Source organism: Micromonospora sp. NPDC049230, from assembly GCF_040647875.1.
Taxonomy (GTDB): Bacteria; Actinomycetota; Actinomycetes; order Mycobacteriales; family Micromonosporaceae; genus Micromonospora.
Window position 1 is genome coordinate 270,571 of sequence record NZ_JBEZCZ010000003.1, and the last position, 55,412, is coordinate 325,982.

A 55,412-nucleotide genomic window follows, 5' to 3' on the forward strand; every position below is an offset into this window, starting at 1 on the left:
GTCGACCACGTGGCCGACTTCAACCTGGTCTACACCGAACACGCCCGGCGCAACCTGCTCGCCGAGGGCCTGCACCCGCGCCGGATCCTGCACACCGGCTCGCCGATGCGGGAGGTGCTGGAGCACTACCGGGCACCGATCGCCAGCTCGACGATCCTCAGTCAACTGGAGCTGGATCGCGGCCGCTACTTCCTGGTCAGCGCGCACCGGGAGGAGAACGTGGACCGGCCCGACCGGCTGCGGCGGCTGCTGGACTGCCTGGTCGCGGTCCGCGACCGATGGGGCTACCCGGTGCTGGTCTCCACCCACCCGCGCACCCGCAAACGGCTGGAGGCACTCGCCCCGGACGCCAGCGCGCTGGACGGCATCGCCTTCCACGATCCGTTCGGTCTGCTCGACTACGTGCACCTACAGACCAAGGCGTTCTGCACCCTGTCCGACAGCGGGACGATCAGTGAGGAGGCCGCCATCCTCGGCTTTCCCGCGGTCACCCTGCGCGAGTCCATCGAACGCCCCGAGGCGCTCGACGCCGGCGGGATCATCATGACCGGTCTCGACCCGCAGGGCGTGGTCGAGGCGGTCGAGGTGACGGTGGCGCAGGTCGCCGCGCAGGGCGTGCCCTGCCCTGTCGACTACCAGGTGCCGGACACCTCCCGGCGGGTTGTCGACTTCATCCTCTCCACAGTGCGTCGGCACCACGACTGGGCCGGCATCCGGCACTGAGGCACCGCGGCGGGCGGTCGGTGGTCCGGCGGGACCGACCACCGGCCGCCCGCCGTCGTGCTCACCGCCGCCCGGCCGCCACGTCCTCCACGATGTCCGCCACCTCGGCCGCAGCCCGCAGGTCGTCGAAGGACGTCAGGATGTGGCGGCGGGCCAACCGGCCGCTCAGGCTGAGGGTGCCGGCGACCCAACCCCGGTACGCCGAGTCGAGCGCCTCCACCAACGCCGCCGGATCACCGGGCGGAACGACCCAGCCGCAGCGATCGGTCACCGCCTCGGGCAGGCCACCGGCGGCGCTGACGATGCTCGGCACACCCATCGCGCCAGCCTGGACCGCCGCGCCAGGGCCGTCACCGAGCGACGGGGAGACGCTGACATCCGCGGCGGCGTAACAGGGCCGCACGTCCGGAAACGACTCCACCCAGGTGATTCCCGGGTCGCCGGCGATGCCGAAGCGCTCGCCGAGCTGCCGCCGGTAGTTCTCACCGGCGGCCGTCCAGCCGCCACCGACAAGCAGCAGGTGCGCGTCGGGGTGTCGGCGGCGGAACGTCCGCCACGCGGCCAACAGCACCTCGTGCCCCTTCACCCCCCGACCCGAGTGGATCAACCACTTGGGCGGGTAGACGTGCGCGACCATCACCGCCAGGAACACGCCCTGGTCGATGCCCAACTCGGCGCGCAGCTTGGCCCGCTGATCCGCTCCGGTGGCGTCCGGGCTGAACGCGTCGGTGTCCACCCCGTACACCGCGACCGGGCGACGGTGCGGCGGACACCCCAACTCGCCGTACCGGGCCGAGGCGTACCGGCAGCCGCAGACCAGCACGTCGTCCAGCCGCCACAGCAACCGCTCCACCGAGCGGACCAACCGGGACTCCAGGTACGCCGGGTTGGCCACCATGTGCACCCGGCGCACGGGCAGGCCCAGGGTGGCCAGCCGCACCGCGTACGCCGACGCGATCAGGTGGTACTGCACCACGTCCGGGCGCAGCCGGCGCAACAACGCGCGCAACAGCAGCAGCCCGATGGGCGCGTACCGGCCCATGGTGAAGTCGTACGGGGAGCTGAGCACCTCGACACCGCGGTGCGCCAACTCGTCGGTGAGCCGGCCGGCGCCCCGCGGCAGCACGACAGTCACCTCGTGCCCCCGGTGCCGCAACTCCTCGACCTGCGGCAGCAGCCACAGCCCGCCGGTGTTGGTCTTGACCACCACCGCGATCCGTAGCTGGCGGACACCGAGCGGACGGTTCGCGCGGGGGCCGACGCTCACCGGGCCGGGACTCCCTTGACCACCGCGCCGGCGGGTACGTCGCGGACCACACAGGCCCCGGCGCCGACGGTGGCGCCGGGGCCGACCCGCAGCGTCTGCAACACCACGGCACCGGCCCCGATCAGCACACCGTCGCCCAGGTGGCAGTCGCCGGAGACCGCCGCCAACGGGTTGACCGACACGTGGTCGCCCACCTCGCAGTCGTGCGCCACAGCGCTGTTCTGGTTGAGGTGCACGTGCCGACCGAGTGTGACGTTCGTGGTGACCCGGGCGCCCGGAAACACGATCAGACCCTCGCCGTAGACGGTGTCCGGGCCGACTGTGGCGTCCGGGTGCACCAGCACCGCCGCCGGCAGCCGGTACGCGTCCAGCCGCTGGTCCACCGACCGCCGGGCGGCCGGATCCCCGATGCCCAGCGCCAGGTGGGTGCCGGCGGGCTGTTCGCCCAGGCAGGCGGTGCCGCCGAGGTAGGGCACCTCCAGCCGCTGTACCCGCTTCAGGTTGACCTCGCTGGGCCTGTCGTCGACGAAGCCGCGTACCCGCCACACCGGCCCGCCGTGGGCGGCGGCGTTGACGGCCCGGACGATGCCGAGCACCTCCCGGCCGTGCCCGCCGCAGCCGACGACGACGATGTCCAGGCTCACCGGCGGGCCTCCGCCGGCCCAGGACCGCCGGCGCCGGCCAGTTCGGCCGGGCCGGGGAACCCGTGCACGGTGGCCGGCTTTGCCGGGCCGGGCACCCCGTGCACGGTGGCCAGCTCCGCCGGGCCGAGGAACTCGTGGGCGGTGGCCGCACCGGCCGCGGTGATCCCCTCCCGGCGCACGACGGTGCGTACCGTGCGCAGCAGGATCCGCAGGTCCAGGGCCAGCGAGCGCTGCCGCACGTAGCGCACGTCGAGGGCGAAGCGATCGTCCCAGCTCAGCGCGTTGCGCCCGTACACCTGTTGGAGGCCGGTGATGCCGGGACGGACGTCGTGCCGGCGCAGCTGCTCCGGGCTGTAGCGGCTCAGGTACGCAGGCAGCAGGGGACGCGGCCCGACCAGGCTCATCTCGCCGCGCAGCACGTTCCACAGCTGGGGCAGCTCGTCGAGGCTTGTCGTCCGCAGCCACCGGCCGAAGGTGGTGAGCCGGGCGGCGTCGTTGGCCGGCGCCTGGTCCTCGCCGCCGACGGTCATCGAACGGAACTTCACCAGGTGGAACAGCTGACCGTGCCGACCCGGGCGGGCCTGCCGGAACAGCACGGGCCGACCCATGGTCACCAGGACGGCCAGCGCCACCGCGGCGAGCACCGGCGACGCCAGCAGCAGGCCGGCGGCGGCCAGGACCACGTCCAGCACTCGTTTGACGATGTCGTAGGGCCGGTTCATCGGTGTCCGTCCAGAAACTCGGTGATCGCGGCGAACACGCGCTCCACCTGGTCGTCGGTGAGGGCGGAGCCGCTGGGCAGGGACAGGCTGGTGGCGAAGAGGTGGTCGGCGACACCGGTGCGGGCGACCTGCCGGTCGGCGTACACCGGTTGGCGGTGCATCGGTTTCCACATCGGGCGGCACTCCACCCCGTGGCTGGCCAGGTGCTCGGCGAGGTGGGCGGGCTGCCAGCCGGTCCGCTCCGGTTCGACGACGACGGAGGTCAGCCAACAGTTCGAGCCGGGATCACCGGCACCGAGGATCCGGGTGCCGGTCACGCCGCCGAAGAGCCGCGCGTACCTGTCGCGCAGGGCCCGCCGCCGGGCGATCATGGCATCCAGTCGGGTGAGCTGGGCGCGGCCGAGCGCGGCGAGCAACGTGCTGAGCCGGTAGTTGTAGCCCACGTCGCGGTGCTCGTAGTGCGACACCGGCTCACGCGCCTGGGTGGCCAGGTGGCGGGCTCTGGCGACAAGTGCGGGGTCGTCGGAGACCAGCATCCCGCCGCCCGTGGTGGTCATCACCTTGTTGTGGCTGAACGAGTAGATCCCGACCCGGCCGAACGTGCCGGCACACCGCCCCCGGTAGGTCGAGCCGAGGGCCTGCGCCGCGTCCTCCACCACCGGGACGCCGATGGCCGCGCAGAGCGGCAGCAGCCTGTCGTAGTCGGCGCACCGGCCGTTGATGTCCACACTCAGCACGGCGGCGACGCGTCGGCCCGCTTCGACGAGACGACCGAGCAGGTCGGAGAGCAGGTCGACGTCGAGATTGCCGGTGGACGCGTCACAGTCCACGAAGACCGGTTCCGCGCCGGTGTAGGTGACCGCGTTGGCGGTGGCGGCGAACGTGAGCGTGGGTACCACCACCACGGTCTCCGGCCCCGCGCCGACGGCGAGCAGGGCCAGGTGCAGGGCGGCGGTGCCGGAGGAGAGCCCGAGCGCGTGGCCCACGCCGACCCGTGCGGCGAGCTCCTGCTCGAACGCGCCCAGCTCCGGCCCGTCCGGGTCGAAGCGCCCGGCCCGGATGGCGCGCAGCAGGTAGGACTCCTCCACCTCGCCGACGTCGGGCGGGGAGAGGAAGACCGGGTCGGCCACGCCTGGTCCGCCGCTGCGCGCCACTGGCGGACGGTGGTGGATCAGATCCACGGATGGCGCCTCCGATCGGACGATAGGAAAGACCACAATGGTTGTATCAGCCGGTATGGGGTCGATGAGTGGTTTGGCCAACAAAGTGGCGACTCCACCCGATCGGAGGTCACTGCCGGCTGGCCACCGGACGCGGCCGGCAGAGTGCGCCGACACGTCCACACCAGGGAGAACGAGCGCGACACCCGGTGGTGATTGCCCGGCCGGCACCGCACGGCGTGGCGCTGCCGCGTGTCGGCGTCTCCCGCCGGCCGTGGCCGGCAGGCTGTCGGTGGCCGTCGCCTACCGGGTGTGGGGCCCGTCCTCCAGCAGCCGGGTGAGCAGCGTCCGCAACGGGATCGACTCGCCGTCGCGGCCTCCCGCCCCGATCACCAACGGCGCCGGACTGGGCTGCGGGTCGACCCCGAACAGCCGGGCCCGCACGCCGCCGGGCACCGTCAACAGGTGGAACCGGCCGTCCACGTCCACCGCCCGGGTCGCGGCCCGGTCGACGTACCAGCCGGTCAGTCTCGTCCGGTAGCGCCCGCGCCCGTCGTAGCCCCGGGCCACCAGCCGGGTGGTGGGCAACCCACGACGGGTCGCCTCGGCCACGAACCAGGCCACCAACTCCGCCGCCTGCGACTGCTCGGCGGCCCGCCGCCGCGCGTCCGCGTCGGCGTGCGCCCGCACCGCCTGCCGCTGCCGCTCCCGCCACTCACGGCCGTCGCCCTCACCCACGAGCCGACGGTACGCGACCCGACTCAGTCGAGTACGGCCAGCAGGGTGCGCCGGGCGATGCCGGACATCACCGGGTTCGTCTCCACGTAGTACGGCAGCGCGTTGATCGCCTGTTCCAGCGCCCAGCCGCGCCCCCGCTCCCAGGTGGCGTCGTCCACGCCCAACGCCCGCCGGTACGTCTCCCGCGCCCCGGCGTCGAACATGTTCCACGCCGGCATCAGGTCCACCGCCGGGTCACCGACCTTGACCGACTCCAGGTCGATGACCGCGACCAGGCGACCATCGCGGACCAGCAGATTGCCCGGCATCAGATCGGCGTGGATCCACACGTCGGCCGGGTCGACCCGACCCGCCTGCCGGCACCGGTCCCACACCCGGGCGAGCGCGGCGGTGTCGGTGAGTTCGCCACTGACGGCGAGGGCAGCCCGTACGCCGGCATCCTTGTCGGCCAGCGGCCCACCCCGACCGGACCCGGACCACGACCGTCCGCCGCTGTCGATGGCGTGCAGGGCGGCCACGACAGCGGCCAGGTCGCGGGCGAAGACGTCGGCGTCGCCGATCCGGTCCGGCTGCGCCGTCTCCCCGGGAATGAACCGGTACGCCGTCCACGGCCCCGGGTACCCGTCGCCCGGCGCACCGAGGCCGAGTGGCTCGGGCACCGCGACCGGTAGGTGCGCGGCGAGCAGCACGGCGTGCTCCTGCTCCCGCCGCAGGGCGGCGCCCAGCTCAGGATCGGCGGTGGGCCGCAGCGGAAACCGCAGCACGAACTCCGTACCGAGCCGGAACAGGGCGTTCACCGTGCCTGCCGAGGGGAGCGGCCGGACCGGCAGGCCCCGCCAACGCGGAAACTGCTCGGCCACCAGCGCGGCAACCACGTCCGCGCGCACATCAACCTGATCGGCATGCATCCGCACCGCGTGATCATCCCCCCAAGCCCCGCCGCCGCGCGAGCCGGTTTCCCGCCGCCCCCACCCCCACCCCTCCGTCGATCATGGGGTTATAGCCACCGCGGCCGGCGTGTCGTGACAACAACTCCATGATCGACGGTGGGGGTGGGGTGGGGGTTCGGTTCGGATGCTGTCGCGGGCGGGCCGAGGATGACCGTCCCATCTTGGGGCATTCCGGGCGCTTCCTCGCGCCGGCCGACGGATCAGGCGAGTCCTGCGCGGCGCAGAGCCTCCGCCATCGCGTCGTTGGCCGGTGCCGGTGCGCCCTGCCGCTGCTGCCCGCCCCGTGCGCCCTGGCCGCCGCGACCGCCGGACCCGCCCTGGCTGCTGGACCCGCCGCGACCGCCGGACCCGCCCTGGCTGCTGGACCCGCCGCGACCGGCGGACCCCGCCGGCCCGCCGCGACCGCCCTGCGGCCCGCGCTGGGCCGGGCCGCCGCGCCCCTCCTGGCCCGTCCGACCACCAGCGCCACCACCGGCCGGGTCGTCCTCCAGGCGCAGGGTCAGCGAGATCCGCTTCCGGGGTACGTCCACGTCGAGCACCCGCACCCGCACCACGTCACCGGACTTGACCACCTCGCGGGGGTCCTTGACGAAGGTCCGGGACATCGCCGACACGTGCACCAGGCCATCCTGGTGCACCCCGACGTCCACGAAGGCGCCGAACGCGGCCACGTTGGTGACCACACCCTCCAGCACCATGCCCGGGGTCAGGTCGCCGATCTTCTCCACCCCCTCGACGAAGGTGGCGGTGCGGAACTCCGGCCGGGGATCACGACCCGGCTTCTCCAGCTCAGCGAGAATGTCGGTGACGGTGGGCAGGCCGAACCGGTCGTCGACGAAGTCGGTGGCCCGCAGCCCGCGCAGGATCGCGCTCCTCCCGATCACCGAGCGCAGGTCCTGCCCGGTGCTGGCGAGGATCCGGCGCACCACCGGGTACGCCTCGGGGTGCACGCTGGAGGAGTCCAGCGGGTCGTCGCCGTCGGGGATGCGCAGGAAGCCGGCGCACTGCTCGAACGCCTTCGGCCCGAGCCGCGCCACCTTCTTCAACTCGGTACGCGAGCGGAACGGCCCGTTGGCGTCCCGGTGCAACACGATGTTCTCGGCCAGGCCGGCGCCGATCCCGGAGACCCGGGTCAGCAGCGGGGCGGAGGCGGTGTTGACGTCCACCCCGACCGCGTTGACGCAGTCCTCCACCACCGCGTCCAGCGACCGGGACAGCTTCACCTCGGACAGGTCGTGCTGGTACTGCCCGACGCCGATCGACCGTGGATCGATCTTGACCAGCTCGGCGAGCGGGTCCTGGAGTCGGCGGGCGATGGACACCGCCCCCCGCAGCGACACGTCCATCCCCGGCAGCTCCTGCGAGGCGTACGCGGAGGCGGAGTAGACCGACGCGCCAGCCTCGGAGACCATCACCTTGGTCAGGTTGAGCTGCGGGTGCCGCTTGATCAGGTCAGCGGCCAGCTTGTCGGTCTCCCGCGAGGCGGTGCCGTTGCCGATGGCGATCAGCTCCACCCCGTGTGCTCCGGCCAGCCGCGCGAGGGTCTCGACCGACGCGTCCCACTGCCGGCGCGGCTCGTGCGGGTAGATGGTGTCGGTGGCGAGCACCTTGCCGGTGGCGTCCACCACTGCCACCTTCACGCCGGTCCGTAGGCCCGGGTCCAGGCCCATCGTCGGGCGGGTGCCGGCCGGGGCGGCCAGCAGCAGGTCGCGCAGGTTGGTGGCGAAGACGCGTACCGCCTCCTCCTCGGCCGCCTGCCACAGCCGCATCCGCAGGTCCGCGCCGAGGTGGATGAGGATCCGGGTACGCCACGCCCAGCGCACCGTGTCGGCCAGCCAACGGTCGGCCGGTCGGCCCGCGTCGGACACCCCGAACCGGCCGGCGATGGCCGCCTCGTACCGGGTCGGTCCGGTCGGCACCGCGTCCGCCTCGCCGGCCTCTTCCGACTCCATGGTCAGGTCGAGCACGCCCTCCTTCTCGCCCCGGAACATGGCCAGGATGCGGTGCGAGGGCAGTTTCGGGTACGGCTCGGAGAAGTCGAAGTAGTCGGCGAACTTGGCGCCGGCCGCCTCCTGCCCCTCGCGTACCCGAGAAACCAGCCGGCCCCGCGACCACATCTGCTCGCGCAGCGTGCCGATCAGGTCGGCGTCCTCCGCGAAGGTCTCGATGAGGATCGCCCGCGCGCCCTCCAGCGCGGCGGCGGCGTCGGCGATGCCCTTGTCCGCATCGACGAACCCGGCGGCGGTGGCCCGCGGGTCCTGGCTCGGGTCGGCCAGCAGCGTCTCGGCCAGCGGGGCCAACCCGGCCTCCCGGGCGATCTGCGCCCTGGTGCGCCGCTTCGGCTTGTACGGCAGGTAGATGTCCTCCAGCCGGGACTTCGAGTCGGCGGCCATGATCTGCGCTTCCAGGGCCTCGTCCAGCTTGCCCTGGCCGCGGATGGACTCCAGCACCGCCGCCCGTCGCTCGTCCAGCTCGCGCAGATAGCGCAGCCGCTCCTCCAGCGTGCGCAGCTGGGTGTCGTCGAGCAGGCCGGTGGCCTCCTTGCGGTAACGGGCGATGAACGGCACTGTGGCGCCGCCGTCGAGCAGCTCCACGGCCGCCCGCACCTGACGCTCGGCCACGCCGAGCTCGTCGGCGATCCGCTGATGAACAGACTGGGTCACGATCTCGATCCGCCTTCGACTCGATCCGCCTTCACGAGCGGGTACCGCCTGCATTCTGCCCGGCGGCCCCCGGCGACGTCGCCGCGCCCGGTCGGGTCGGTCCGTCCCGCCGGGCCGGGGTGACCCCCGGACGCCGCAGTCGGGCCTGCGCTAGCGTGGCGATCATGGAAACACCTGCGGAGCCGCGTGCCCGGCGGCTCTTCGGCGGCAGCGCCCGGGCCCTCGGCGACCTGACGGCCAACCCGTTCCGCGCCGACCGGGACCGGATCGTCGGCTCGCCGTTCTTCGCCCGCCTCGGCGGTGTCACCCAGGTGATCAGCCCGGTCGGCTCCGGGTTGCTGGTGCACAACCGACTCACCCACAGCCTGAAGGTCGCCCAGGTCGCGCGGGCGGTAGCCGAGCGGCTGAACGCCGACGAGCGGCGGCGTGACCTGCTGGACAAGCTTGGCGGTTGCGACCCCGACGTGGTGGAGGCCGCCGCGCTCGCCCACGACCTCGGTCACCCGCCGTTCGGGCACCTGGGGGAGCGGGTGCTGGACCGGCTGGCCCGCCAGCGCCTCGGCCTCGCCGACGGCTTCGAGGGCAACGCCCAGTCGTACCGGATCGTCACCAGCACCGAGATCCGGGGAGCGGCCACCACCGGGTTGGACCTGACCGCGGCGGTCCGCGCGGCGATGCTGAAGTACCCGTGGACCCGGCTGGACCACCCCGACCCGCACCCCCGCACCATGGACCCGCCACCGCGCGGAGCCACCCCGCCGCCGGACGACCCGGAGAGCGGCTCGTCGAAGTTCGGCGCGTACCGCACCGAGCTGGACGACCTGCGGCAGGCGCGGGAGCCGTTCACCGGTCGCATCCCGGACTGGCAGCAGACAGTGGAGGCGTCCGTGATGGACACCGCCGACGACATCGCGTACGCCATCCACGACGTGGAGGACTTCTACCGCGTCGGTGTGCTCCAGCAGGGGTCGGTCTCCGCCGAGCTGATGGCCTGGCAGCGCGAGAGCGGGCAGCTCCGGGCGATCACCGACGCCGCGCTGGCCACCGCGGCGCGACGACCCGGTGCGGCGATCGAGCGGCTCCGTCGGCAGCTGCACCGCAAGGACGCCTGGATCGCCGACGACGACGCCTTCGCCGCCGCCGTCGAGCACGTCCGTGAGGAGTTGGTCGACGGGCTGCTGGCGATGCCGTTCGACGGCTCGATCGAAGCCGAGCAGTACGTGGCGCGGTTCTCCGCCCGCTGGTCCACGCGCTTCGTCGAGGCGATCACGGTGACCGACGCGCCCTCGGTGCGCTCCGGGTACGTGCTCCTCGACGGCGCGCAGTGGCACGAGGTGCAGGTGCTCAAGTTCGTCCACCACCGCTTCGTGCTGGCCCGCCCGGATCTCGCCCTGCACCAGCGCGGCCAGGCCCGACTGCTGGGCACCCTGGTCGAGGCGCTCTGGGAGTGGCTGCTCGACCCGGAGGAGGAGTCCCGGCTGCCCCGCCGACTGCACGACCTGGTCGAGTTGGCCGAGGCGGAGCTGCACCCGCGTACTCCGGACCGGATCGGGCGGGCCCGTGGCCGGGCCATCGTGGATTTCGTCGCGCAGCTCACCGACGGTCAGGCCGTGGCCATGCTGGACGCGCTGTCCGGCCGCTCCGGTGCGCTCTGGACCGACGCGTTCGTGCTCTGAGCGGCCGGCCCCCTCAGGCGATGCCTGCCTTGGCCTGGTTCAGGCGATGCCTGCCTTGGCCTGGTTCAGGCGATGCCTGCCTTGGCCTGGTTCAGGCGATGGCCTGCCACCAGCCGTCGACGGCGGGCGGCTCGTCGACCACGACCCGTTCCCCGGGGCGGGGCACGGCGAGCCGCACGTCGCGGGCCTTCGCCTCGGCCCACAGCCGGTCGACCGGCTCGGACCAGTCGTGCAGGGCCAGGTTGAACGTCGCCCAGTGCACCGGGACGAACAGCCCACCGCGCAGGTCGAGGTGGGCGCTGACGGCCTCCTCGGGAAACATGTGGATGGTCGGCCAGGCCCTGTCGTACGCGCCGATCTGCATCAGCGTCACGTCGAACGGGCCGTGCTCGGCACCGATCTCCGCGTACCCGTCGAAGTAGCCGGAGTCGCCGGTGTAGAAGACCCGGCGGCGCTCCCCGGCCACCACCCAGGAGCTCCACAGGGTGCCGTCGCGGCGCAACCCCCGACCGGAGAAGTGCTGGGCGGCGGTAGCGGTGATCTTCAGCCCGGCGACCCGGTGCGACTCGGACCAGTCCAGTTCGATGATCCGTTCGGCCGGTACGCCCCAGCGGTCCAGGTGCGCGCCCACACCGAGCGGCACCAGGAACGGCGCGGACTGCCCGGCCAGCAGCGCTCGCACGGTGGCCATGTCGAGGTGGTCGTAGTGGTCGTGCGAGATGAGGATGGCGTCCAACGGGGGCAGTTCGTCGAGGCGTACCGGTGGTTCGTGCAGCCGACGCGGGCCGACCAGCCCGGACGGTGAGCAGCGGTCGCTCCACACCGGGTCGAGCAGCACCCGCCGGCCCTCGATCTCGATGAGCGTCGAGGCGTGCCCGTACCAGACGATGTTCAGCTCGTCGGCGGCGTCGGCCGTGCCGGCGCTGGGGCGCAGCAGCGGCACGGGCGCGGTGGGCCGCCGCTTCTGCTTGCCGAAGATCAGCTCGCGGAGCAGGTTGCGCCCCGGCTCGGCGATCATGCTGTGGGCGCCGGCCCGGTTGTGGAAGGTGCCCTCGCGGAACTGGGGTGAGCGGGCCGCGCGTTCGGCCCGGGCCCCGCTGAGTCGGCCACCGAGGGCCGCTGGCACATCCCGGGCTACCCAGGCCAGGCCGGCGAGCGCGGCCAGGCCCGCCGCGCCCCGCATCCGTCGCCCGAGCGACCGTTCGACGTCCGTGCTCCGCGCTCGTGCCATTGCCGTCCCTCCGCCGTGTCCGCCCTACACGGTAGTCACCCGCGCCGAACGGTGCCTCGGCGGTCGCCGCGCCGGGTCGGTCGGGGCCGGGGCGGGAGTGTCGAAGCCCCTGGCCGGCCTGCGCCGGGCCAGGGGCTTCGAGCAGGCTCCTAGCTTGATCTTTAACCTGCTAGCCGCCGTTGCTGGGGCGGCGGGCGGTGATCCGGAACGTCTTGCCCGCGCCCGCGATGCGGTCCACCGCGGCCAGGAACTTGGGGCCCATGGCCGCGCGGGCCTGCACCGCCGGGTGGGTGGCGCCGAAGTTGTCCGGGTCAGCCTGACCGTCGGCGAACAGCGCGTAGGTGAGCACCGCCGCGCCGGAACGGTCGAAGATCACGCCGGCCTCGTGCCGGGCGTCGGCGTACCAGCCGGCCTTGGTGGCGATCCGCGCCCGCTCGTCGGAGGACATCGTGCGCCGGATGCCGTCGGTGAACGCCACCGGCGAACGCAGGATGCCCAACAGGTACGTCGTCGAGGCGGGCGACAGCAGCGTGCCGCCGACCAGGGCGCGCAGCAGGTCGTGCGTCTCGCGCGGGGTGCTGGTGCCGAGGAAGAACCGGTTGGGGTTGGCCACCGGCTCGACCTGGGTGTTCGGGAAGCCCTTGGCGACCAGGATGGAGTTGATCTCGGCGGCGGGGGCGACCAGGCCACACAGCCGTACCGCGGTGTCGTCGGACACGGTCAGCAGGTTGGCCAGCACGTGCCCGATCGTCACCTTGCTGGGGTACGCGCCGTCCAGGCTGAAGATGCCGTCACCGCCCGGCACGACGATCGCCGCTGTCACCTCGACCTGCTGGTCCAGGGTGAGCAGCCCGCGGTCGACCTTGTCGAGCACCGCGGTGGCGACCGCGATCTTGTTGACGCTGTACGCCTCGATCCGCCGGTCCGCGTCGGCCGCCACCGCGACCACCGGCGTGCCGGCCGTGCCGGCCACGCTGATGTACGCCTGCCAGTTGCCACCGGCCTCGGTGCTGTGCCTGCTGAAGATCGAGGCAACCCGGGTGGCGGCCCGGGCGGGGGTGGTCGGCGCGGCCTCGGTGCTCTCGGCGGCACTCGCCGGAGCGGCGGCACCCAGCACAGTGCCCGCGGTGGCCATCGTGCCCAACCCGAGTGCGGTCCTGCGATTCAGTCGCATTGTCAATCGTCTCCCCCATAGTGGAGCGCCAGAGCGCTTGCTGGCCCACCACCCTAGGCGAGTTGATCGACGCACGACCACTCCAAACAGTCGCAAACAGTCCCGAACAGATCAGCCGAACCGCCGGCGCAATGCGGTGCCAACCGCACCAACCGGTCCGAACAGGAGTTGCCGCAGGTCGGGGAGGTGACCGCCGCGTACCGCCTCGCCGGCCGGGTTCGGGGCGAAGACCGAGCCGTCGTGCGCGGCGACCGACCGCCCACTGAGGCCCATCGCCCGCATCAACGGCCCGACCAACACGTCGTAGACCCCCGGCAGTACGGTGAAGCCGGCGCGCAGCACCACGTTGAGCCGACCCGCGGAGACCTCCCGGCGCGGCCGGTCCACACAGTCCACGATGGCCCGGGCCGCCCGCGCCGTGTGCACCCAGACGTCGATGCGGCCGAACCGACCGATCGCCGCGTCCGCCAGCGCCTGCGACGCGCCCGGCTCGGTGACGTCGGTCGGTACGGTCAGCACGTCGACGTCGGCGCACTCGGCGCGTACCTCGGCAAGGGTCGTGGTGGCACGGGCGGCGAGGACGAGGTGGTCGCCGCGCTCGGCGAACGCCCGGGCTGTCGCCCGGCCGACCCCGCTGCTCGCGCCGACGACCACCACCACCCGGCTCACGGTTCGAGTACGACCTTGATGCAGCCGTCCTCCTTCTTCTGGAACATCTCGTACGCCTGCGGAGCGCGCGCCAGCGGCAACCGGTGGGTACGCAGGTCCTCCACGCCGAGCGGATCGTCGTCACCCGAGAGCAGCGGCAGGATCTCGTCGGTCCACCGGCGCACGTGGCACTGCCCCATCCGCAGTTGGATGCCCCGGTCGAACATCTCCATCAGCGGCATCGGGTCCACCTCACCGCCGTAGACACCGGAGATCGACACGGTGCCGCCACGGCGGACCGCCTTGACGGCGGCATGCAGCACCGACAGCCGGTCCATGGCGGCCTTGTCGGTCATCACCTGGGCCAGCTTGTCCGGCAGAAGCCCGACGGCCGCGTGGGCCAGCTTGCCGCCCGGCGAGCCGTGCGCCTCCATGCCGACGGCGTCGATCACCGCGTCCGGGCCACGCCCGTCGACCAGGTCGATCAGCGCGCCCGGCACGTCGGACAACTCGCGCACGTCGAGCACCTCGATGCCGTGCCGGCGGGCCAACTCCAGCCGCTCCGGCACCAGGTCCAACCCGATCACCCGGCCCGCGCCGAGATGACGGCCGATCCGGGCGCAGAACTGCCCGACCGGGCCCAGCCCGAACACGGCAAGGGTGCCGCCCGGCGGGGTGTCCGCGTACTTCACCGCCTGCCAGGCGGTGGGCAGGATGTCGGACAGGTAGAGGTAGCGCTCGTCGACACCGGTCTGCGGGATCTTGATCGGGCCGAAGTGGGCCTGCGGGACCCGCAGGTACTCGGCCTGCCCGCCGGGCACCGAACCATAGAGCGAGGTGTACCCGAACAACGACGCGCCCTTGCCCTCACTGGTGACCTGGGTGGTCTCGCACTGCGCGTAGAGCTGCCGGCTACACATCCAACAACTGCCGCAGGAGATGTTGAACGGCACCACCACCCGGTCGCCCGGCCGGAGCCCGGTCACCTCCGACCCGACCTCCTCGACGATGCCCATCGGTTCGTGACCCAGGACGTCACCGGGCTTCAGGTACGGCCCGAGCACCTCGTACAGGTGCAGGTCCGAGCCGCAGATCGCGGTCGACGTGATCTTCACGATCGAGTCGGTCGGTTCCTCGATCCGCGGGTCCGGCACCTCCTCGACCCGTACGTCCCGCTTGCCCTGCCACGTCAACGCCTTCATGACTTGTCGCCTCCCTTGGTCGCTGCCTGACTGCTACCCGCGAGAGATGAGTTGAACCGGCCGCGCCCGAGGGCCACGGTTCGCGCCCTCCTGGCTCAGGTGGTCCGCGTTGGTCCTGGTGTCGGTTGGGTCTGGTCGGTGGTTGCTGTCCTGCCCTGGCCCGTTGGTGCGGACCGTTCGTTGCTTCCGGCCCTGGTCTGCTGGTGCGTCTGCCCGTGTTCTCGCTGCGCTGGCCCGTCGGTCGTGTCCGCCGTGCGCTTCCGGCGCCGATCGGCGACCCACAGGACCCGCGATCCGCCCTCCTCGCCCCTTTTGTCAGGCCGACTGGCGCGTTCTCCAGGGCAAGGCCGAGTTGATCGACTCGTGTTTCTTGAAGTCGCGGTATCCAAGGCCCGGCGATGGCGCGACTTCCTGAAACCCGAGTGGACGTGACGGGGCAAAGGGACGAGGGCGAGGCAAAGCGACGAGGACAGGGCGGTGCGGAGCGCGATGCGGTGCGGGCCGGAGTGTGCGCGGTCGGTTCGCCTGGGCTGGGTTCCTGGCGCGTCGGTGCTCGGCAGGCGTCGGCGTACCACCGGAAGAGCGCAACCGGCGGAGAGCGCAACCGGCGGACGGACCGTGACCAACGTCAGGGCGACCGTCCCCGGCGGAGGGAGCAAGCCTGACCGCCCGGAGCCGGGGACGGCCGCCCCAGCCCCACCGCGACCAAAGACGGGACCGCGACCAAAGACGGGACCGCGAACGCCAAACCGCCGTACCCCCGATGATGCGGGGCACGGCGGTCCGGGTGGTGTGGCGCCTCAGGAGCCGGGGGTGTTGCCGGCGCCCTTGGCGGTGGCCGCGAGGTAGTCGCGGTTGAGGCGGCCGATGGTGTTCAGTGGAATGCCCTTCGGGCAGGCCGGGGTGCACTCGCCGGCGTTGGTGCAGCCGCCGAAGCCGGCCTCGTCGTGCGCGTCGACCATGCCGATGACCCGGGTGTAGCGCTCCGGCTGGCCCTGCGGCAGCAGCGAGAGCTGGGTGAGTTTGGCGGCGGTGAAGAGCATGCCGGAGCCGTTGGGGCAGGCTGCCACGCAGGCGCCGCAGCCGATGCAGGCCGCCGACTCGAAGGCGGCGTCCGCGTTGGCCTTGGCGACCGGGGTGGAGTGCGCCTCGGGCGCGCTGCCGGTCGGTGCGGTGATGTAACCGCCGGCGGCGATGATCTTGTCGAAGGCGCCCCGGTTGACGACCAGGTCCTTGATGACCGGGAAGGCGCTGGCCCGCCACGGCTCGATGTCGATCGTCTCACCGTCGGTGAACTGCCGCATGTGCAGCTGGCAGGCGGTGGTGCCGCGCTGCGGTCCGTGCGCGTCACCGTTGATCATCAGGCCGCACATGCCGCAGATGCCCTCGCGGCAGTCGTGGTCGAAGGCGACCGGGTCCTCGCCGGCGAGGATCAGCCGCTCGTTGAGTACGTCGAGCATCTCCAGGAAGGACATGTCGGGGGACACGTCGTCGACCGGGTAGGTCACCATCCGACCCTTGTCCTCAGGGCCCTTCTGGCGCCAGATGCGCAGGGTCAGGTTCACTTGTAGCTCCGCTGCGTGGGGTGGACGTATTCGAACTTCAGGTCTTCCTTGTGCAGCACCGAGGGTTCACCGGTGGCGGTGAACTCCCAGGCCGCCACGTACGCGAACCGGTCGTCGTCGCGCTGCGCCTCACCGTCGGGGGTCTGGTGCTCGGCCCGGAAGTGGCCACCGCAGGACTCCTCGCGGTGCAGGGCGTCGACGCACATCAGCTCGGCCAGTTCGAAGAAGTCGGCGACGCGGCCGGCCTTCTCCAGCGACTGGTTGAGTTCCTCGCCGGTGCCGGACACCTTGACCCGCTGCCAGAACTGCTCACGCAGGGCACGGATCTCGTCGATCGCCTTGCGCAGCCCGGCCTCGCTGCGTTCCATGCCGCAGTGTTCCCACATGATCTGGCCCAGCTCCCGGTGGAACGAGTCCACGGTCCGGTCGCCGTTCACCGCGAGCAGTCGCTGGATCCGGTCCTCGACGTCGGTACGGGCCTCGACGGCCGCCGGGTGGCTGGCGTCGACCTTCTCCAGACCGCCCGACGCCAGGTAGTTGGCGATCGTGGTGGGCAGGACGAAGTAGCCGTCGGCGAGGCCCTGCATCAGCGCCGAGGCGCCGAGGCGGTTCGCGCCGTGGTCGGAGAAGTTCGCCTCGCCGATCACGAACAGGCCGGGGATGCTCGACTGGAGGTCGTAGTCGACCCACAGGCCGCCCATCGTGTAGTGCACGGCGGGGTAGATGCGCATCGGCACCTCGTACGGGTCCTCGCCGGTGATGCGCTCGTACATCTCGAAGAGGTTGCCGTACTTGGACTCGATGGCCTTGCGGCCGAGCCGGCCGATCGCGTCGGCGAAGTCGAGGTAGACGCCGAGCTTGGTCGGGCCGACGCCCCGGCCCTCGTCGCAGACGTTCTTCGCGGCGCGGGAGGCGATGTCGCGGGGGACCAGGTTGCCGAAGGAGGGGTAGATCCGCTCCAGGTAGTAGTCCCGCTCGTCCTCGGGAATGTCGCGCGGGTTGCGGTCGTCGCCCTTGGTCTTCGGCACCCAGACCCGGCCGTCGTTGCGCAGCGACTCGCTCATCAGGGTCAGCTTCGACTGGTGGTCGCCGGAGACCGGGATGCAGGTCGGGTGGATCTGCGTGTAGCAGGGGTTGGCGAAGTACGCGCCCTTGCGGTGTGCCCGCCAGGTGGCGGTGACGTTGCAGCCCTTGGCGTTCGTGGAGAGGTAGAAGACGTTGCCGTAGCCGCCGGAGGCGAGCACCACGGCGTCGGCCATCTCGGTGCTGATCTCGCCGGTCACCAGGTCGCGGACGACGATGCCCCGGGCCTTGCCGTCGACGATGACCAGCTCCAGCATCTCGTGCCGGGCGTTCATCTCGACGTTGCCGAGGCCGATCTGCCGCTCCAGGGCCTGGTACGCGCCGAGCAGCAGCTGCTGGCCCGTCTGGCCCCGGGCGTAGAAGGTGCGCTGCACCTGGGCGCCGCCGAAGGAGCGGGTGTCCAGCAGGCCGCCGTACTCGCGGGCGAACGGCACACCCTGGGCGACGCACTGGTCGATGATGTTGACCGACACCTCGGCGAGCCGGTGCACGTTCGACTCCCGGGAGCGGAAGTCGCCGCCCTTGACGGTGTCGTAGAACAGCCGGTGTACGGAGTCGCCGTCGTTGCGGTAGTTCTTCGCCGCGTTGATGCCGCCCTGTGCCGCGATGGAGTGCGCCCGGCGCGGGCTGTCCTGGTAGCAGTAGGACTTGACGTGGTAGCCCTGCTCGGCCAGTGTCGCCGCGGCCGAGCCACCGGCCAGGCCGGTGCCGACCACGATCACCGTCATCTTGCGACGGTTGGCGGGGTTGACCAGCTTGGCCTCGAAGCGTCGGGTCTCCCAACGCTTCTCGACCGGGCCGGCGGGAGCCCTGGTGTCGGCGATCGGGTCGCCCTCGGTGAAGAGTTCCATGTCAGGACACCAATCCGGTGAGTACGGCGAACGGGACCACCAGGTATCCGGCGCACAGCAGCACGGCGAAGACCAGCGCGGCGGTGCGCGCCCGGCGCTCGCCGCGGGGCGTCTGCTGGCCGAGGCTGCGGAACGCGCTGAACGCGCCGTGGCGCAGGTGGAAGCCCACCGCGACGATGGCGAGCGTGTAGAAGAGCGTGACGTACCAGCGCTCCGGCGCGAAGTCGGCGACCACGTTGCCGTACGGGTTGCTGGCGTCGCCCTGAGGGTTCAGGTGACCGGTGGTCAGATCCAGGATGTGGTAGATCACGAAGAGCAGGATGATCACTCCACCCCAGCGCATCGTGCGGGCCGCGTAGCTGCCGTTGACCTTCTTGCGGTGGGCGTACCTGACCGGGCGGGCGGCGCGTGCGCGTCGGGCCAGCACGGTGGCGGCGACGATGTGCGCCACCACGGCGACGGTGAGCACGGTGCGCTGGATCCACAGGTACCAGGTGTGGGGCAGCAGCGGCGTGCCGATGTCGCGCAGCCAGTGCGCGTAGTGGTCGAACGAGGTCTCCCCCGTGAAGATCTTCAGGTTCCCCAGCATGTGCACGATGAGGAACAGCGCCAGCAGGATGCCCGTCACCGCCATGACGGCCTTGAGGCCGACGTTAGAGCGGATGGGCGACCGAGTTTTCGTGATGACCACGGAACCGACGCTAGGAGCACTTCAATCAGTCGTCCAATGCATCAAACTCGCAGTGTTGATAGCCGTAAGCTATCTAGATGCAACTCCATCAGCTTCGGTACTTCGTTGCGGTGGCCGAAGTACGACATTTCACCCATGCCGCCGACATCGTCGGCATAACTCAGCCCTCACTGAGTAAGCAAATTCACGCTCTGGAGGCCGACCTCGGTGCGCCGCTGTTCGAGCGGGTACGGGGCAATATCGCCCTCACGGCGGCGGGCGAGGTGCTGCTGCCGTTGGCCACCCGGATCCTCGCCGACGTGGAGACCGCCACCCGGGAGGTGCAGGAGCTGGTCGGGCTGCGCCGGGGTCGGGTCCGGCTCGGGGCAACCCCGAGCCTGGCCACCTCGCTCGCTCCGCCGGTGCTGCGCCGGTTCCGCGACGCCCACCCCACCATCGACCTCCGGGTCGAGGAGAGCGGATCTCAGGATCTCGTCCGCGACCTGCTCCGCGGCGACCTCGACCTGGCGCTGATCATCATGCCGGCCCAGGGCGCCGACCCGGGCCTGCGCGTCGACCCGATCCTGCGGGAGAGCCTGGTGGTGGCCTCGGTGGCGGAGGTCCCGACCGCCTCGGCGAGCGGGGAGCTGCACATCACCGACCTGCGCGACCAGCCGATGGTGATGTTCCGGGAGGGGTACGACCTGCGCGACGCCACCATCCAGGCGTGCCGCGACGCGGGCTTCGAGCCGACCTTCGCGGTGGACGGCGGCGAGATGGACGCGGTGCTCAGCTTCGTCGAGGCGGGCCTCGGCATCGCGTTGGTGCCGGGCATCGTGCTGGCTCGCCGGCCAGCCGTGCGGGCCACCCCGCTGGCCCCGCCCGGTGTGCGGCGGACCATCGCGGTGGCCCGTCGTCGTGACATCGTGCCGACCCACGCCGGCCGGGAACTCCGGCGGATCCTGCTCGACTACATCCACTCGGCGATCGACGGCGACGACCTGCCGCCCGGCGTGGATCCGCTCTGAACGGGCCCGGTAATCGACCCGCTGGGTTAATTCATGCTTAAGGCGTAAATATCACGGTCGGTGCCGACGGTGGTCACCTAAGGTGGTTCCTTGCGGGCAAAAGCCCCATTCGTCCCCGTACGACTCACCGACGGCGTTCCTCGCCGGCAGGGAGGCCATCCATGAGGATCCTGGTTACCGGCGGTGCTGGCTTCATCGGGTCGCATTTCACGCGCAGTCTGCTCGACGGGCGTCACCTCGGGTTCGAGCACTGCGACGTGACAGTGATCGACAAGCTGACCTACGCCAGTGATCGGGCCAACCTACCGCTCGCGCACCCCCGCCTGACGTTCGTCCACGGGGACATCTGCGACCGGCAGGTGCTCGCCGAGGTGGTGCCGGGGCACGACGCCGTGGTGCACTTCGCCGCCGAGTCCCACGTCGACAGATCCTTCGACGACCCGGCGCCGTTCTTCGAGACGAACGTGATGGGCTCGCACCACCTGCTGGCCGCCTGCGCCCGCAGCGGCGTCGGCCGGGTCGTGCACGTCTCCACCGACGAGGTGTACGGCTCGATCAGCGCGGGTTCCTGGGACGAGAGCTGCGCGCTGGAGCCCAACTCCCCGTACGCGGCGTCCAAGGCCGCCAGCGACTGCGTGGTCCGGTCCTACTGGCGCACCTACGACGTGGACGTGTCGATCACCCGCTGCGCCAACAACTACGGCCCGTACCAGCACGTGGAGAAGGTCATTCCACGCTTCGTCACCAGTCTGCTCACCGGTCAGGACATCACTCTGCACGGTGACGGCAGCGCGGTGCGCGAGTGGCTGCACGTGGACGACCACTGCCGGGCCATCGCGCTGGTGCTGGCCAAGGGCCGGGCCGGCGAGGTCTACAACATCGGTGGTGACCTCGAACTCACCAACCGCGCTCTGGCGGAGCGGATCCTGCGGCTGGCCGGTGCCGGCTGGGAGCGGGTCCGGCACGTGCCGGACCGCAGGGTGCAGGACCACCGTTACTCACTGGACTACCGCAAGATCACCGAAGAGCTCGGCTTCGCGCCGCAGATCCGGTTCGCCGACGGGCTGGACGAGGTCTTCCGCTGGTACCGGGACAACCGCGCCTGGTGGTCACCCGCCGTCGGGGAGCCCCGCGGCCCGGCGCTGACCAACGCCGTCCGGCCCGTGGCAGGCCCCCGAGGGCTCTCCGTGCACGCCCGCTGACCGCCGTGAGGGGTCGTCCGTTCCCTTTGCTCTGCACCCGCGGATGCACCAGCTACGGACCGTGAGTGTCGCCTCCGCGGGTGCAGAGCAAAGGGCGGCGGACGAACAACCGGCCACCGACCGGTCCGCGGGTGCAGAGCAAAGGACGGACAAGCCGCTGACCGACCGGAGTCGGTCAGCGGCCCTCGGCGTCGTCCATCGCGCGGTAGATCCGCTGTTCGGAGACGGGGTACGGGGTGCCCAGCGCCTGGGCGAACACGTTCACCCGCAACTCCTCGATCATCCAGCGGATCTGCCGTACTGCGGTTTCCTGTCGGCGGGCCGGCGGCAGCGCGGCGAGCAGGTCGTCGTACTCCTTCTGCACCACCGCGATCCGGTCCTGCTGTTGGCGGTCCCGCTGCGGATTGCCGCCGAGGCGTTCCAACCGGCGCTCGATTGCGGTGAGGTAGCGCAGCAGGTCGGGCAGGCGGGCGTACCCCGTCTCGGTGATGAAACCGGCGTGCACCAGCCCGGCGAGCTGCTTGCGGATGTCGGCGAGCGCGGCCACCACGGCGAGGTTGCGGGTGGCGCCGAGCCGCTGCTCCACGGCGTACGCGGCGGCGAGCACCCGGCGGGCCCGGTCCATCACCTCGACCACGGTGTCGACAAGGTCGGCCCGGACCTTCTCCCGCAGCGCCGCGAACCCGTCGGCGTCCCAGGCTGGTCCGCCGGCCGCACCGATCAGTCGGTCGATGGCCGCGCCGGCCGCGTCCTCGATCAGCCCCTGCACGCCGCCGTGCGGGTTGCGGCTCAGCGCCAGCTTCGCCTCGTTGGTGAGCCGACCCTGGAGGAACCGCGCCGGGGACGGCACGGTGAGCCGCAACAACCGGCGGGTGCCGGCCCAGTGCGCCGCCTCCGCCTCGGCGGGGGAGTCGAACACCTTCACCCCGACCGTCGCGCCCTCGTCGACGAGCGCCGGGTACGCGGTCACCGCGTATCCGGCGCGGACCTGCTCGATGGTTCGCGGCAGGGTGCCGATGCTCCACTCGCGCAGCCCGCTGCGGGCCACCTCCGGCGCGGCGGCCGCCACCACCTGGCGTACCTCCTGACGGAGTTGACGTTGCAGGGCCGGCAGGTCCTTGCCCTCGGCGACCGGTTTGTCGTCGTCGCCGAGGACCCGGAAGGTCACCCGCAGGTGGGCGGGCAGTTTGCCCGGCTCCCAGGCGTCGCGGGGCACTGTCACCCCGGTCATCCGGCGCAGCTCACGGGTGAGCGCGTCCAACAGCGACGTCTCGCCGGGGGTGATCGCCGCCAGGGCGGCCCGGGCGTAGTCCGGCACCGGGACGAAGTTGCGGCGGATCGCCTTGGGCAGCGAGCGGATCAGCGCGATCACCGTCTCCTCGCGCAGCCCCGGCACCTGCCAGTCGAAGCTCTCCGCCGGCACCTGGTTGAGCAGCGGCAGCGGGATGTCCACGGTGACGCCGTCGTCCGGCGTGCCCGGCTCGAACCGGTAGGTCAGCGGCAGGCGCACCCCGTCGGCCTGCCACTCGTCCGGGTAGTCGTTCTCGTCCACCCCCGGCCGGCCGTCGTTGACCAGCACCTCGCGGGTGAAGGTGAGCAGGTCGGGCTGCTCACGGCGGGTCTTCTTCCACCAACTGTCGAAGTGCCGTCCGGAGGACACGTCGGCGGGGATCCGCTGGTCGTAGAAGCCGAAGATGGTCTCGTCGTCGACCAGGATGTCCCGGCGTCGGGCCCGGCTCTCCAACTCCTCGATCTCGGCGAGCAGGCGCTTGTTGTCCGCCCAGAACTGGTGGTGGGTCTGCCAGTCGCCCTCGACCAGGGCGTGCCGGATGAACAGCTCCCGGCTCAGCGCCGGATCGATCCGGCCGAAGGTGACCTTGCGGGAGGTGACAAGCGGGACGCCGTACAGGGTGACCTTCTCGTAGGCCATCACCGCGGCCTGCTTCTTCTCCCAGTGCGGCTCGCTGTAGCTGCGCTTGACCAGGTGCTGCGCGAGGGGCTCGACCCACTCCGGCTCGACCCGGCCGGCGATGCGGCCCCACAGCCGGGAGGTCTCCACCAACTCGGCGGCCATCACCCAACGCGGCGGCTTCTTGAACAACGCCGACCCGGGGAAGATCCCGAACTTCGCGCCCCGCGCCCCCAGGTACTCGTGTTTCTGGGCGTCCTTGAGCCCGATGTGCGACAGCAGGCCGGGCAGCAGCGACTGGTGCACCTTCGGGGTGTCGATCTCCTCCGGCAGGTCCGCGCCGCCCCGGCGGCTCGAACCCCGGCCGGCGTCCGTGTCGTCGGCGGCGTCGCGCGCCGGCCGCCCACCGCGCCGGTCGCCGTCGGCCGGGGTACGCAGCACCTGGCGCAACTGGCCGACGATGTCCTGCCACTCGCGGATGCGCAGGTAGTTGAGATATTCCGCCTTGCACATCCGGCGGAACGCGCTGGAGGACAGCTCCCGTTGCTGCTCGCGTAGGTAGCGCCACAGGTTGAGGTACGCGACGAAGTCCGACTCCTTGTCGGCGAACCGGGCGTGCGCCTGGTCGGCCTGGGCCTGCTTCTCCACCGGCCGCTCGCGCGGGTCCTGGATGGAGAGCGCGGCGGCGATCACCAACACCTCGGTGGCGCAGCCGTTGCGTTCGCCCTCGACCACCATCCGGGCCAGGCGTGGGTCGACAGGCAACTGGGCCAGCCGCCGGCCCAGCGCGGTGAGCCGCTTCGCCGGGTCGGCCTCGGTCGGGTCCAACGCGCCAAGCTCGTGCAGCAGGTTGACGCCGTCGCTGATGTTGCGCTTGTCCGGCGGGTCGATGAACGGGAACGCGGCCAGGTCGCCGAGCCCGATCGCGGTCATCTGGAGGATGACCGACGCCAGGTTGGTACGCAGGATCTCCGGGTCGGTGAACTCGGGGCGGGACAGGAAGTCCTGCTCGTCGTAGAGGCGGATGCAGATGCCGTCGGAGGTACGGCCGCAGCGGCCCTTGCGCTGGTTGGCCGACGCCTGGGAGACCGGCTCGATGGGCAGCCGCTGCACCTTGAGCCGGCTGGAGTAGCGGGAGATGCGGGCGGTGCCCGGGTCCACCACGTACTTGATGCCGGGCACCGTCAGCGAGGTCTCCGCGACGTTCGTGGCGAGCACCACCCGGCGCGAGGAGTGCGCGGCGAAGACGCGGTGCTGCTCGGCGCTGGACAGTCGCGCGTACAGCGGAAGGATCTCGGTGCCGAGCAGCGAGCGCTTGGTCTGCACCAGTTTGCCGAGCGCGTCGGCGGTGTCCCGGATCTCCCGCTCGCCGCTGAGGAAGACCAGGATGTCGCCGGGACCCTCGGCGGCCAACTCCTCGACGGCGTCGCCGATCGCCTGGATCTGGTCGCGGACGGTCTCCTCGTCACCGTCGCCGTCCTCCTCGCCCTCGGCGAGTTCGAGCAGCGGCCGGTAGCGCACCTCCACCGGGTAGGTGCGGCCGGAGACCTCGACCACCGGCGCGGGCACGCCGTCGGGCTCGTCGGCAGTGGGTGGCCCGGCGAAGTGCCGGGCGAACCGGTCGGTCTCGATGGTCGCCGAGGTGATGATCACCTTGAGGTCGGGTCGGCGGGGCAGCAGCTCCCGCAGGTACCCGAGGATGAAGTCGATGTTGAGGCTGCGTTCGTGCGCCTCGTCGATGATCAACGTGTCGTACTGGCGCAGCATCCGGTCGGTCTGCAACTCGGCCAGCAGGATGCCGTCGGTCATCAACTTGACCAGGCTGCGCTCGCTGACCTGGTCGGTGAAGCGCACCTTGTAGCCGACCACGTCGCCCAACTCGGTGCCCAGCTCGTCGGCGATCCGGTCGGCGACCGTGCGGGCGGCCAGCCGCCGGGGCTGGGTGTGCCCGATCAGGCCGTGCACGCCGCGCCCCAGCTCCAGGCAGATCTTGGGGATCTGGGTGGTCTTGCCGGAGCCGGTCTCGCCCGCCACGATCACCACCTGGTGGTCGCGGATGGCGGCGGCGATGTCGTCCTTGCGTTCACTGACCGGCAGACCCACCGGGTACGTGATCACCGGCACCGCCGCCTGGCGGGCGGCGAGCCGCTGCTCGGCCCGGACCAGGTCGGCGGTGATCTCGGTCAGCGCCGCCTCCCGCCGCTGCGGGTCGCGCAGCTTGCGGGCACCGTCCAGCCGCCGCTGGAGCCGGCGCTGGTCGCGGAACATCAGAGGAGTCAGGCGGCGGTGCAGCTCGCGAACCGGGTCGGTCGCGACGGAGGCGGTTGGATTCTGCATGTCGTGCCCAAGGATAGGCAGCCTCGCGGCGGAGCGCCCCCGGGTTACCGAGCGGCCGGCTCTCCGAAGGGCCACCGGCCGGCTGCCCGGCGGCACCTCCGGTCCCTTCACGGCCACGAGCGGGTCCTAGAGTTGGCGGCCGACGTCGAGTGCTGGGGGAGCCGGATGGAGATGCGCGACACCGACCGCGCGTTGGTGCAGGCCGCCACGGCGGTCGCCAAGCTGCGTTGCCGCAGCCAGCACCACACTGTCGCGTCGGCGGCCCGGACCACCGACGGTCGGGTCTTCTCCGCCGTGAACGTCCGACACGACAGCGGGGACACCTGCGCGGAACTTGTCGTGATCGGCGCCGCCGCCACGCAGGGCGTGACCGAGCTGGAGACGATCGTCACGGTCACCGACCGGGGACGCGAGGTCGTCGAGCCGTGCGACAGGTGCGGGCAGGTACTCGGTGCCTACTTCCCGTCGCTGCGGGTGATTGCCGGCACTGTGGAAGACCTGCGGGTGGTGCCGATCGAGGGTCTGCGCGGCTGACCGTCGAGGGTCTACTCGGCCCTCAGTCGCCCGCGGCGGCCTCCAGCATCGACCGGGGCGTCGGCACGCTCTCGAACCGCACGGTGCCCTCCGGCACCATCCAACTTGTCACCTGTGCGACGAGCAGGCCGGCGCGGACGGCCGGATCGTCGGCGTAGAGCCCGCGTACCTCCTCCGGGGAGATCGAGAACACGACGAAGCCCCGCGGCTGGTCGTCGTCGGCGTCCAACAGCGGCCCGGCCGCCAGCACCAGCCCCTGCTCCACGAACCCCGCCTGATGGGCCAGGTGGGCGCTCTGCACCCGGTCGAACGCCTCCGGTGGCAGGTCCGGCGGATCCGACGGCCGGACCAGGAGGACGACAGTGTGCCTGTCGAATCGCATGGTCACACCCTATGGCGCGAGTGAAGCGGAATGTTCCTCTTACGGGTGTCATCGGCGTTCTGTCGCACTTGCACCCGTCCGCGAAACTCATTCTCTTATCGAGGATCGGACGCGAACGGGAGGTGTGACATGGTCACCAGACGAGGGCTGCTCGCCGCAGGTGCCGCCGGTGGCGCCGCGGTGCTGGTCCCGGGGGGTCCCACGGCCGCGGGCCGCGCGCTCGCCGGGCCGGTGCCGCTGGATGCCGCCGACATCCCGAAGTACGTCGCGCCGTTGCGCATCCCACCGGCCATGCCAGCGGTCTCGACCGGTCCGGAGCGGGACACGTACGTCATCGCGGTGCGCCAGTTCCGCCAGCAGATCCTGCCGCCCTCCTGGCCGCGTACGACGGTGTGGGGTTACGGCTCCACGGCCCATCCCGGCAGCTTCGGCTACCCGGCGCCCAGCATCGTGGCGCGGGTGGACCACCCGGTACGCGTGACCTGGGTCAACCAGCTCGTCGACCGCCGGGGCGACTTCCTGCCGCATCTGCTGGCGGTCGACCCCACCCTGCACTGGGCCAACCCGGGCGGTGGAAACGCGGACCGGGACCAGCACGGCCACCGCGACCGGCTCGGATACCGCGGGCCGGTGCCCCAGGTGGTGCACCTGCACGGTGGGCACAGCACGCAGGAGAGCGACGGGCACTCCGAGGCGTGGTACCTGCCGGTCGCCCGCGACCTGCCGTCCGACTTCGCCGTCTGCGGCAGCGCGTACGACGAGTTCCGGTCCCGCTTCGCCGAGCGTTGCGGTCTGCGCTGGGCGCCGGGCTCGGCCACCTTCGAGTACGCCAACGACCAGGCGCCCAGCACCCTCTGGTACCACGACCACACGTTGGGGGTCACCAGCCAGAACGTCTACGCCGGACCGGCCGGCTTCTACCTGCTCGGCGGTGCCGGCGACCTGCCGGACGGGGTGCTTCCCGGGCCGGGACCGGCGCACGACGACCCGCCGGACGCCCGGTACCGCGATGTTCCGCTGATGATCCAGGACCGGAGTTTCGCCGCCGACGGCGACCTGCTCTACCCGGGCGGGCACTCGTCGCCGGGCGTCGGCTCGACCATCGTCGTCAATGGCCGCACCTGGCCCAGCCTGACGGTGCAGCGGCGGCGCTACCGGTTCCGCCTGCTCAACGCGTCCAACAACCGCTTTCTGCTGCTGAGCGTGGCCGCCCATGCCACGGCGCGACCGGCCCGCCCGGTGTTGCCGATCTGGCAGATCGGCAGCGACGGAGGGTTCCTGCCTGAGCCGGTGTCACACGAACACGTGGGCCTCGGCCCCGCCCAGCGGGTCGACGCCATCGTCGACTTCACCGACGTGCCCGCCGGCACCGAGCTGTACCTCGTCAACGAGGGGCCCGACTGGGCGTACCGCGGTGGCCGGCCCGGGGTGGACTTCCCGCCGGCCGATCCGCAGACCACCGGGCAGGTGCTGCGTTTCGTGGTCACCGAGGCGACGGGCCCGGATCCGAGCGTGCCGCCGGAGCGGTTGCGGCTGCCGACGCGTCCTCGGCTGCCGGCGGCCGACCGGGTCCGGCGGTTGTCGCTCAACGAGCGGATGTCCGGCCCGTCGGGGTCGATGACGATGCTGCTCGGCACGCTCGACGAGCGTGGCCGGGGTCGACCGATGCGCTGGAGTGATCCGACGACCGAGCAGCCCACCCTGGGCGCCATCGAGGTGTGGGAATTGCGTAACTTCACCCGGCTGGTCCACCCGATCCACCTGCACCAGGCCCAGTTCGAGGTGCTCGGCCGAGGGCACTCGGGGAGGGCGCGGCCGGGCCCGGGGGAGCGGGGATGGATGGACACGGTGCTCGCGTACCCCTGGGAGGTGACCCGGATCAAGGCGCACTTCGACCTGCCGGGTCGCTACGCCTGGCACTGCCATCTCCTGGAGCACGAGGACAACGAGATGATGCGACCGCTGACCGTACTCCCGCGCGGCGGCGCGGCGGCCGGTGACGGTGGCGTGCCGGCAGGGCTCTCGACGGCATCGACCGACGTCGGTTAGGTCACTTTCCGCAGGTCGGCTAAGGTTAGGCGAACCTAAGCCCGATCGTGCAGGAGATTCGTGACCGCCCTCGCCAGCCGGCCGACCCAGGCCCGCAGCCGGTCCGGCACCCGCACCGGCCGCCGGGTGGCCGTCACCGCCGGGGCGGCGCTGGTGCTGCTGCTCGCCGTGCTGGCCAGCTTCGCGCTCGGCAGCCGGGACCTCGGCATCGACCAGGTCTGGCACGCGCTCGTCGCACCCGACGGCGGCGACGCCAGCACCATCGTGCGTGAGCTGCGCATGCCCCGTACCGCGCTCGGCCTCGCCGTCGGTCTCGCGCTCGCCGTGGCCGGTGTGTTGTTCCAGGCGCTCACCCGCAACCCCCTGGCCGAGCCGCGCATCCTCGGCATCAGCGCGGGCGCCTCGTTCGGGGTGGTGCTCGCGATCTCCGTCTTCGGCGTCGGCACGCTCGCCGGGTACGTCTGGTTCGGCATCGGCGGCGCGCTGATCGCCGGGCTGCTGGTCTTCGCCATCGCCACCCGGGCCCGCGAGGGCGCCAGCCCGGTCACCCTCGCGCTGGTCGGCGCGGCGCTCGACGCCAGCCTGACCTCCGGGGTGTACGCGCTGCTCAGCATCGACGCCCGCACCTTCGAGGAGTACCGGTTCTGGGTGGTCGGCGGGCTCGCCGGCCGCGACCTGTCGGTCACCGCGCAGGTGCTGCCCTTCGTTCTCGCCGGTCTGCTGCTGGCCGCCCTGGTGGCCCGCGGCCTGGACGCGCTGGCCCTCGGCGACGACGTGGCCCGCGGCCTCGGCCACCGCATCGGCCTGGTCCGACTCGGCGGTGGCCTCGCCGCGGTGCTGCTGACCGGTGCGGCGGTGGCCGCGGCCGGACCTGTCGCCTTCGTCGGGCTGGCCGTGCCGCACCTGGCACGTGCCCTGGTTGGCGCCGACCACCGCTGGACCCTCGCCGTCTCCGCCCTACTCGGCCCGGCGCTGCTACTCGGCGCCGACGTCGTCGGCCGCCTCGTCGCCCCACCCGGCGAGATACCCGCCGGGATCATCACCGCCCTGATCGGCGCGCCGCTGCTGGCCGTCCTGGTCCGTCGCGCCCGGGTGGTGACCGCGTGACCCCCGCCCGGCGCCCCCTGGGCTCCGCCGACCAGTCCGGTCCTGCCGACCCGCCCGGGCCGGCAGGCGTGGCTGACCTCGCTGGCGCGGCTGCCCCCGCCGACCCGGCTGACCTCGCCGGCTCGGCCGACCTCGCTGGCTTGTCGGCCGTCGCGGTCGCCGGCTCGGCTGGTGCCGACGGTGCTCGGCTGCCCGGGCGGTCGCTGGTGCGGGTCGGCCCGGTCAGCCTGCTGGTTCGTCGTCGTGCCGTGCTGGTGGCCGGCGCGCTGACCGTGCTGCTCCTGCTGGCCGTCGTGCTCAGCCTCTCGCTGGGGACCCCGTACGTCGCCCCGGCCGACGTGCTGCGTGCCCTCTCCGGCGCCGGCACCCCGTACGACCTCGTGGTCTTTGATCTTCGACTGCCGCGGGTCGTGCTGGCGGCAGTGGCCGGCGCGGCCTTCGGCGTGGCGGGCACGCTGATCCAGAGCGTGGCCCGCAACCCCCTCGCGAGCCCGGACGTCATCGGCATCACCCAGGGTGCCGGCCTCGCCGCGACAGTGGCCCTGACCAGCGGGATGGCCGCGGTGCTGGTGGCGCCCACCGCGCTGGTGGGTGGGCTGCTCGCGGCGGTGCTGTTGTTCGCCCTGGGTGCCCGGCACGGGTTGGCCGCGCAGCGGTTCGTGCTCGCCGGAGTGGCGGTGGCGTTCGCCTTCCGGGCGTTGACCGAGGTGGTCATGCTCACCGCCGACCCGATCGACGGGCTGCGCGCGCAGATCTGGCTGATCGGCACCCTCGCCGGCAAGGGCTGGGCCGAGGCCGCCTGGATCGCCGGCACGCTGCTGGTGCTGTTGCCGGTGCTGGCCTGGGCCGGCTGGGCACTGAACAGCACCGCTCTCGACGACGACACCGCCCGGGGCGTCGGGCTGCGCCCGGTGGCTCGCCGGATCGGCCTGGCCGGCACCGGTGTGCTCGTCGCCGCGATGGTCACCGCCCAGGTCGGCGCCGTCGACTTCGTGGCGCTTGTCGCTCCGCAGGTGGCCCGGCGGTTGGTACGTGCCGAACGGCCACCGCTGGTCTGCGCGGCGCTGCTCGGCGCGCTGCTGCTGGTGTTGGCGGACCTGGCCGGCCGACGGCTGCTCGCCCCCACGCAGTTGCCCGCCGGTGTGCTGACCGCGGCGATCGGCGGCCCGTACCTGATCTTCCTGCTGCTGCGCGGCCGCCGGCGGTCGTCGTGACGCCCCCAAGGAGTCGTGTGATGCTCTCCACCCGCGGCCTGGTCGTCGGCTACGACGAGCGGACCGTGCTCGACGGCCTCGACCTGGACCTGCCCACCGACGCGTTCACCGTGATCGTCGGGCCGAACGCGTGCGGCAAGTCCACACTGTTGCGCACGATGGCCCGACTGCTCAGCCCGCGTCGGGGCACGGTGCTGCTGGACGGCACCGCGATCCGTGACCTGCCGACCCGCGAGGTCGCCCGCCGGCTCGGCGTCCTGCCGCAGAGCCCACTGGTGCCCGAGGGCGTCACCGTGGCAGACCTGGTCGGCCGTGGTCGGCAGCCCTACCAGCGCTGGTGGCGGCAGTGGTCGTCGCAGGACGGCGCGGCGGTGGACGAGGCGATGACCCTGGCCGACGTGGCCGACCTGGCCGACCGGCCCGTGGACAGCCTCTCCGGGGGTCAACGCCAGCGGGTCTGGATCGCCATGACGCTCGCCCAGGACACCGACGCCCTGCTGCTGGACGAGCCGACCACCTTCCTCGACCTGGCCCACCAGGTGGAGGTGCTGGACCTCCTGCACCGGCTGCGCGTCGAGCGGGGCCGCACCGTCGTCGCCGTGCTGCACGACCTGAACCAGGCCGCCCGCTACGCCGACCACCTTGTCGCTATGCGCGCCGGCGCGGTGGTCGCCTCCGGACCGCCCCGGGAGATCCTCACCGCCGACCTGGTCCGCGACGTCTTCGGGCTCGCCTGCGTCGTCGTGCCCTGCCCGGTGACCGGCGCGCCGCTGGTGGTGCCCGCACACACCGGCGGCACCCGCGCCCCGGCTGCCGCTCCGGCGGCTTCTGCTCCTCCCGCTGCGGCTGCCGCTGACGCTGCGGCGTCTGGCAGCGTGGTCGCCTCGCCGGATGGCGCTGGCGGCCAGGGCGATGCGTCCGCTGACGCGGGTGACCCCTCTCCGTCGACGGCGTCCGTACCGGTCGCCCGACCCGCCACCGGTGACGCGGCCAACCCGCTCTCCGGTTCGTACCCCTCGAAAGGACTCTGATGCGTCGTCTCGTCGCCGCCCTCGCCGCGGCCGTCGCCCTCGGCGTCGGACTCACCGCCTGCGGTGAGAGCGACCCGGTCGCCGGCTCCACCACCGGGGAGACCCGGGAGATCACCCACGCCATGGGCACCACCAAGGTCCCGGCCGAGCCCAAGCGTGTCGTCGTGCTCGACACCGACAAGATCGACACGGCGCTCTCGCTGGGCATCACGCCCGTCGGCGCGGCCACCGCCGGTGAGGCGAAGAGCTGGCCGACCTACTTCGGCGCGGACAAGCTCGCCGGCATCAAGGCGGTCGGGGTGCTCGCCGAGCCCGACCTGGAGGCGATCAACGCGCTGAAGCCCGACCTCATCCTCGGCAGCAAGTTCCGCCAGGAGAAGTTCTACGACGAGTTGGCCGCCATCGCGCCGACAGTGTTCACCGACAAGGTGGGCATCACCTGGAAGGACAACTTCCTCCTCGACGGCAAGGCGCTCGGCCGCGAGCAGCAGGCCAAGGACCTGCTCGCCGCCTACGAGAAGCGGGCCAAGGACTTCGGCGCGACCCTCGGCGACGCCGCCGCCCGCAAGGTGTCGATCGTGCGCTTCCTCCCGGGCAACATCCGGGTGTACGGCCCGGACTCGTTCTCCGGCATCGTCCTCGGTGACACCGGGTTGGGTCGCCCCGAGCGGCAGTTGCTCGCGAACAAGGAGGACAAGCGCTTCGACCTGGTCAGCCCCGAGCGGGTCAACGAGGTCGACGGTGACGTCATCTTCGTGACCGCGTACGGCGACAAGGCCGCCGCCGAGCAGGCAAAGGTGGCCGGCGGGACGCTCTGGAAGGGCCTCGGCGCGGTCAGGGCCGGCAAGGCGTACTCCGTCTCCGACGAGGTCTGGATGACCGGCATCGGCGTCGGCGCCGCCAACAAGATCCTCGACGACCTGACCAAATACCTCCCCGCCGCCTAATCGCCCCGCGCCCCGCGCACGTCTCAAGATCCGCGCAACTTCGGGGAAACTGCTGCCTCGCCAGCTCGCGAGGCAGCAGGATCCCCTGTAGTCGCGCGGATCTTGGGGTGCCTGGGGTCGGGGCGCTTGGGGGTTGGGGTCAGCGGGAGCGGGATTGCAGGGCTTGGCGAAGTTCGGCGAGGAAGCCGTCGAAGTCCTCCCGGAACCGGTTGGCGGTGACATGCAGAACGATCCAGTCCTCGCCCATCAGTCGGTTGAGGCGGCGTCGGTCTCGGTGGAACTGCCCGGGATCGTCGTGCCACAACCCGTCGTACTCGACGGCGACCCTGAGGTGCGGCCACGCGAGATCGAGACGGGCCACGAATCTCCCATCACGCCCGACCACGAACCGCGTCACGGGCGTCGGCACGCCGGCCAGCACGATCCGCACCCGGAGTCGCGACACGGGGATCGATTCCGCGCCCGCGTCGGCCAGTTCAGCTACCCGCATCATCCGTCTCCAGCCCCGGTCGCCCACTCGCGATCGGGAGCCCGCACGAAGCTCACTGATCACCACCAGCCGCTGGCCGGCCAGGCGATCCACGACGGCGACGGCCTCCTCCGTCGGCAGCCACTGGGCCAGGTCCCAACAGGTGCGCGCAGGCGTGGTCAGCGGAATGCCCTGACGTAGCGCGATGTCGGCCGCGGCGATCGCGCCGGTGTGCACAACGAGCCCCGAGACGGGACCGAACCGCTGGCCGGCCAGCCACGAGCACATCGAGGGGCTCGTGGCTGGCAACCGATGCCGCGCCGTAGAGCGCCGCCGCACTACGACCAGCGATCACCACACCCGTTGGCAACACCCAGCGCACAGCGGCGGCGCAACGAGTGCGGAGCGTGACCTGCATCCGGGCATCCGCGTAGACGTCCCGAAACAGTGGACGCCAGGCCGTGCTGCGCGGCTCCGTTCGGGTGAGCAGGCCTTGGGCAACGGCACGGGAGCCGCGAAAAACGCGCCCCCGCAGACTTGCCGGCCGTCGTGGGGAAACAGGCATGACGACACCTTGGGCCGGCGGAGGAGCGCGTCCGCAGCCCCTGTGGATAACCCCCTGAACACCAAGATCCGCGCAACTTCGGTGTTCTTGCTGCCTCCTCGCCACGCGAGACAGCAGCATCCCCGAAGTTGCGCGGATCTTGGGCGGATAGAGCGCGGCGGCGGCGGTCGGATGTGGGGGTGGGAGTGGGGGTTGGGCGGGTGGGTGGGTGGTGGGTGGGTGTTAGGCGGCGGTGGACCAGATGGCTTGGAAGGCGGCGGCTTCGCCGGACAGCCAGCGTTCGATCTGGTCGGGCTTGGCGTCGGTGGGCATGCGGTGGGCCTGGCCACGGCGGACGTCGACCAGGACCGGCTCGGCGTGCGGGAGCACCGCGTCCATGTGTCGGGCCATCAGGTGCAGGGTGGCGAGCACCGACTCCTCGCTCGGTGGGGTCTCGTCGAAGTGCAGCCGGACCGCTTCGGCGCGACCGTCGGCGTGGCGTACCCCGAAGTGCGGGTTGATCTTGACGGGCAGGTCACCCAGCATGGCCAGGGCGTCGCGGGTCTGGGCCAGGTCGAGGGCGGCCGGGTCGCCGAGGGAGTGCAGCCAGGCCGTGGCGCCGGGGACGAGCGCCTGGTAGAGCGGGCGCCAGCGTGGCTTGACCACGTCGACCACCCCGGCCAGGTGCGTGCCGCCGGTGTGGAAGGCGATGTCGGCCTTGAGCGCCTTGACGAACTGGCCGTGCGGGTTGAAGCCGGACCGGCTGGCACGCTGCTTGCGCAGCCCGCCCACGAAGGTCGCCTTGGTGGGGCCGGTGCGGTCGACGTAGCGGGTGAAGCCGAGCAGTGTGGCGTAGGGGGTGAGGGGCGTGGAGGCGGGAGCGGTCACGGGCGTCCTCCCTAGTCGTAATCCTGCAGGTCAGGAACTCGATTAGTACATACATTCTAATCGACGGGTCTGACATCGCCCAGCGAAAACGAGGGTGCGGAAAAGGCGACAAAGGGGGCCGTCCGCGATGCGGACGACCCCCTCTGTCGGGAGGACTGTCAGAGCTGGCCGACGTCGGTGATCCGGACCACCGCCGCGCCGACCTCGTCCGAGGCCACGAGATCGATCTCGGCGCTGATGCCCCAGTCGTGGTCGCCGTTGGGGTCGTCGAAGCTCTGCCGGACGGTCCACCGCTCCCGGCCCTGCTCGATCATCAGCAGCGCCGGCCCGCGGGCGTCGGGACCGACGCCGATCGAGTCGTACTCCTCGAAGTACGGCGCGAGCGCGTCGGCCCACGCGTCGTAGTCCCAGCCGTCGGCGGCGTCCAGCTCGGCGAGCAGATCCCAGCGGCGTAGCGCGGCCAGCTCGACCCGGCGGAACAGCGCGTTGCGCACCAGCACCCGGAACGCCCGCGCGTTGCGGGTCACCGCGGGCGGCCGGTCGGTCAGGGAGGCGTGCGCCTGGGCCACCTCGGCCACGTCGGCCGGGTTGCGCAGCCGCTCCCACTCGTCGATGAGGCTGGAGTCGACCTGGCGGACCAGCTCGCCCAGCCACTCGATGAGGTCGATCAGCTCCTCGGTCTTGGCGTCCTCGGGCACGGTCTGGCGCAGCGTCTTGTACGCGTCGGCCAGATAGCGCAGGACGAGGCCCTCCGAGCGGGTCAGCCCGTAGAACTGCACGTACTCGGTGAAGGTCATCGCCCGCTCGTACATGTCGCGGACCACAGCCTTGGGGGAGAGCTGGTGGTCGGCGACCCAGGGGTGGCCCTGGCGGTACATCTCGTACGCGGCCTCCAGCAGCTCCGCGAGGGGCTTCGGGTGGGTCACGTCGTCGAGCAGTTCGAGGCGTGCCTCGTACTCGATGCCCTCGGCCTTCATCGCCGCGACCGCCTCGCCGCGCGCCTTGAACTGCTGCGCGGACAGGATCTGCCGGGGGTCGTCCAGGATCGACTCGATCACGCTCAGCACGTCGAGGGCGTACGACGGGGACTCGGCGTCGAGCAGCTCGATGGTGGCCAGCGCGAGGGGCGAGAGTGGCTGGTTGAGCGCGAAGTCGAGCTGGAGGTCGACGGTGAGCCGGATCCGCCGGCCGGTCTCGTCCGGCTCGGGCAGCTCCTCGACGACCCCGCCGGCGCGCAGCGCCCGGTAGATGGCGATCGCCCGGCGGATGTGCCGGCGCTGGGCGGCGGGCTCCTCGTGGTTGTCGGTGAGCAGGTGGCGCATCGCGGTGAACGCGTCACCGGGTCGGCCGATGACGTTGAGCAGCATCGAGTGGCTGACCTGGAAGCTGGAGGTCAGCGGTTCCGGTTCGGCGTCGACAAGTCGGTCGAAGGTGGGCTGGCCCCAGCCGATCGAGCCCTCCGGCGGCTTCTTGCGGACCACCTTGCGCCGCTTCTTCGGGTCGTCGCCGGCCTTCGCGAGGGCCTTCTCGTTGTCGATCACGTGCTCGGGCGCCTGCACCACGACCCGGCCGATGGTGTCGTACCCGGCCCGGCCGGCCCGCCCGGCGATCTGGTGGAACTCCCGGTTCTTGAGCAGCCGGGTACGGACCCCGTCGTACTTGGACAGGCCGGTGAACAGCACGGTGCGGATCGGCACGTTGATGCCGACGCCGAGGGTGTCGGTGCCGCAGATGACCTTGAGCAGGCCGGCCTGGGCGAGGGTCTCCACCAGGCGGCGGTACTTGGGCAGCATGCCCGCGTGGTGCACGCCGATGCCGTGCCGGACCAGCCGGGACAGCGTCTTGCCGAAGCCGGAGGTGAACCGGAAACCGCCGATCGCCTGGGCGATCATGTCCTTCTCGGCGCGGGAACAGACGTTGACGCTCATCAGCGCCTGCGCGCGTTCCAGCGCGGCGGCCTGGGTGAAGTGCACCACGTACACCGGGGCCTGCTTGGTCTCCAGCAGCTCTTCCAGCGTCTCGTGCAGCGGCGTCATGGCGTACGAGAAGATCAGCGGGACCGGCCGTTCCGCCGTGCGCACGACGGCGGTCGCCCGTCCGGTACGGCGGGTCAGGTCGTCCACGAACCGGGTGGTGTCCCCGAGGGTGGCGGACATCAGGATGAACTGGGCCTGCGGCAGCTCGATGATCGGCACCTGCCAGGCCCAGCCCCGGTCGGGCTCGGCGTAGAAGTGGAACTCGTCCATGATCACCTGGCCGACATCGGCCTTCGTGCCCTCGCGCAGCGCCAGGTTGGCCAGGATCTCCGCGGTGCAGCAGATGATCGGGGCATCGGCGTTGACGCTGGCGTCGCCGGTGAGCATGCCGACGTTCTCGGCGCCGAAGACCTCGCACAGGGCGAAGAACTTCTCCGACACCAACGCCTTGATCGGCGCGGTGTAGAAGGTCGTCCGGCTGTCGGCAAGGGCGGCGAAGTGCGCGGCGATCGCCACCAGGCTCTTGCCCGAGCCGGTGGGCGTGTTCATGATCAGGTTCGCGCCGGAGACGATCTCGATGACCGCCTCCTCCTGATGGGGGTAGAGGTCGAGGCCGCGCTCCTTCGCCCAGCCGGCGAACGCGTCGAAGAGGGTGTCGGGGTCGGCGCTTGTCGGCAGCGCGGCGGTGAGCGTCATAGCCTGTCCATGGTGCCTGGATCATGCCCCCGCGCGCCAACCCGGCCCCCGCCGGGCTCCTGCCGGGGTGCGTCGAACGCCCCGTCGGGCCGCTGTCCGGGTGCGTCGAACGCCCCGTCGGGCCGCTGTCGGGGTGCGTCGAACGCCCCGTCGGCCTTCTGGGCGGGTGTGCCGGCGGTCACCGGCGGCGGTACAGCAGGTCCGCGACGGGCCGGCCGGCGGTGATCGCGCGCCGTTCGAACTTCGTCACCGGGCGGTGCGCCGGACGCGGCGCGAAGCCGCCGTACGCGTCCACCAACTCCGGGTCCGCCTCCAGTGTCGTCCGCATCGCCTCGGCGTACTCGGCCCAGTCGGTCGCGCAGTGCAGCGTGCCACCGGGCCGCAGTCGGGACCGCAGCAGCGCCACGTGCGTCGGCTGGATGATCCGCCGCTTGTGGTGGCGGGCCTTCGGCCACGGGTCCGGGAAGAACACGTGCACCGCATCCAGCACACCCTCGGGCAGGCCGTTGACCAGGGACAACGCATCACCCTGGGCCACCCGCACGTTGCGTAGACCGTGGCGGTCCACCAGGTCGAGCAGGTTGGCGATTCCCGGGGTGTGCACCTCGACCGCCAGATAATCTCGGTCCGGGTCGGCGGCAGCCATCGCGGCGGTGCTGTCGCCCATGCCCGAGCCGATCTCCAACACCACCGGCGCCCGGCGACCGAACAGGTCGGCCAGGTCGACGGGCACGACCGGTCCGTCCGGCACATCCAGGCCGTACGCGGGCCAGAGACGGCCCAACGCGTCGGTCTGCCGGTCGCTCATCCGACCTCGACGGGGGTGGAACGTGCGGATTGTCCGGCTCACGGGCGGGGCGGCGGGGTCGTGCTCGGTGGCGGTCACAGCGATCCGAGAGTACGCGACGCCGCCGACGAATCGGATGTGATGTGCGACCGGAAATGAGAGGATCCAACTGGTACGGCAGGTCGGGGGTTCCGCTGCCCGACTCGGCCGCGCGGCGTCGAGAGGGGGCATCGTGACAGTGACCCGTGGCGGCGTGACCCTGTCGGTGCTGACCGTACTCGCCGGCCCCCTGCTCGCCGCCCCTCCCGCGTTCGCGGCTCCGGCGTCTGTCGTCTCGGTGCTGGCCGTTCCGGCGTCTGCCGTCTCGGTGTTCGCGGCTCCCGCGCCGCAGCCCGAAGGCCCACCGGGTGGCGCGCCCCAGCCGACGCCGATAGACATCTTCGTCGAGGTGAGCCCCAGCACGGTGCAGCCCGGCTACCTGGTCGGGATCCGGGCCAGTTGTCAGGACAACTCGGTGGGCGCCACAGTCGTCTCCGACGCCTTCGGCGCCGTCGGCGTACAGCCGCAGGGTGGGGTGCTCACCGCCGCGCCGATGGTGCGCGAGCGTACGCGCCCCGGCAACTACCGGGTCAAGCTGGAGTGCCGTGACGGTGAGACCGCCTCGACAATGCTCCAGGTGGTCAAAAAGGTTCCGGCGCATCCCAGTCGCGGTCCGGCCACCGGCTTCGGCGGCGGTGCCGACGGAATGACCGGCAAGCTGCTGCTGCCCGGAGGCGCGGCGCTGACCGTCACCGGGTTGATCCTCGCCATCGTGGCGCTACGCCGGCCACATCCGGTCCGTGGCGCGGCGCGTCGCTGAGCCTGTCATGGAGATCTTCCACCCCCCGCCGCCGCCCGGTTCCCGCCAGCCGGGTGCTGCTGGCTCGTCGCCTCCGGCCGGTTCCCGCCAGCCAACGGATGATCGTGCGGTGGGCTCGGACCGTCGGGACGTCGTTGCTCGTCGGCCCGTGGACGATCGTGGGCTGGGCTCGGATCGGCGCGAGATGGTTGCCCGTCGGCCGGTGGATGATCGGGCGGTGGGCTCCGATCGACCGGTGGTCGCCGGTCGCCCGGCGACCGCCGTGGCGCCTCGGCGGAGCCGCCCGACCGGCCGCAGTCCCTGGTCGGTGCCGCTGGCCGTGGTGCTGGTGCTGGCGGGGGTCTTCGCCACCGGGGCGGGGCTGGGCCGGTCGGTCGGCCCGTTCGACTGGGCTCCGGCCGGCGGGGACCGGCCGGCGCGCAGCGAGTCGGTCGGGTTGTCGGCCAGCCGCCCGGTGCGCCTTACCGTGCCCGCCATCAAGGTGGCCGCGCCGGTGGCACCCGTCGGACAGGCCCGGGACGGCTCGATCGCCGTACCGCCGCTGGAGCGGCACAACGAGACCGGCTGGTACGACCGTGGTCCCACGCCCGGCGAGCCTGGCCCCGCGGTGATCGTCGGGCACGTGGACACCAAGAGCGGACCGTCGGTCTTCTACGATCTGGGTAAGCTGAAGCCGGGCGACCTCATCGAGGTGGCCCGGGCGGACCGGTCGACGGTGATCTTCAAGGTCGACACAGTGGAGCACTTCCCGAAGGACCGGCTGCCCGCCGAGCGCATCTACGGCGACGACGGCCCCGCCGGGCTGCGGTTGATCACCTGCGGCGGCCAGTTCATCGGAGGCCGCACCGGTTACGCCGACAACGTGATCGCCTTCGCCACCCTCCAGGCGTCCCGCAAGCCCTGACCCGCGCTTGCCTGGCCGCCCGCTACGGCTTGATCGACTCGGGTTCATGGAAGTCGGGGTGTCAGCCAGACCGGGACAGCCCGGTTTTCGTGAACCCGAGTGGATCAACCGGGACGGCGCGGGCAGGTCGGCCCGGCGTCAGCTCAGGAAGGCGAGGAGTTGGCGGCTGGTCTCGTCCGGGGCCTCTTCCGGGATGAAGTGCCCGACTCCGACCGGCTCACCGCGTACGTCGTCGGCCCACTCCCGCCAGATCGCGAGCGGGTCGTCGTAGAGCTTCGCGACCTGACCACGCTGGCTCCACAGGAACAGGACCGGGCAGCCGATCCTGCGGGTGCCGCGATCCGCCTCGTCCTGCTGGTAGTCCAGCGTCGCCGCCGCGCGGAACTCCTCGCAGATGGCGTGGACCGTGGCGGGATCGCTGAACTGCCTGACGTACGCCGCGCGTACCTCGGGTGGGAAGGCGTCCTTCACCTCGGGCCAGGTGTCGAGCATGAAGTCGACGAGCACGGCGGGTGCCGCGTCGATGAAGCGTTCCGGCACCGGGGACGGTGCGGCCAGGAAGGACCACACCCAGTAGGAGAGGCTGAACGTCCGGTCGGCGCGGTTGTAGACGTCGCCGATGGGCACGACGTCCAGGACGGCGAGCCGGGTGACGGCGTCCGGTTCGTCCAGCGCGAGACGGTACGCGCACCGGGCTCCGCGATCGTGGCCGACGACCCGGAACCGCTCATACCCCAGGCTCCGCATCACCTCGACCTGGTCGCGGGCGATCGCGCGCATGCTGTACGGCTCGTGGTCCGCGGTGCTCGGTGGTTTGCCGCTGTCGCCCCACCCCCGCAGGTCGGTGGCGACGACGGTGTACGTCTCGGCGAGCCGCGGCGCGACCTGATGCCACATGAGGTGCGTCTCGGGGATGCCGTGTAGGAGCAGGACCGGCGGCCCGCTCCCGCCCCGGCGGCCGTGGATCGTCGCGCCGGACGTGGCGATGTCGAATTCTTCGAACCCGTCGAACATGGCCGGAATCCCCCGTGACTGCCTGGACTCGCCGGTGCCGACGGCCTGTGGGCAGGGTGACTGACGGTCGACGCTGCCGGGCTGCCCGGGCGGCCGGCTATCCGGTCGACACGCTCCGACGCTATCAGCGCAGACCGCCCCCTGCCCCGGGGTTCGCTCCGGCGGAGGATCCGCGCATTTTGATCCACTCGGGCTTCAGGAAACCGCGCTATCCCACCCCCGGGGACACCCCGATTTCCTGAAGCCCGAGTGGATCACGCGTGAGCGCCCGGTCACGGCTGGCGGGCGGTCACGGCTGGGGGACGTGCAGGGCCACCTCGAACTCCAGCAGGCTGGCGCCGGTGGCGACCGGGGGGCGTGGCTTCTCGCCGGGCGCGGCGGCGTGGGCGGCCCGGGACGGGCCGGCGGCCCAGGCCTGGTACGCCTCCTCGGTCTCCCACCTCGTGTAGACGAAGTAGCGGGTCTCGCCGGCCACCGGTCGGAGCAGCTCGAAGCCGAGGAAGCCGGGGGAGTTCTCCACCGCGCCGGCTCGGGCGGCGAACCGCTTCTCCAACTCCGCGCCACCGCCGGGCGGAACCTCGATTGCGTTGATCTTCACGACTGCCATCTGCCCACCCTAGCCACAGCCCTGCGCGTGGGTGCGTCACCGGGCTGCGCGCGTGGGTGCGTCACCGGGCTGCGCCCGGACACGGAGACCGCGCTCAGAACCCCTCGACCGTGGGCACCAGTTCCGCGTCGACCACGATCGGGGCGTGGTCGGAGGGGCCCTTGCCCTTGCGGGCCTCCCGGTCCACGTAGGCCGAACCGACGGCGCGGGCGAACGGCGCGGACGCGTACACCAGGTCGATTCTCATGCCCTTGTTCTGGTGGAACATCCCGGCCCGGTAGTCCCAGTAGGTGAAGGGGTGCGGCCCCTTCATCGGGGTCGGCACCACGTCGACGAGGCCCAGGTCGCGCAGGGCCGCGAGCGCCGCCCGCTCCGCCGGGGTGACGTGGGTGGAGTGGATGAACACCGCCGGGTCCCAGACATCGGCGTCGGTCGGGGCGACGTTGAAGTCGCCGCAGACGGCCAGCGGGAGCCCACCGGCCAGTTCGGCCTCCACCGCGTCGCGCAGCGCCGCGAACCAGGCCAGCTTGTACGCGTAGTGCGGGTCGTCGGGCGTTCGGCCGTTCGGCACGTACACCGACCAGACCCGGACCCCGTCGCAGGTGGCGGAGATGGCGCGGGCCTCCGGGTCGGGGAAGCCGGGCTCACCGGCGAACCCGACCCGGACGTCGTCCAGCCCGACCCGGGACAGGATGGCGACCCCGTTCCACCGGCCGTCGCTGTGGCTGGCCACGGTGTAGCCCAGCGCGCCCACCTCGGTCACCGGGAAGGCGCCGTCGGGGCACTTGGTCTCCTGTAGGCAGACGACGTCCGGCCCGGTGTCGGCCAGCCACTCCAGCAGCCGGGGGAGACGGGCCTTCACCGAGTTGACGTTCCAGGTCGCCAGGCGCATGCCCCCAGCCTGCCGCATCCGCCCCCGGCGTGCCGGGTCAGCTGCCCGGGGTGTCGCCGGGTCGGGTCTGTTCGGCCAGGAACCGTTCCAGTTCCGCGCCGAGTTCGTCGGCCGTGGGCAGCGGCCCGGCGTCCGGGGCGAGCAGGTTCTTCTCGCCCCGACCCCGGGCGAACGCGTCGTACTGCTCCTCCAGGGCCTGGACCAGGGCGGCGGCGTCCTCGGTCTGGGCGACCTGGCGGTCGATCTCCACCCGGACCACCTCGGCGGCCGAGCGCAGCCCGTCGCCGGGCAGCAGCAGCCCGGTGCTGCGCGACACGGAGGTGAGCAGCACCTCGGCGGCGGCCGGATACTCGGTCTGCGCCACGTAGTGCGGCACGTGGGCGGCGAAGCCCAGCGCGTCGCGGCCCTGCTCGCCGAGGCGGAACTCCAGCAGGTGGCCGACGCTGCCGGGCACCTGGACGCGTTGCAGCCAGGGTTCGTACCCGGCGATCAGCTCGGGGCGGGTGGCGTGCGCGGTCACCCCGGTCGGTCGGGTGTGCGGCACGGCCATCGGGATCGAGTTGAGCCCCACGGTGAGCCGGACGTCCAGGCGGGCGGCCAACCCGGCCACGGCGGCGACGAACCGCTCCCACTGCAGGTCCGGCTCGGGGCCGGTGAGCAGCAGGAACGGGGTTTCGTCGTCGTCGTGCAGCAGGTGCAGCTCCAGCTTGGGCGCGTCGACGCTCTCCCAGTGGTCCTCGACGAAGGTCATCACCGGTCGTCGCGACCGGTAGTCGAAGAGTTGGTCGACGTCGAACGTGGCGATGGGCCGGCCCTCCAGCGAGGTGAGCAGCTGCTCGCGCGCCAGCCGGCTGGCGTTGCCGGCGTCCACGAACCCGGTGAGGGCCTGGATCAGGACCGGTTGCCCGAGGTCGGGCAGATCGTCGGTGAGCTGGTAGAGCTCATGTGGGTCGAGCACCGGTGCGGACCTCCCTGAAATGTGCCTGCGGGGCGCCCACGCGACGGAGGGCACCCGTTCGGGCAACGTACCCGCCATCCTGGTGCATTCCTGCGCCGGGCGATCCGTCGCCCGGGGGTTGGGCGTGACCGGACTAATCGCCCGATTATGCCGCCGGATGGATGCGATCGGCTGATCGGCCGAGGGCCGGTTCGGCCCAAAGGCCGAGTTTGTCGATCATGTCAGGCCCGGGCGTCGGATGTCCGGGCCTGACACCGGCCGTGCCGGCCTGCGTGGGGCGCCGGCTTCATCCGGTACGCGAGGAACGTTCCCCGGGCGGGTCGACCCGCCCGGGTCGTCCACCAGTGCGGCCCCGATCTGTGGTGATCGCCACGTGATCACCGTGCGTAATCGGGGTCTCTCTCTGCCTAGCCTCGGCTGATGCGTGACGACGGCACCCTCGACGACCCGTACGCCCCGAGCAGCCCCACTACCGATACGGAGGATGGCACCTCAACCGAACGGACAACCGCCGCGAGTCGCCTCCGGGCGTACACCCGGGACCTGGCCGGTCGACGCCGGGCGCAGGTGGCGCTGGCGACCGGCGTGGTCTGCTGCCTCGGCCTGGCCGCTGTCGCGCAGGTCCGGGACGAGACCGCCGGTGCCGCCACCCGCCGCGACGCGATCTCCGGCGCGGAGCTGGCGCAGCGCGCCGAGCAGCAGCGAGCCTCCCGTGGCCTCGACCGCACCGCCGCCCCGACGACCCCCGCCGCGTCCGCCGCGGCGACTCCCGCCGACCCGGACACCAGCGCGCCGGCTCGCAAGGCGGCCCCGGCCCGCCCGACCAGGCCGGCGCCCGTCGCCGGGCTGGACAGGACCCAGATGGAGAACGCCGAGGCGATCGTGCGCGCCGGCCGCAAGATGGGGGTGCCCCGCCGGGGGCTGGTGATCGCGGTCGCCACCGCCATGCAGGAGAGCAACCTCTACAACGTGGCCAGCGGTGTGCTGCCCGAGTCGCAGGACTATCCGCACCAGGGTGTCGGCTGGGACCACGACTCGGTCGGGTTGTTCCAGCAGCGCTCCAGCAGCGGCTGGGGCCCGGTGGGTCGGCTGATGGACCCGGAGTTCGCCACCCGGCAGTTTCTCGGCGCGCTGGAGCAGGTGCCCGGCTGGGAGCGGATGCGGCTCACCGACGCCGCCCAGGCCGTGCAGGTCTCCGCCTACCCCGAGTACTACCAGCAGCACGAGTGGCGGGCCACCCGGGTCGTCGACGCCATCGCGCCGACGGGGCGGTAGTCTACCGCCCACTGTGGACGGTCAGGGTTGAGGCTGTCGGATCCCGGGTACATGTGTTGCGGGTTCGGGGTACACATGACTGAGGGACCATCGACAGGAGGACGCCATGTCACTGATGCAGCGCATCACCACGTTCCTGAGATCGCCGAAGGGGCAGCAGATGGTCGAGCGAGGTCGTCGAGAGATGGCCAAGCCCGCCAACCAGCAGAAGCTCAAGGGCCTGGCGGCCAAGCTGTCCAACCGCCGCCGCTGACCGCTCCATCGGCCGCCCTGTCCGCCATTCCCATCCCAGGGGAGACCCGGTGACCGACACCCCGCCCGTCGGCGGCCAGCCAGCCGCCCCCACTCCCCAACCGCCCGTCGATCTGCCGGCCGGGCCGGCGGACGCCCCCGAGGGTCCGCCGGCCCGCCTGTGGGACCGGATGCGCGACGACCCCCAGTACGCTCCGGAGCACCTTGCCCTGGAGGCGGTGCGCCGGCTCGGGCCGGAAGCCGAGCAGTGGGCCGACCGGGCCCGAGCCGAGCAGCCCGGGATCTCGGCCGACGCCCTGGCCGACCAGGCGGCCCGCAAGTTCGTCAACCTGGCCCGGCTGTCCGGCGCGGTCTCCGGCGCGGCCGGGCTGCCCGGTGCCGTGATCGACGTGGGCGTCCTGGCCTGGACCCAGGCACGCATGGTGTTGCACATCGCCGCCGCGTACGACGTCGACCCGATGCACAGCGACCGGGCCACCGATCTGCTGGTGCTGCAACGCGTGCACAAGGTCGCCGAGAGCGCCCGGCTGGCACTCGGCGTGGCCGCCGGTCGGGAGCGCGCCGACGCGCTCTTCGGTCTGGGCGGCCAACGCCCGCTCGGCCGGGTGATGCTGCAACTCGGCGTCCGGCTGGCTCAGATGGCCGGAGTCCGGGCCGCCAAGCGGATCGTCGCCAAGGTCATTCCAGGTGCGGCCATCGTGCTCGGCACCTGGGCCAACTCGTCGGCCACCAAGGACCTCGCGCAGCGTTCCCGGGCCCTCTACCGCCCCCGGGGCACCGCACTTCCGGGGCCCCGCCACCCCTGACGATCCCCCTCCGGGACGGTCAACCGGCCATACCGGAGGGTCGCCAGGTCACCTCGGCGAGCCGGCTCTGCCCGGTGGCGTTGGGGTGGAACCAGTCCAGCGGGTTGAGCAGGTCCAGGGTGAAGCGGACCTTGTGCGCCGCGCCGCCGTCGTGGCGACACCGGGAGCCGTACGCCCGGCAGGCCGCGACCAACTCGGCGTTGTACGCGTCGATCCGGTCCCGGACGGCGGCCCGGCGTGCCCGGTCGGCGGGCGTCGTCGAGGTCGCCTCGGCCAGCAGGGCCGGGCAGACCCCCCGCCGCCACGCGCGGACCGCCCGTGGGTCGTCGTGCCCGACCTCCCAGAGCCGGTACAGGTCGGGGATGCTCACCACCAGCACCCGGGCCTTCGGGCGGCCGGTCCGCAGCACCCGCAGCCCCCGGTCCACGTCGGCCCGGAACTGTGCCACCGGCGTCATCGCGTCCACCCCGCCCCGGCAGGCGTCGTTGGCGCCGATGAGCACTGTGACGTAGTCGGGGCGGTCGCGTACCGCTGCCTGGGCCTGACCCTCCAGGGCGTCCGCGCGGGCGCCGGCGCGGGCGTGGTTGTACGTCCGGTCGCGGATCGCCGAATCCTGGTCGAGCAGCCGCCGGTAGTGGCTCTGCACCCGCAGCCCGTCGCCGGTGGACCAGGAGTTGCGCTCGCAGGAGGTGAGCACCAGGCAGGAGGCGAAGCCGGTGGTGATCGAGTCGCCGAGCGCGGCGATGCCACCCGGGCCGCCCGACGGGCCGCTCTTGGTGGGGCGGGGTGACGCGGAGGTGCCGCCCTCGCAGGCCAACGCGACAAGCGCGGCGAGACAGGCCAGCGCGGCGACCCACCGTCGAGGCATGACATCTCCCGTCTCGCAGCACCGAGTTCCACAGCACAGAGCGACAGCGCGGTAACTCTATGCGCCAGACGTGGCGTGCCGGGAAGTTGCTGTCGGGTATGCGGCAGAGCGTCGGCGACAGCGGTCGGAGGTGCTTTAATCCCGCCGCCGGGCCGGCTGGGCGTGCAGCCACCGGTGCAGGGCCCGGGTGATCCGGGGCAGCACCAGATAGGTCATCAGCGGGGTCAGGCAGAGCGTCATCAGCAGCACCCGCGCCGCCAGCGGCACGGTGGCGAGGAAACGACTTGTCAGCAGGGTGGCGCTGAGGCTCAGCGGAAAGAACGCCAACCAGATGGTCACCGCCTGCTTCCACCTCGGCGGCGACACCGGCGCGACCGGCGCGACCGGCTCGACCGGGTCCACCGAGTGCCCCAGCGGCGGATCGAACCAGCCCTCGATGCCGGTACGCCGCTCGACTCGGGTGTGCTCGACGATGCCCTGGGCCGAACTGAGCCACCAGTGCCGCTGCGGCGACTCCTCCCACCGGCGCAGCGTCTCGGCGTCGGCGAAGCGATAGAGCATGTGCCAGTCCGGCGAACCGGGGCCGCTCTGCACCCACCCGGCGCCGAGGAAACCCGGGAACGCCTCGGCCAACGCCGTGCCGGCCCGCATCCAGGCCACCATCTCGCTGGCCCGGGACGGATCGACACGGCGGGCGATGGCGACTGTCACCGGCACGGCGAGGGTCATTGACATGCGCCCATCGTGCGGGTCGCGGGCCCGTGGCGCGATCGGATGTGCCGAGGCACACCGGCCCACGAGCGCGTCGTACCGGTTAACCGGGCCGATCGCGGGTAGCTCCCTGGGTATGACGAGATCGCAGCCCCGGCGTGCCCGTGGCACGGTCGGCCACGCGAACAGCGCGCTGAACCTTCGCCTCACCCTCGCCGGCTTCGGGCTGGTGATCATGGTGCTCTTCGCGGTGCTGGCGTTCGCTGCCGGCATCGCCTGGCTCGGCGTACTCTGCGCGATCTTCGCCGTGGTCGCCGTTGTCGACCTGGTCGTGATCCAGCGCCGCCGCGCCGCCCGGCACCGCGAGGAGCCGGGCGTACGACACTCGTTGTTCGAGTGACAGGAGGACGAGATGCCCCACATCGCCACCACCAACCCCGCCACCGGACAGGTGCTCAAGACCTATGAGGCGATGTCCACCGAGCAACTCGACGCCGCCATCGAGCGCACCGACCTCGCGTACCGGCAACTTCGGCAGACCACCGTCGACGAGCGCGCCCGGTGGATGAACGCCGCCGCCGACCTGCTGGACGCCGAACGGGACGAGATCGCCCGGATCATGACCACCGAGATGGGCAAGACGTACGCCTCGGCGCAGGCCGAGGTGGCCAAGTGCGCCACGACCGCCCGCTTCTACGCCGACCGGGCCCCGGGGTTCCTCGCCGACGAGCCGGCCGACGCGCCCGCCGTGAAGGCGACCAGGGCGTTCATCCGCTACCAGCCGATCGGCGTGGTGCTCGCGGTGATGCCGTGGAACTTCCCGCTCTGGCAGGTGATGCGCTTCGCCGCGCCGGCATTGATGGCCGGCAACACCGGTCTGCTCAAGCACGCCTCGAACGTGCCGCAGACCGCGCTGCTGCTGGAGGACGTGTTCCGCCGGGCCGGCTTCCCCGAGGGAGCCTTCACCACGGTGCTTGTCGGCTCGGATGCGGTCGAGACGATCCTCGGTGACCCCCGGGTCCGCGCCGCCACGCTCACCGGCAGTGAGCCCGCCGGACGGTCCATCGCCCAGATCGCCGGCCGGGAGCTGAAGAAGACAGTCCTCGAACTCGGCGGCAGCGACCCGTTCGTGGTGATGCCCTCGGCCGACGTGGACGCCGCCGCCGAGGTGGCCACCACCGCCCGCTGCCAGAACAACGGCCAGTCCTGCATCGCCGCGAAGCGGTTCATCGTGCACACCGACGTGTTCGACGCCTTCGCCGAGAAGTTCGCCGCGAACATGGCCGCGTTGCGGGTCGGCGACCCGATGGACCCGAACACCGACGTGGGGCCGCTGGCCAGCGAGCGCGGCCGCGACGAGGTGCACGCCCAGGTCCGCGACGCGGTGGACAACGGCGCGACGGTGCTCTGCGGCGGCGAACCGCCAGCCGGCGACGGCTGGTTCTACCCGCCGACGGTGGTCGCCGACCTCACCCCGACGATGCGGATGTGGTCCGAGGAGGTCTTCGGCCCGGTCGCCGGCCTGTTCCGGGTGTCCTCGTACTCCGAGGCGATCGAGGTCGCCAACGGCACCAGCTTCGGGCTCGGCTCGAACGCCTGGACCCGGGACCCGGCCGAGCAGGAGCGCTTCGCTACCGACCTGGACGCGGGCAACGTCTTCATCAACGGGATGACCACCTCGTACCCGGAGTTGCCGTTCGGCGGTGTGAAGAACTCCGGCTACGGGCGGGAGTTGTCGGCGTTGGGCATGCGGGAGTTCTGCAACACCAAGACGGTCTGGGTGGGCGAGGGCGCCGCCTCGGCCGGTGCCGGAGCGCACGCCGAGTAGCTCGGGGCGCGGCACGCATCAGGCGGTGCCGTCGTGGGTAGGAAGTGCGCCCATGACGTCGTTCGGGTTCCACGCCTCGCATGAGCAGATCGGTCCGCGCGCACTGTTGGAGGCGGTGACGCACGCCGAGCGGGCCGGCTTCGACGCCGCCATGTGCTCGGACCACTTCTCCCCGTGGAGCGCCCGGCAGGGCGAGTCCGGCTTCGCCTGGTCCTGGCTCGGCGCGGCGTTGCAGGCCACCGGCATGCCGTTCGGTGTGGTCAACGCGCCCGGTCAGCGGTACCACCCGGCGATCATCGCGCAGGCCATCGGCACCCTGGGCACGATGTACCCGGGCCGGTTCTGGGCGGCGCTGGGCACCGGTGAGGCCAGCAACGAGCACATCACCGGCGACCCGTGGCCACGCAAGGACGTCCGCGCCGCCCGCCTGCGGGAGTGCGTGGACGTGATCCGGGCGTTGCTGGCCGGCGAGGAGGTCAGCCACGACGGGCTGGTCCGGGTGGACCGGGCCCGGCTGTGGACCCGTCCCGAGGAGCCGCCCGCGCTCGTCGGCGCCGCCGTCAGCGTGGCCACCGCCCGCTGGTGCGCCGAGTGGGCGGACGGCCTGATCACCGTCAACGCCCCGGTGGCGCACCTGCGCGAGATGATCGACGCGTACCGGGACGCCGGCGGACGCGGCCCGCTGCACCTCCAGGTGCACGTCTCCTGGGCGCCGGAGCAGGCGCAGGCCGAGGCCCTCGCGTACGACCAGTGGCGCAGCAACGTCTTCGCCCCGCCGGTCTGCTGGGACCTGGAGACTGTCGAGCACTTCGACGTGGTCTCCGCCGACGTGCCCGCCCAGCGGGTCGCCGACGTGGTGAACATCTCGGCCGACCTGGGCCGGCACGTCGGCTGGCTGGAGGAGTACGTGGAGTTGGGCTTCGACCAGATCGCCCTGCACCACGTCGGGCAGGAGCAGCGCGACTTCATCGACGCGTTCGGCGCGGAGGTGCTGCCGAAGCTGCGGCCGACCGGCTGATCAAGGGACCCGGCTGGTCAAAGCCCGGCTGTTCGGGGCCCGGCTGGTCGAGGCCCGAATCGGCGGCCCCCTAGGCTCGTACCCCATGGAAGGCCTGTTTCCGGTCGTCGTGTTCCTGGCGATCGCCACCCTCGGTGCCGCGCTGGCCCGCCGGCTCGGTCTGCTCGCGCCGATCGTGCTTGTCGTGCTCGGCCTGGCGCTCTCCTTCGTGCCAGGCGTCCCGCACGTCGAACTCGACCCGGAGTTGGTGCTCGTCGGCATCCTGCCGCCGCTGCTCTACGTCGCCGCGCTGGAGACGTCGGTGCCGGCGTTCAAGAACAACATCCGGCCGATCCTGCTGCTCGCTGTCGGCCTGGTGCTGTTCACCGCGTTCGTTGTCGGGTTCGTGCTGCACCTGCTGCTGCCGCAGGTGCCGTTCGCGATCTGCCTGGCCCTCGGCGCTGTCGTCGCGCCGCCGGACGCGGTGGCCGCCACCGCTGTCGCGCGTCGGGTCGGGCTGCCCCGCCGGGTGGTCACCATCCTGGAGGGGGAGAGCCTGGTCAACGACGCCACCGCGCTGGTGCTGCTGCGGGTCGCCACAATGGCCACCGCCGGCTCGGCGGTCGGTGCCGCCGACGTCACCCTGGAGGTGCTGCGGGCCACCGGCGGCGGCATCCTGATCGGCGCGCTCGGCGCGGTGGTCTTCGGCTTCCTGCACCGGCGGATCACCGACCCGCTGCTGGACAACGCGCTGTCGTTGATCATCCCGTTCGCCGTGGTGTTCGCCGCCGAGGCGGTGCACTCCTCCGGCGTGGTCGCGGTGGTGGTCACCGGGCTGGCGCTCGGCCACAAGCTGTCCCAGTTGCTCTCGGCGGCCTCCCGGTTGCAGATCGGCGCGTTCTGGCGGCTGGCCCGGTTCCTGCTGGAGGGGTTGGTCTTCCTGCTGGTCGGTCTGCAACTGCGGGAGGTGCTGCGCGACCTCGACGAGCCGACCGGCTCGCTCGTGCTCATCACCGTCGCGGTGCTCGCCACAGTCTTCGTGACCCGTTTCGTCTGGCTCTTCCCGGCCACCTACCTGGCCCGGCTGGTTCCCCGGATCCGCCGCCGCGACCCGGCCCCGCCGGCGAAGTTCCCGATCATCATCGGCTGGGCCGGAATGCGGGGAGTGGTGACACTGGCCGCCGCGCTGGCCCTGCCCCTGACCCTGGCCGGCGACGAGCCGTATCCCCGAGCCCTGTTCATCTGGCTCGCCTTCGCGGTGATCGTGGTCACCCTGGTCGGGCAGGGTGCCACGCTGCCGACGGTCGCCCGCCGGTTGAAGCTGCCCCAGGACGACCCGGTACAGGACGCGTTGTCCGCGGCCGGTGTGCAGCAACAGGCCAGCAGGGCCGCCCAGGACCGCCTCGACGCGCTGGCCGGCAGCGCCCCGGAGGCGGTGGTGGACCGCCTGCGCCGAGCGCTGGAGGATCGCAACAACCTGGCCTGGGAACGACTCGGTGGCACCGAGCGGGAAACGCCGTCGCAGGCGTACGGTCGGCTACGACAGGAGATGATCGACGCCGAGCGGGATGTGTTCCGGGCTGCCCGGGACTCCGGTCGGATCCCTGAGGAGGTGTTGGTGCGGGCCTATCGAGACCTGGACCTGGAAGAGTCGTTGCTGCGGGAGGTCGAGAAGTGAGCTGTCAGCATCTGGCCGAGGCGGGTGCGGTCGAGCCGCGCACCACCGAGGAGTGTCCCGACTGCGTCGCCATCGGCAACGCCGACTGGGTGCACCTGCGGGGCTGCCTGAGCTGCGGGCATGTCGGTTGCTGCGACTCGTCGCCGTACCAGCACGCGACGAAGCACTTCGAGTCCAGCAACCACCCGGTGATCCGGTCGGTGCAGCCGGGCGAGACCTGGCGCTGGTGCTACGTCGACGAGGAGATCGGCTGATCGCTGGCCGGGGACGGCTCGGCACGGTTCGCCAGGGCCCGCCGGGTGAGCGGTGGCCCGGCCAGGCCGGTGCCGGCGAGGAGCCCGGCCAGGGCCAGCCAGCCGGTCGGGCCGCCGCCGAGGATCAGCCAGGTCAGCAACGCCGGCCCCGCGGCGCGGGCCAGCCCGGCGAGCAGTGTGTCGACCCCCTGGTAGGCGCCGATGGCGTCCGGGGCGGCGAGGTCGTAGGCCAGTGCCGCCCCGGCCCCGGCATGCCACAGGTCGCCGAGGGTGTAGACCACTGTCGCGCACAGCAGCAGGCCGATCGTCAGCGCGCCCGAGACGAAGCCGGTCGTGGCCCAGAGCAGCATCCCGGCCGCGAGCACGAGTCCGGCCCGGCGCATCGCCGTCGCCGCCGGCAGCGCGTGCCGGGCGCCACCGCTCAGCCGTACCGCGAGCAGCACGGTGAGCAGCGTGTTGACCAGCAGCATGGCGGAGACCAGCACCGGCGGGGCGTCGGTGCGGGTCACCACCCACAGTGGCAGCAGCACTGTCAGCGCCACCCAGTGCAGGGAGAGCGCCGCCGACGCCCCGGCGACCGCGAGGAACCGTCCGTCGCGCAGCGCACGACCGGGGCCGGTCCGACGCGGCCGCCGGACCGGCGGATACCCCGGCAGTCGCATGATCAGCGCCGCCGAGACCAGATAGGTCGCGGCGTTGCCGACCACGAGCAGTCGGTACGCCCACCCGGTGTCCGCCACCAGCGCGAACCCGCCCAGCCCCGCGCCGAGCGCCACACCCAGGTTGGCCACCGCCCGTAGTGTGGCGAAGGCGTGCACCCGGCCCTCCGGTCCGCCGACCGCGGCGACGAGCGCCGCGCGGACCGCCAGGTTGCCGGAGATCAGCAGCGCGTCCAGTGTGGCAACCAGCAGGAAGACCGGAAACGAGCCGACAAACAGGTACGCGACGGCGACGGCGGCCTGCGCCACCTGGAGGACCGCCCGGAGGTTCCGCGGATCACGCCGGTCGGCCAGCCCGCCGAGCGGCACGCTGGCGGTGAGCCCGACCAGGCCGGCGAGCGTGAGCCCCAGCCCGACCCGCGTCGGACCCAACCCGACGACGCGCGTGAGATAGAGCGCCGAACCGGTCACCCACAGCCCGGTCCCGACGGTGTTGGCGAGCGTGGCCAGCGACAGGGTACGCAGCCGACCCGGCGGCGGCAGCGGCGACAGCGACCGCCAGCGGCCGCGAATCCCCGCCCAGGTGCCCACACACCGACCCTAGGACCGACGCGCGGGCATCGATGCCCCCGAGCGCTGCGGCGGCCGTCACAGCCCGCCTACGGCACGTTCGTTGCCCCAGCGCCTCCGACGTGTCGTGTGGCACGAAAACCGGCACCCCGACGCTGCGCTACTCGCCAATGCGTTCAGGCACGGTCGTCTTGGACTTCCTCAGGACGAGTGGACTGGGGTCCGGCTGACCCGTGTTCGATTCCTGGCAGGGGCTCGACCCGGGCTGGCGCGGTGACGGCGTCTCTGCGGCGAACTGAGAGTCCTTAGCCTGCGCCTCCCATCCATGCGGATGGGGGTGTTGGTCAGTCCCGGGGGTTGAGCCCCTGAATGAACGACGACCAGGCGGACGAGCTGAAAGACAGCACCGGTCCCTGCCGGTCCTTGGAGTCCCTGACCATCACGACTGGCGGCGGTGTGGCAACCTCGACGCAGTTGCCGCTGGAGCCGGACCTGGTGCTCTTGCGCCAGGTGACGCGAGGCAGGTCCATGCCGTGCCCTCCTAGGTGATCAGATTTGCTGCAATCGCACGCAGCGTATCCCGCGTGGGTTTGGGTGCCAGCGCAAGGGCTTGTAGCTGCTCGTGTGCCGCAGCGTACGCGGCAACCTCCCCGGGGCGCTCCAGGTATAGCGCTCCGGTGAGCGTGTCGACGTAGACCAACCGTTCCTCGGCTGCGTCTGGGTAGGGCTCCGGCATCGGCGGGAAGTCGAGTATCACGAAGCTGCCGTCAAAGCCGACCCCTGCCGAGTACGGCAGTAGCAGGATCTGGACGTTGCTCCGGGCCGATTCCTCGATGAGTCGATTGAGCTGCCCGTGCAGCACCTCGGGGCCGCCGACCACGCGGCGAACTGCGCCCTCGTCGATGACCACACGCAGCATCGGCGGATCGTCGCCCCTCAGGATGGCCTGACGTTCCATCCGCAGCGCGACCTGGCGCTCTACTTCGTCGTCGCGCATCTTGACTGGCGCACCCTGGAACGCAGCCCGCGCGTATTCCTCGGTCTGCAACAGGCCCGGGACCATCTGGCACTCGTAGGTGCGGATTACGGATGCCTCTGACTCCATGCCGACGTACGCGGCGAACCAGTCCGGCAGGACGTCGCTGTACCGCTGCCACCACCCGCGCTGCTTCGCCTGACGAGCTACCGCAATGACCGCCTCGGCCTGGTCTCCCTCCACTCCATACAGAGCGAGTAGCGCCCGTACGTCGTTCGGGTGTGGCCGGACTTCTGCCGTCTCGATCCGGCTGAGCCAACTTGCGTCATGGTCGACCCGGCGGGCTGCATCAGCCGAGGTAATGCCGGCCCGGTCTCGGAGCTGTCGGAGGGTGAGCGCCAGTCGTCGGCGTCTGACCGTCGGACTCTGACGTTGCGACATGTCGCCATCTTGCCATGCGGAATACCTGACTTCCTTTCGCAGACACGCAGCACGCAAAACGGGTTTCCGCATATTGCGGATTGCTATCATGCGTGGGACGGTGTTGCCGGGTGTGGTGATCGGGTGACCCTGCATGGCCCCACTGCCACTTCCCCCATCGGAGGGAGGACAGATGAGTCGGCACGTGCCCTACGGCGAATACCTGGCGGCAGTAGCGATGACCCTGGCTCGCAGGCATAAGCCGGTGTGGTCGTGGGTCAGGTGGCGGAACGTCTGCAAGTGCGGGAACGAGTTGCCATGTCGGGCCAGGCACAAGATCCCGATCAACCGGGGTCACTGGCCGGGTGAGGGCCGCCGATGACCACACACGCACCGGTCCTGCCGCTCTGGCTGTGCGAGGGATGCGACCGGCCCTGGCCTTGTGCCACACGCCGCGTGGAGCTGTTGGGGGAGTACGCCGCTTCGCCGGCAGCCCTTCGGATCTACCTGAGGTCGCACCTCACCGCAGCCATGCAGGACATGACCTGGGCTCCCGCCGACACGGTGTACCGCAGATTCATCGGTTGGCTGCCGTGAAGGCGGGAGACGTCGTGTTCGTCGGCCCGGACTGCTCGGTGCAGTTCACGGGGGACCGGGCGCTGTTGATGCGGGTGGTGTCCATCGGCGAGGACGATCCCTACAACGACTGGGTGTGGATCACGGGGTACGTGCGCCACGAGGCGCTATTCGATCGAGTGGAGGTGGGAGACCTGCACCGATGTCCTGTCGTGGTAGGGCATCGAAGCTGAGGGCAGTC

General features: G+C 71.8%; 49 protein-coding genes and 1 pseudogene (1 of these 50 running past the window's edge). 21 read left to right on the top strand and 29 right to left on the bottom strand.

Annotated features, from left to right (window positions below; translation table 11 throughout):
• Positions 1–723, top strand: partial view of a UDP-N-acetylglucosamine 2-epimerase (non-hydrolyzing) gene (gene wecB, locus AB0A95_RS04260; RefSeq protein ID WP_357554112.1) — the 3' portion only. It extends 402 nt beyond the left edge of the window; 723 of the gene's 1,125 nt are visible here — the last part of the coding sequence; its start codon lies beyond the left edge, outside the window; its stop codon occupies positions 721–723.
• 61 nt (positions 724–784) lie between these two features.
• Here wecB and AB0A95_RS04265 read toward each other — a convergent pair whose 3' ends face one another.
• From AB0A95_RS04265 to AB0A95_RS04295, 7 genes are all read right to left on the bottom strand, one after another.
• On the bottom strand, positions 785–1,990 hold the full coding sequence (locus tag AB0A95_RS04265) for a glycosyltransferase family 4 protein (protein WP_357554113.1): 1,206 nt from the start codon (positions 1,988–1,990) through the stop codon (positions 785–787).
• Entirely contained in the window at positions 1,987–2,634 is a 648-nt protein-coding gene (locus AB0A95_RS04270) for an acetyltransferase (protein ID WP_357554114.1), read from the bottom strand. The genes AB0A95_RS04265 and AB0A95_RS04270 overlap by 4 nt, the downstream gene beginning before the upstream one ends.
• The gene (locus AB0A95_RS04275; protein WP_357554115.1) at positions 2,631–3,356 is read right to left on the bottom strand and encodes a sugar transferase; all 726 of its coding nucleotides are present in this window, start codon (positions 3,354–3,356) and stop codon (positions 2,631–2,633) included. The genes AB0A95_RS04270 and AB0A95_RS04275 overlap by 4 nt, the downstream gene beginning before the upstream one ends.
• On the bottom strand, positions 3,353–4,537 hold the full coding sequence (locus AB0A95_RS04280; RefSeq protein WP_357554116.1) for a DegT/DnrJ/EryC1/StrS family aminotransferase: 1,185 nt from the start codon (positions 4,535–4,537) through the stop codon (positions 3,353–3,355). Before AB0A95_RS04280 ends, AB0A95_RS04275 begins: the two co-directional genes overlap by 4 nt.
• Before the next feature lie 282 nt (positions 4,538–4,819).
• Positions 4,820–5,254, bottom strand: a complete 435-nt coding sequence (locus AB0A95_RS04285; RefSeq protein WP_357554117.1) for a hypothetical protein — start codon at positions 5,252–5,254, stop codon at positions 4,820–4,822.
• 23 nt (positions 5,255–5,277) lie between these two features.
• Positions 5,278–6,162, bottom strand: a complete 885-nt coding sequence (locus tag AB0A95_RS04290; protein ID WP_357554170.1) for an aminoglycoside phosphotransferase family protein — start codon at positions 6,160–6,162, stop codon at positions 5,278–5,280.
• 242 nt (positions 6,163–6,404) lie between these two features.
• The gene (locus AB0A95_RS04295) at positions 6,405–8,867 is read right to left on the bottom strand and encodes a Tex family protein (RefSeq protein ID WP_357554118.1); all 2,463 of its coding nucleotides are present in this window, start codon (positions 8,865–8,867) and stop codon (positions 6,405–6,407) included.
• A gap of 164 nt (positions 8,868–9,031) precedes the next feature.
• On the opposite strand from AB0A95_RS04295, the gene dgt reads away from it, so the two are divergent.
• Positions 9,032–10,543: a dGTP triphosphohydrolase gene (dgt, locus tag AB0A95_RS04300; protein ID WP_357554119.1), complete on the top strand. Its 1,512-nt coding sequence runs from the start codon at positions 9,032–9,034 to the stop codon at positions 10,541–10,543.
• Between the two features lie 91 nt (positions 10,544–10,634).
• On the opposite strand, the gene AB0A95_RS04305 is transcribed toward dgt, so the two are convergent.
• The 7 genes from AB0A95_RS04305 to AB0A95_RS04335 form a co-directional block, all read right to left on the bottom strand.
• Entirely contained in the window at positions 10,635–11,774 is a 1,140-nt protein-coding gene (locus tag AB0A95_RS04305) for an MBL fold metallo-hydrolase (RefSeq protein WP_357554120.1), read from the bottom strand.
• A 169-nt stretch (positions 11,775–11,943) separates the two neighbouring features.
• Positions 11,944–12,948 carry a serine hydrolase gene (locus tag AB0A95_RS04310; protein WP_357554121.1) on the bottom strand — a complete coding sequence of 335 codons (1,005 nt, stop codon included), beginning with the start codon at positions 12,946–12,948 and terminating at the stop codon, positions 11,944–11,946.
• 111 nt (positions 12,949–13,059) lie between these two features.
• Entirely contained in the window at positions 13,060–13,617 is a 558-nt protein-coding gene (locus AB0A95_RS04315) for an SDR family NAD(P)-dependent oxidoreductase (protein WP_357554122.1), read from the bottom strand.
• Complete coding sequence (locus AB0A95_RS04320; RefSeq protein WP_357554123.1) at positions 13,614–14,798, bottom strand: zinc-dependent alcohol dehydrogenase; 1,185 nt, start codon at positions 14,796–14,798, stop codon at positions 13,614–13,616. The genes AB0A95_RS04315 and AB0A95_RS04320 overlap by 4 nt, the downstream gene beginning before the upstream one ends.
• An 800-nt stretch (positions 14,799–15,598) precedes the next feature.
• On the bottom strand, positions 15,599–16,363 hold the full coding sequence (locus tag AB0A95_RS04325) for a succinate dehydrogenase/fumarate reductase iron-sulfur subunit (RefSeq protein WP_357245649.1): 765 nt from the start codon (positions 16,361–16,363) through the stop codon (positions 15,599–15,601).
• Positions 16,360–18,297, bottom strand: coding sequence for a fumarate reductase/succinate dehydrogenase flavoprotein subunit (locus AB0A95_RS04330; RefSeq protein ID WP_357554124.1), 1,938 nt, complete (start codon positions 18,295–18,297; stop codon positions 16,360–16,362). The genes AB0A95_RS04325 and AB0A95_RS04330 overlap by 4 nt, the downstream gene beginning before the upstream one ends.
• A 1-nt stretch (position 18,298) precedes the next feature.
• Positions 18,299–18,931, bottom strand: coding sequence for a succinate dehydrogenase cytochrome b subunit (locus tag AB0A95_RS04335; protein ID WP_357554171.1), 633 nt, complete (start codon positions 18,929–18,931; stop codon positions 18,299–18,301).
• 134 nt (positions 18,932–19,065) lie between these two features.
• On the opposite strand from AB0A95_RS04335, the gene AB0A95_RS04340 reads away from it, so the two are divergent.
• Together AB0A95_RS04340 and rfbB are read left to right on the top strand one after the other, a co-directional pair.
• Positions 19,066–19,995, top strand: a complete 930-nt coding sequence (locus AB0A95_RS04340; RefSeq protein ID WP_357554125.1) for a LysR family transcriptional regulator — start codon at positions 19,066–19,068, stop codon at positions 19,993–19,995.
• 161 nt (positions 19,996–20,156) lie between these two features.
• On the top strand, positions 20,157–21,197 hold the full coding sequence (rfbB, locus tag AB0A95_RS04345) for a dTDP-glucose 4,6-dehydratase (protein WP_357554126.1): 1,041 nt from the start codon (positions 20,157–20,159) through the stop codon (positions 21,195–21,197).
• A 175-nt stretch (positions 21,198–21,372) separates the two neighbouring features.
• On the opposite strand, the gene hrpA is transcribed toward rfbB, so the two are convergent.
• Entirely contained in the window at positions 21,373–25,443 is a 4,071-nt protein-coding gene (gene hrpA, locus AB0A95_RS04350; protein WP_357554127.1) for an ATP-dependent RNA helicase HrpA, read from the bottom strand.
• Positions 25,444–25,614: 171 nt separating this feature from the next.
• Between hrpA and AB0A95_RS04355 the strand changes: the two genes are divergently transcribed.
• Positions 25,615–25,977, top strand: a complete 363-nt coding sequence (locus AB0A95_RS04355; protein WP_357554128.1) for a cytidine deaminase — start codon at positions 25,615–25,617, stop codon at positions 25,975–25,977.
• 22 nt (positions 25,978–25,999) lie between these two features.
• On the opposite strand, the gene AB0A95_RS04360 is transcribed toward AB0A95_RS04355, so the two are convergent.
• Positions 26,000–26,359 carry a YciI family protein gene (locus AB0A95_RS04360; RefSeq protein WP_357554129.1) on the bottom strand — a complete coding sequence of 120 codons (360 nt, stop codon included), beginning with the start codon at positions 26,357–26,359 and terminating at the stop codon, positions 26,000–26,002.
• A gap of 129 nt (positions 26,360–26,488) precedes the next feature.
• Here AB0A95_RS04360 and AB0A95_RS04365 point away from each other — a divergent pair, with 129 nt between their 5' ends.
• The 5 genes and pseudogenes from AB0A95_RS04365 to AB0A95_RS04385 all read left to right on the top strand — a co-directional run bounded on the left by AB0A95_RS04365 (position 26,489) and on the right by AB0A95_RS04385 (position 32,707).
• Complete coding sequence (locus AB0A95_RS04365) at positions 26,489–28,408, top strand: multicopper oxidase domain-containing protein (RefSeq protein WP_357554130.1); 1,920 nt, start codon at positions 26,489–26,491, stop codon at positions 28,406–28,408.
• A gap of 60 nt (positions 28,409–28,468) precedes the next feature.
• A complete protein-coding gene (locus tag AB0A95_RS04370; RefSeq protein ID WP_357554131.1) occupies positions 28,469–29,515 on the top strand; it encodes an iron ABC transporter permease in 1,047 nt (348 codons plus the stop codon).
• Positions 29,512–30,729 carry an iron ABC transporter permease gene (locus AB0A95_RS04375; RefSeq protein ID WP_357554132.1) on the top strand — a complete coding sequence of 406 codons (1,218 nt, stop codon included), beginning with the start codon at positions 29,512–29,514 and terminating at the stop codon, positions 30,727–30,729. Before AB0A95_RS04370 ends, AB0A95_RS04375 begins: the two co-directional genes overlap by 4 nt.
• A 20-nt stretch (positions 30,730–30,749) precedes the next feature.
• A pseudogene (locus AB0A95_RS04380) lies at positions 30,750–31,514 on the top strand (ABC transporter ATP-binding protein); the annotation flags it as partial.
• A 245-nt stretch (positions 31,515–31,759) separates the two neighbouring features.
• Positions 31,760–32,707, top strand: coding sequence for an iron-siderophore ABC transporter substrate-binding protein (locus AB0A95_RS04385; protein WP_357554133.1), 948 nt, complete (start codon positions 31,760–31,762; stop codon positions 32,705–32,707).
• 139 nt (positions 32,708–32,846) lie between these two features.
• Here AB0A95_RS04385 and AB0A95_RS04390 read toward each other — a convergent pair whose 3' ends face one another.
• From AB0A95_RS04390 to trmB, 4 genes are all read right to left on the bottom strand, one after another.
• On the bottom strand, positions 32,847–33,464 hold the full coding sequence (locus AB0A95_RS04390) for a hypothetical protein (RefSeq protein WP_357554134.1): 618 nt from the start codon (positions 33,462–33,464) through the stop codon (positions 32,847–32,849).
• Between the two features lie 499 nt (positions 33,465–33,963).
• A complete protein-coding gene (locus AB0A95_RS04395) occupies positions 33,964–34,608 on the bottom strand; it encodes a hypothetical protein (protein ID WP_357554135.1) in 645 nt (214 codons plus the stop codon).
• 158 nt (positions 34,609–34,766) lie between these two features.
• Positions 34,767–37,280, bottom strand: a complete 2,514-nt coding sequence (locus AB0A95_RS04400; RefSeq protein ID WP_357554136.1) for a DUF3516 domain-containing protein — start codon at positions 37,278–37,280, stop codon at positions 34,767–34,769.
• Between the two features lie 178 nt (positions 37,281–37,458).
• The gene (gene trmB, locus AB0A95_RS04405; RefSeq protein ID WP_357554137.1) at positions 37,459–38,166 is read right to left on the bottom strand and encodes a tRNA (guanosine(46)-N7)-methyltransferase TrmB; all 708 of its coding nucleotides are present in this window, start codon (positions 38,164–38,166) and stop codon (positions 37,459–37,461) included.
• Positions 38,167–38,296: 130 nt separating this feature from the next.
• On the opposite strand from trmB, the gene AB0A95_RS04410 reads away from it, so the two are divergent.
• Together AB0A95_RS04410 and AB0A95_RS04415 are read left to right on the top strand one after the other, a co-directional pair.
• On the top strand, positions 38,297–38,926 hold the full coding sequence (locus AB0A95_RS04410; RefSeq protein ID WP_357554173.1) for a hypothetical protein: 630 nt from the start codon (positions 38,297–38,299) through the stop codon (positions 38,924–38,926).
• Positions 38,927–39,188: 262 nt separating this feature from the next.
• On the top strand, positions 39,189–39,830 hold the full coding sequence (locus AB0A95_RS04415; protein WP_357554174.1) for a class F sortase: 642 nt from the start codon (positions 39,189–39,191) through the stop codon (positions 39,828–39,830).
• A 138-nt stretch (positions 39,831–39,968) separates the two neighbouring features.
• Here AB0A95_RS04415 and AB0A95_RS04420 read toward each other — a convergent pair whose 3' ends face one another.
• The 4 genes from AB0A95_RS04420 to AB0A95_RS04435 all read right to left on the bottom strand — a co-directional run bounded on the left by AB0A95_RS04420 (position 39,969) and on the right by AB0A95_RS04435 (position 43,301).
• A complete protein-coding gene (locus AB0A95_RS04420; RefSeq protein WP_357554138.1) occupies positions 39,969–40,844 on the bottom strand; it encodes an alpha/beta hydrolase in 876 nt (291 codons plus the stop codon).
• A gap of 289 nt (positions 40,845–41,133) precedes the next feature.
• A complete protein-coding gene (locus AB0A95_RS04425) occupies positions 41,134–41,451 on the bottom strand; it encodes an antibiotic biosynthesis monooxygenase (protein WP_088947279.1) in 318 nt (105 codons plus the stop codon).
• Positions 41,452–41,545: 94 nt separating this feature from the next.
• Complete coding sequence (locus tag AB0A95_RS04430) at positions 41,546–42,343, bottom strand: exodeoxyribonuclease III (RefSeq protein WP_357554139.1); 798 nt, start codon at positions 42,341–42,343, stop codon at positions 41,546–41,548.
• Between the two features lie 37 nt (positions 42,344–42,380).
• Positions 42,381–43,301 carry a PAC2 family protein gene (locus AB0A95_RS04435; protein ID WP_357077675.1) on the bottom strand — a complete coding sequence of 307 codons (921 nt, stop codon included), beginning with the start codon at positions 43,299–43,301 and terminating at the stop codon, positions 42,381–42,383.
• Positions 43,302–43,721: 420 nt separating this feature from the next.
• On the opposite strand from AB0A95_RS04435, the gene AB0A95_RS04440 reads away from it, so the two are divergent.
• The 3 genes from AB0A95_RS04440 (at position 43,722) to AB0A95_RS04450 (ending at position 45,634) form a co-directional block, all read left to right on the top strand.
• Positions 43,722–44,576, top strand: a complete 855-nt coding sequence (locus AB0A95_RS04440) for a peptidase M23 (RefSeq protein WP_357554140.1) — start codon at positions 43,722–43,724, stop codon at positions 44,574–44,576.
• A gap of 106 nt (positions 44,577–44,682) precedes the next feature.
• A complete protein-coding gene (locus AB0A95_RS04445) occupies positions 44,683–44,829 on the top strand; it encodes a hypothetical protein (RefSeq protein WP_357077681.1) in 147 nt (48 codons plus the stop codon).
• Between the two features lie 49 nt (positions 44,830–44,878).
• Entirely contained in the window at positions 44,879–45,634 is a 756-nt protein-coding gene (locus AB0A95_RS04450; RefSeq protein WP_357554141.1) for an EcsC family protein, read from the top strand.
• Between the two features lie 19 nt (positions 45,635–45,653).
• Here AB0A95_RS04450 and AB0A95_RS04455 read toward each other — a convergent pair whose 3' ends face one another.
• Entirely contained in the window at positions 45,654–46,502 is an 849-nt protein-coding gene (locus tag AB0A95_RS04455) for a GDSL-type esterase/lipase family protein (RefSeq protein WP_357554142.1), read from the bottom strand.
• A gap of 135 nt (positions 46,503–46,637) precedes the next feature.
• Entirely contained in the window at positions 46,638–47,237 is a 600-nt protein-coding gene (locus tag AB0A95_RS04460) for an antibiotic biosynthesis monooxygenase (protein WP_357554143.1), read from the bottom strand.
• A gap of 112 nt (positions 47,238–47,349) precedes the next feature.
• Between AB0A95_RS04460 and AB0A95_RS04465 the strand changes: the two genes are divergently transcribed.
• The 5 genes from AB0A95_RS04465 (at position 47,350) to AB0A95_RS04485 (ending at position 51,970) form a co-directional block, all read left to right on the top strand.
• The gene (locus tag AB0A95_RS04465; RefSeq protein WP_357554144.1) at positions 47,350–47,613 is read left to right on the top strand and encodes a DUF6343 family protein; all 264 of its coding nucleotides are present in this window, start codon (positions 47,350–47,352) and stop codon (positions 47,611–47,613) included.
• Positions 47,614–47,625: 12 nt separating this feature from the next.
• Positions 47,626–49,041 carry an NADP-dependent succinic semialdehyde dehydrogenase gene (locus tag AB0A95_RS04470; RefSeq protein ID WP_357554145.1) on the top strand — a complete coding sequence of 472 codons (1,416 nt, stop codon included), beginning with the start codon at positions 47,626–47,628 and terminating at the stop codon, positions 49,039–49,041.
• Positions 49,042–49,093: 52 nt separating this feature from the next.
• Positions 49,094–50,059, top strand: coding sequence for a TIGR03885 family FMN-dependent LLM class oxidoreductase (locus AB0A95_RS04475; RefSeq protein ID WP_357554146.1), 966 nt, complete (start codon positions 49,094–49,096; stop codon positions 50,057–50,059).
• 85 nt (positions 50,060–50,144) lie between these two features.
• Positions 50,145–51,716: a Na+/H+ antiporter gene (locus AB0A95_RS04480; protein WP_357554147.1), complete on the top strand. Its 1,572-nt coding sequence runs from the start codon at positions 50,145–50,147 to the stop codon at positions 51,714–51,716.
• The gene (locus tag AB0A95_RS04485; protein WP_357554148.1) at positions 51,713–51,970 is read left to right on the top strand and encodes a UBP-type zinc finger domain-containing protein; all 258 of its coding nucleotides are present in this window, start codon (positions 51,713–51,715) and stop codon (positions 51,968–51,970) included. The genes AB0A95_RS04480 and AB0A95_RS04485 overlap by 4 nt, the downstream gene beginning before the upstream one ends.
• On the opposite strand, the gene AB0A95_RS04490 is transcribed toward AB0A95_RS04485, so the two are convergent.
• From AB0A95_RS04490 to AB0A95_RS04500, 3 genes are all read right to left on the bottom strand, one after another.
• Entirely contained in the window at positions 51,946–53,220 is a 1,275-nt protein-coding gene (locus AB0A95_RS04490; protein WP_357554149.1) for an MFS transporter, read from the bottom strand. The genes AB0A95_RS04485 and AB0A95_RS04490 overlap by 25 nt on opposite strands.
• Before the next feature lie 323 nt (positions 53,221–53,543).
• Complete coding sequence (locus AB0A95_RS04495; protein ID WP_357554150.1) at positions 53,544–53,729, bottom strand: DUF397 domain-containing protein; 186 nt, start codon at positions 53,727–53,729, stop codon at positions 53,544–53,546.
• Between the two features lie 11 nt (positions 53,730–53,740).
• Positions 53,741–54,751, bottom strand: a complete 1,011-nt coding sequence (locus AB0A95_RS04500) for a helix-turn-helix transcriptional regulator (RefSeq protein ID WP_357554152.1) — start codon at positions 54,749–54,751, stop codon at positions 53,741–53,743.
• A gap of 428 nt (positions 54,752–55,179) precedes the next feature.
• Here AB0A95_RS04500 and AB0A95_RS04505 point away from each other — a divergent pair, with 428 nt between their 5' ends.
• Complete coding sequence (locus AB0A95_RS04505; protein ID WP_357554154.1) at positions 55,180–55,404, top strand: hypothetical protein; 225 nt, start codon at positions 55,180–55,182, stop codon at positions 55,402–55,404.
• Positions 55,405–55,412 lie beyond the last annotated feature (8 nt).

Excerpts from the sequence above, each read along its gene's own strand:
- rfbB (WP_357554126.1), top strand. The coding sequence starts at position 20,157 with ATGAGGATCCTGGTTACCGGCGGTGCTGGCTTCATCGGGTCGCATTTC.
- AB0A95_RS04445 (WP_357077681.1), top strand. The coding sequence starts at position 44,683 with ATGTCACTGATGCAGCGCATCACCACGTTCCTGAGATCGCCGAAGGGG.
- dgt (WP_357554119.1), top strand. The coding sequence starts at position 9,032 with ATGGAAACACCTGCGGAGCCGCGTGCCCGGCGGCTCTTCGGCGGCAGC.
- AB0A95_RS04500 (WP_357554152.1), bottom strand. The coding sequence starts at position 54,751 with ATGCAGGGTCACCCGATCACCACACCCGGCAACACCGTCCCACGCATG.
- AB0A95_RS04335 (WP_357554171.1), bottom strand. The coding sequence starts at position 18,931 with ATGGCGGTGACGGGCATCCTGCTGGCGCTGTTCCTCATCGTGCACATG.
- AB0A95_RS04495 (WP_357554150.1), bottom strand. The coding sequence starts at position 53,729 with ATGGACCTGCCTCGCGTCACCTGGCGCAAGAGCACCAGGTCCGGCTCC.
- AB0A95_RS04400 (WP_357554136.1), bottom strand. The coding sequence starts at position 37,280 with ATGACGCTCACCGCCGCGCTGCCGACAAGCGCCGACCCCGACACCCTC.
- AB0A95_RS04480 (WP_357554147.1), top strand. The coding sequence starts at position 50,145 with ATGGAAGGCCTGTTTCCGGTCGTCGTGTTCCTGGCGATCGCCACCCTC.
- AB0A95_RS04455 (WP_357554142.1), bottom strand. The coding sequence starts at position 46,502 with ATGCCTCGACGGTGGGTCGCCGCGCTGGCCTGTCTCGCCGCGCTTGTC.
- AB0A95_RS04275 (WP_357554115.1), bottom strand. The coding sequence starts at position 3,356 with ATGAACCGGCCCTACGACATCGTCAAACGAGTGCTGGACGTGGTCCTG.
- AB0A95_RS04290 (WP_357554170.1), bottom strand. The coding sequence starts at position 6,162 with ATGCATGCCGATCAGGTTGATGTGCGCGCGGACGTGGTTGCCGCGCTG.
- AB0A95_RS04390 (WP_357554134.1), bottom strand. The coding sequence starts at position 33,464 with ATGTGCTCGTGGCTGGCCGGCCAGCGGTTCGGTCCCGTCTCGGGGCTC.
- AB0A95_RS04365 (WP_357554130.1), top strand. The coding sequence starts at position 26,489 with ATGGTCACCAGACGAGGGCTGCTCGCCGCAGGTGCCGCCGGTGGCGCC.
- AB0A95_RS04310 (WP_357554121.1), bottom strand. The coding sequence starts at position 12,948 with ATGCGACTGAATCGCAGGACCGCACTCGGGTTGGGCACGATGGCCACC.
- AB0A95_RS04470 (WP_357554145.1), top strand. The coding sequence starts at position 47,626 with ATGCCCCACATCGCCACCACCAACCCCGCCACCGGACAGGTGCTCAAG.
- AB0A95_RS04305 (WP_357554120.1), bottom strand. The coding sequence starts at position 11,774 with ATGGCACGAGCGCGGAGCACGGACGTCGAACGGTCGCTCGGGCGACGG.
- AB0A95_RS04440 (WP_357554140.1), top strand. The coding sequence starts at position 43,722 with ATGCGTGACGACGGCACCCTCGACGACCCGTACGCCCCGAGCAGCCCC.
- AB0A95_RS04425 (WP_088947279.1), bottom strand. The coding sequence starts at position 41,451 with ATGGCAGTCGTGAAGATCAACGCAATCGAGGTTCCGCCCGGCGGTGGC.
- AB0A95_RS04430 (WP_357554139.1), bottom strand. The coding sequence starts at position 42,343 with ATGCGCCTGGCGACCTGGAACGTCAACTCGGTGAAGGCCCGTCTCCCC.
- AB0A95_RS04475 (WP_357554146.1), top strand. The coding sequence starts at position 49,094 with ATGACGTCGTTCGGGTTCCACGCCTCGCATGAGCAGATCGGTCCGCGC.
- AB0A95_RS04385 (WP_357554133.1), top strand. The coding sequence starts at position 31,760 with ATGCGTCGTCTCGTCGCCGCCCTCGCCGCGGCCGTCGCCCTCGGCGTC.
- AB0A95_RS04465 (WP_357554144.1), top strand. The coding sequence starts at position 47,350 with ATGACGAGATCGCAGCCCCGGCGTGCCCGTGGCACGGTCGGCCACGCG.
- AB0A95_RS04420 (WP_357554138.1), bottom strand. The coding sequence starts at position 40,844 with ATGTTCGACGGGTTCGAAGAATTCGACATCGCCACGTCCGGCGCGACG.
- hrpA (WP_357554127.1), bottom strand. The coding sequence starts at position 25,443 with ATGCAGAATCCAACCGCCTCCGTCGCGACCGACCCGGTTCGCGAGCTG.
- AB0A95_RS04320 (WP_357554123.1), bottom strand. The coding sequence starts at position 14,798 with ATGAAGGCGTTGACGTGGCAGGGCAAGCGGGACGTACGGGTCGAGGAG.
- AB0A95_RS04330 (WP_357554124.1), bottom strand. The coding sequence starts at position 18,297 with ATGGAACTCTTCACCGAGGGCGACCCGATCGCCGACACCAGGGCTCCC.
- AB0A95_RS04460 (WP_357554143.1), bottom strand. The coding sequence starts at position 47,237 with ATGTCAATGACCCTCGCCGTGCCGGTGACAGTCGCCATCGCCCGCCGT.
- AB0A95_RS04340 (WP_357554125.1), top strand. The coding sequence starts at position 19,066 with ATGCAACTCCATCAGCTTCGGTACTTCGTTGCGGTGGCCGAAGTACGA.
- AB0A95_RS04355 (WP_357554128.1), top strand. The coding sequence starts at position 25,615 with ATGCGCGACACCGACCGCGCGTTGGTGCAGGCCGCCACGGCGGTCGCC.
- AB0A95_RS04360 (WP_357554129.1), bottom strand. The coding sequence starts at position 26,359 with ATGCGATTCGACAGGCACACTGTCGTCCTCCTGGTCCGGCCGTCGGAT.